Raw genomic sequence first — 57,671 nt, forward strand, 5'->3', positions numbered from 1 at the left:
CCCGTGGCGGTACTGATGCTTTCGGTGACGGTGGTCGGACCTTGGTACACATCGTTGCCAACCGCGACATCCAATACACCCGAGCTCGCGCCTGCGGCGATGGTGATGGTTTTACCGCTGTCCAGGGTCACGGTAACCGGACCGTTCTGCGCAGTGACCGGGTTGCCGTTGGCATCGGTCAGGGTGGCGGTGTAGGTGATGGTGCCGTTTTCGTTCACGGTCGGTGTGGCGGTCAAGGTCACCGTGGTGGTGTCGTTGACGTCGCTGACGATGGTGCTGACCGGAGCGGTGTTCGGGGCGATGGCTTCGAGGTTGCCACCCGATGCCGAAGCAATCGACTCAGTCACCGTCGTTGGCCCTTGGTACACATCATTGCCGACGGCTACATCCAACACACCCGAGCTTGCGCCGGCTGCGATGGTGATCGTTTTACCGCCGTCCAGGGTCACGGTCACCGGACCGTTCTGCGCGGTGACCGGGTTGCCATTGGCGTCGGTCAGCGTGGCGGTGTAAGTGATGGTGCCGTTTTCGTTCACGGTCGGTGTGGCGGTCAAGGTCACCGTGGTGGTGTCGTTGACGTCGCTGACGATGGTGCTGACCGGAGCGGTGTTCGGGGCGATGGCTTCGAGGTTGCCACCCGATGCCGAAGCAATCGACTCAGTCACCGTCGTTGGCCCTTGGTACACGTCGTTGCCGACCGCGACATCCAATACGCCCGAGCTTGCGCCCGCGGCGATGGTGATCGTTTTACCGCTGTCCAGGGTCACGGTCACCGGACCGTTCTGCGCGGTGACCGGATTGCCGTTGGCATCGGTCAGCGTGGCGGTGTAGGTGATGGTGCCGTTTTCGTTCACGGTCGGCGTCGCAGTCAACGTCACGGTGGTGGTGTCGTTGACGTCGCTGACGACAGTGCTGACCGGAGCGGTGTTCGGGGCGATGGCTTCCAGGTTACCGCCCGTGGCGGTACTGATGCTTTCGGTGACGGTGGTCGGGCCTTGGTACACGTCGTTGCCGACCGCGACATCCAATACGCCCGAGCTTGCGCCCGCAGCAATGGTGATGGTTTTGCCGCTGTCGAGCGTGACGGTGACTGGACCGTTCTGCGCGGTGACCGGATTGCCATTGGCATCGGTCAGCGTCGCGGTGTAAGTGATGGTGCCGTTTTCATTCACGGTCGGCGTCGCAGTCAACGTCACGGTGGTGGTGTCGTTGACGTCGCTGACGATGGTGCTGACCGGCGCGGTGTTCGGAGCGATGGCTTCCAGGTTACCGCCCGTGGCGGTACTGATGCTTTCGGTGACGGTGGTCGGACCTTGGTACACATCGTTGCCAACCGCGACATCCAATACACCCGAGCTTGCGCCCGCAGCGATGGTGATGGTTTTACCGCTGTCCAGGGTCACGGTAACCGGACCATTCTGCGCGGTGACCGGATTGCCGTTGGCATCGGTCAGGGTCGCGGTGTAGGTGATGGTGCCGTTTTCGTTCACGGTCGGCGTGGCGGTCAAGGTCACGGTAGTAGTGTCGTTGACGTCGCTGACGATGGTGCTGACCGGAGTCGTGTTCGGTGCGATGGCTTCCAGGTTACCGCCGGATGCCGAAGCAATCGACTCAGTCACCGTGGTTGGGCCTTGGTACACGTCATTACCAACGGCCACGTCCAACACGCCCGAGCTCGCGCCCGCGGCGATGGTGATGGTTTTGCCGCTGTCCAGAGTCACGGTGACCGGACCATTTTGCGCGGTGACTGGGTTGCCGTTGGCGTCGGTCAGGGTCGCGGTGTAAGTGATCGTGCCGTTTTCGTTCACGGTCGGTGTCGCGGTCAACGTCACCGTGGTGGTGTCTATCGAATCAGTAATCGTGGTAACCGCAGGCGCCGTGCTCGGCACCAGATTCTCAAAGTTACCGCCCGTCGCACCAGTAATGGTGGTGCTGACCGTACTGCCATTGTTGTAGACGTCATTGGCTGGCGTCTCGACGTTAACGGTGCCAGTAGTCTGGCCAGCAGCGATGGTGATGACCGAGCCGTTGCTCAAGGTCACGGTCACCGGAGTCTGGGCCGGGTTGGTCAGGGTGGCGGTGTAGGTGATCTGGCCGCCTTCGGTCACGGTGTTGCCCGCCGTCAGCGTGACGGTGGTGGTGTCGATGGTGTCGGTGATCTGGGTCACGGCCGGCGTGGTGGGTACGGTCACGGCAATGCCGGTACCGCCGGTGGTGCCAGTGACGGTCACACTGATCTGGCTTGGGTCGTTGTAGACCGTGTCATTCGGCGCGAGTGGAACGTTGACGCTACCGGTCAGCTGCCCCGCCGGGATCACGATGACCGCGCCGTTGGACAAGGTCACGGTCAGGTTGGTCTGCGGGGCCTGGGTCACGGTCGCGGTGTAGACCAGCACGCCGCCGGCTTCGGTCAGGGTTGGCGTGGCGCTCAGGGTCATCGTCGCATTGAGCACTGCGTTGGCGGTCGTATCGGCCGTGGTATCGCCACCCAGGATGTTGTCATCGGTGGCGGCAGCCGCAGCGAGACCTTCAGTTGGGAAACCGACAGTAGGGTCGACGCTACCAGCGGTGGCGTCCAGCACCACGAAGCTGTGGCCGCCACCGGCGGCACCCCCCGTGCCCGCGGCAGTGGCGCCGGCGGCGGTGGCTTCCAGGGCGGTCGTCGGGTCGACGCCCGCGGCGATGGCTTGCTGCAGCTCTTCTACCGACGGCGCGGCCTGGGCAGTGGCTTGTGCCAGGTCGGTGGAAGAGTCCGGGGCATTGGCGCTCCACTGGGTGTCGCGGCCCAGGTCCAGAGTGCGGCCATCGGCCAGATCCAATGTGACGGCGCCGGACGGGCCAGTGTCCAACTGGTCGCCCGTGTACAGGCGATCACCTTCAATGAGTACGCGTCGGATGCCTTCTGGGGATACGACGAAAACCTGACCAACAATGCTTTTGACAACGGCAATAACACTGCTCATTGAAGACTCTCCGGGTGCCACGCTCAGTAGACTTCCATGGACCCGGCAGCTTGTAGGCAGCAGCGGTCTGGACGTACATGTTCACAAAGTAAGGTTATTTGACGCTTTGCTATGTCAATATTTTGGCTGTGTTTTCTCGATTATTTTGTTTGTGCCAAACTATTGACCTTCTGCCGGCCATCCTAAACAATCGCCGAGGTAATGTCACATTGATATTTAAGCGGCGACCTGTTCTTTCAGTGCGTGTTCCAGCTCCTGTTTTGAACTTTCCGACATACGGTCATTCCGGTTGCCATCATCCGATGCAGCGCCACGTTTCGCTGTGATCCAAGACAAGTGTTTCAGGAAGAAATCCACCATGCGTCTGCACCTGTTCAAGGCTATACCCTTTGCCCTCGCCGCCAGTTTCGTACAAGCACAAACCTTGCCGCAGGCCATGCAACAGGCGCTGGATGTCCATCCTGAAATCCAGGCCGGCGTGAACAGCCGCTTCGCGGCGGATTACCAGCTCAAGGCGGCCAAGGGCGGCTACCTGCCTAGAGTGGACCTTGCAGCCGGATACGGCCGTGAAGGCACCGACAGCGTCACCACCCGGTCGGGCGGTACCAATCATTGGGAAACCCTGAACCGCAGCGAGTCGAGCCTGCGCCTGTCGCAAATGGTTTTTGACGGTTTTGCGACGTCCAGCGAAGTGGGGCGTCAACAAGCCACCGTCAATGCCCGTGCCTACTCGTTGCTGGACGCCTCCGAGCGTACCGGGTTGACGGTGGCGCAGGTCTACCTGGACGTGCTGACCCGTCGCGAGTTCGTGCGTCTGGCCGAGGAAAACCTCAAGAGCCACGAGCGCATCTTCGACCAGATCAAACTGCGCACTTCCCGTGGCGTGGGCAGCGGCGCCGACCTGGACCAGGCCGAAGCGCGCATGGCCCAGGCCCGCAACAACCTGATCACCGAACAAACCAACCTGGCCGATGCCGAGACCAACTACCTCAGCGCCGTCGGCCAACTGCCCGATCAACTGGAGCGTCCTGCCGATTTTCTGGCGTTGCTGCCGGCCAACCTGACCGAAGCCCGCGCCCAGATGCTGGAGAACAGCCCGGTGCTGCGTTCGGCCGAAGCCGACATCGCCGCGGCCGAGCAACAGTACGAAGCCGCCAAGTCGAGCTTCTACCCACGCTTCGACGCCGAGCTGGGCCGCACCGCCGACAACGACCTGGACGGCCAGAACGGCCACAACAATGAATGGCAAGCCATGCTGCGCATGCGTTTCAACCTGTATGCCGGCGGCAGCAACAAGGCGGACCTGGAATCCAAGTCATACCTGTCCAACCAGGCCCTGGATATCCGCAACAACGCGTTGCGCCAGCTCAATGAAGAACTGGGTCTGGCCTGGAACGCCTTGAACAATGCCAACGCCCAGGTGCCGATCGCCCAGCAATACGTAGACCGCAGCGCCAATGTGCGCACCGCCTACCAGAAGCAGTTCAGCCTCGGCGAGCGGACCCTGCTCGACTTGCTCGACAGCGAAAACGAGCTGTTCAGCGCTTCCCGACGTCTGGCGGAAATCAAGAACGTGCAGTTGTTCACCCAATACCGTATCAAGGCAACCATGGGCCAACTGTTGAAAAGCCAGGGTGTGGTCGCACCGTTGGCATCGGTTGTGCAGAACGACGTGAAACCCAAGGTCCAGTTGCCTGGGATGAATTGAGTTTTACCACCTGTTTTAATCAGTCAGAGTGCCGAGCGTGGAATCAGAAGTCAGTCCAGTTGAACTAGTTCATGACCCGCGCACGCTGCACGACGACCCGCTGCTGGACGGCTTGTTGGCGCTCTGCATGCTGCATCAGAAGCCGGCCAGTGCGGCAATGCTCACCACCGGCCTGCCGCTGCCCAAGCAACGGCTGAGCGTCGAATTATTGTCGCGCGCGGCGGCCCGCGCCGGTCTGCAAGGCCGGGTGCTGCAACGCAAGCTCGAGCAGATCCCGGCCATCGCCATGCCGGCGCTGTTGCTGCTCAAGGACGGCCGCAGCGCCGTGCTGCTGGGCTGGGTCGGCGATGACCAGGCGCGGCTGCTGCTCAGCGAAAGCGATGGTGGTGAAGTCACGGTCAGTCGTGACCTGCTGGCCGATGACTACAGCGGCAAGGTGTTCTTTGCCCAGCCGCAGCATAAATTTGACGTGAACCACGGCACGCTGATTCCCCGGGCGCGTTCGTGGTTTCGCGACACCCTCAAGCGGTCCCGCTGGTTGTATGCCGATGCTATCGCGGCAAGCCTGCTGATCAACATCATTGCCATGGCCGCGCCGCTGTTCGTGATGAACGTCTACGACCGCGTGGTGCCGAACCAGGCCGAAGCGACCCTGTGGGTGCTGGCTGTCGGCATCACTGGCGCCTATGTGTTCGACTTGATCCTGAAGATGCTGCGCAGCCTGTGCCTGGACCTGGCCGGCAAGAAAACCGACCTGATCATTTCGGCGACGCTGTTCGAGCGCATCGTCGGCATGGCCATGAAATACCGCCCGGCGCGGGTCGGCAGCTTTGCCCAGAACATCCATGAATTCCAGAGCCTGCGGGACTTCCTCGCCTCGCTGACCCTCACCAGCCTGATCGACCTGCCGTTCACCCTGCTGATCTTCGCGGTCATCGCGATCCTCGGCGGACACTTGGTGTGGATTCCAGTGCTGGCGTTCCCGATTGCCCTGCTGATCGGTTATGCGCTGCAGAAGCCTTTGGTGGCGACCATGGAGCGAACCATGGCCTTGGGCGCCGAGCGCCAATCCAGCCTGATCGAAACCCTGTCCGGCCTGGACGCGGTGAAGGTCAACAATGCCGAGAGCGAGCGCCAGTATCAGTGGGAGCAGACCATCGGCACCCTCAGTCGCCTCGAACTGCGGGTGAAGATGTTGTCTGGCCTGGCGATGAACATCACCTTGCTGATCCAGCAATTGGCCGGGGTGATCATGATCGTCTTCGGCGTTTACCAGATCATCGCTGGCAGCTTGAGCATGGGCGGGCTGATCGCCTGCTACATGCTCAGCGGTCGCGCCCTCAGCCCATTGGCGTCGTTGTCGGGTTTGCTGACCCGCTACCAGCAGGCGCGGGTGACCATGACCTCGGTCGACGAGATGATGGAGCTGCCCCAGGAGCGTAATTTCGACGAGCGCCCGCTGAGCCGCAAGGTCCTGCAGGGCGCCATTGAATGCCGCCAGTTGAATTTCACTTACCCGAACCAGCAGAACGCCGCGCTGAAGAACATCAACCTGGTGATCAAGCCGGGCGAGAAAATCGGCATCATTGGCCGCAGCGGCTCGGGCAAGAGTTCCCTGGCCAAGTTGCTGGTGGGGCTTTACCAACCCGATGACGGTGCCTTGCTGGTGGACGGTGTGGACATCCGCCAGATCGACGTCAGCGAGCTGCGTTACAACATAGGCTACGTGCCCCAGGACATCCAGCTGCTGGCCGGTACGCTGCGCGACAACCTGACTTCCGGCGCCCGGTACGTCGAAGATGAGCTGGTGCTCCAGGCCGCAGAACTGGCAGGCGTGCATGAGTTTGCCCGCCTGCATCCGCAAGGCTATGAACTGCAAGTCGGTGAGCGTGGACAGAACCTGTCCGGTGGTCAGCGCCAGAACGTCGCCCTGGCCCGCGCGCTGCTGCTCAACCCGCCCATCCTGTTGCTGGACGAACCCACCAGCGCCATGGACAACACCGGTGAAGAGCGCTTGAAACAGCGCCTGGCTGCCGTGGTGGAAAACAAGACTGTGCTGCTGGTGACGCACCGGGCCTCCTTGCTGTCGCTGGTGGACCGCCTGCTGGTGATCGACCGTGGACAGATCCTCGCCGACGGCCCGAAAGCCGCTGTCATGGAAGCGTTGAAGAAGGGGCAGATCAGTGTTGCTTAAATCCGGTTTAAAGGGCGCTGTGGGCCGCTATTTCAAAGGCTCCGACTCGCTGCACGGCCAACCGCTGCCCGAGGTCAACAAAGCCCTGATCGAGGATGCTCCCCGGGTGGTGCGCTTGACGATCTGGGGCATCATCGGTTTCTTTGTGTTCCTGATGTTGTGGGCCAACTTCGCCGTGATCGACGAAGTGACCAAGGGCGACGGCAAGGCGATTCCCTCGTCCAAGATCCAGAAAATCCAGAACCTGGAAGGCGGCATCGTCGCTGAGTTGTTCGTCACGGAAGGGCAGATCGTCGATGCCGGCGCGCCGTTGATTCGCCTGGATGACACCCGGTTTGTCTCCAATGTCGGCGAAACCGAGGCTGACCGCCAGTCCATGCTGTTGCGGGTCGAGCGCTTGAGTGCCGAGGTCGATGACCGGCCGCTGAACTTCCCGGCCGATGTGCTCAAGGCGGTGCCGGGCCAGGCAGCCAGCGAGGAGTCGCTGTACATCAGCCGCCGCCAGCAGTTGCACGATGAAATCGGCGGCTTGCAGGAGCAGTTGATCCAGCGCCAGCAGGAACTGCGCGAATTCGTGTCCAAGCAGGCGCAGTACCGCTCCGGCCTGGCGCTGCAACGCCAGGAAATCAACATGTCCGAGCCGTTGGTGGCCCAGGGCGCGGTATCGCCGGTGGAAGTGCTGCGGCTCAAGCGCGCCGAGGTCGAGACCCGTGGGCAACTGGACGCCACGACGCTGGCGATCCCGCGTGCCGAATCGGCGATCAAGGAAGTGCAGCGCAAGATCGACGAGACCCGCGGCAAGTTCCGCAGCGAAGCCCTGACCCAGCTCAACGAAGCTCGCACCGACTTGAACAAGGCCCAGGCCACCGGCAAAGCCCTGGAAGACCGGGTGAGCCGGACCCTGGTGACATCGCCCGTGCGTGGCATCGTCAACAAGTTGCTGGTGAACACCATCGGCGGCGTGATCCAGCCCGGCAGCGACCTGGTGGAAATCGTGCCGCTGGACGACACCATCCTGGTGGAAGCGAAAATCCGTCCCCAGGACATCGCCTTCCTGCACCCCGGCCAGGACGCCACGGTAAAATTCACCGCGTACGACTACACCATCTACGGAGGGATGAAAGCCAAGCTGGAACAGATCGGCGCCGACACCATCACCGATGAAGACAAGAAAACCACCTACTACATCATCAAGCTGCGCACCGAACGCAGCCACCTGGGCACTGATGACAAACCCCTGCTGATCATTCCGGGCATGGTGGCGTCGGTGGACATCATCACCGGCAAGAAAACCGTGCTCAGCTACCTGCTCAAGCCAATCATCAAGGCCCGGGCCGAGGCATTGCACGAGCGGTAGCACCCTGGCTACATTCCCATGTGTGGGAGCAAAGCTTGCTCGCGAAACAGGCGCCTCGGTTCCTGAAAGATCGCGTTGTCTTCATCGCGGGCAAGCCTTGCTCCCACAGCGGTGCGGTGCAAAACTCCAGGTCATATCGTTATTCGTTAACGGTATTTAAATTACTGTTCTTATACCTTTAAAGTCATCCCCCTGCGTACCTGCCGACCAATCGGCGCGCCGCACGACATAAACCAACACGGTAACGCCGTGAGTTTTGATCGATTGCGCGCCTGTTCAAGCGCGTCGTGCGTGGGAGTGATGTATGTCAGCCGTCTCTTATTCTCCAGATTCACCTATCGCGAACATTGCATCGCAGTCGTTCGACATCCGTCCGTTGCGCGATGCCGTAGGCGCCGAAATCGTCGGGCTGGACCTGTCCCGACCGATCAACGACCAGGATTTCGCCCGCATCCATCGCGCGCATCTGGACTATCACGTCGTGGTGTTCCGCGACCAACGCATCACCCCTGAACAACAGATCGCCTTCAGCCGCCGTTTTGGCGTGCTGCAGATCCATGTGCTCAAGCAGTTCCTGTTGGCCGGGCATCCGGAAATCCTCATCGTCTCCAACATCATCGAGAACGGCCAATCCATCGGCCTCGGCGATGCCGGCAAGTTCTGGCATTCGGACCTTTCGTATAAGGAACTGCCCAGCCTCGGCTCGATGCTTCACGCCCAGGAGCTGCCGAGCGAAGGCGGCGACACGTTGTTTGCCGACATGCACAAAGCCTGGGACGGTCTGCCCGAAACGCTGCGTAAAGCCGTGGAAGGCCGTTCGGCGGCGCATTCCTACACGGCGCGCTACAGCGAGACCAAATTCGAAGGCAACTGGCGCCCGACACTCACACCAGAGCAACTGGCCCAGGTTGCCGAAGTGGTGCATCCGATCGTGCGTACGCACCCGGAAAACGGGCGCAAGGCGTTGTTCATCAGCGAGGGGTTTACCACCCGCATCGTCGGTCTGCCGGAGGACGAAAGCAGAGCCATCCTGGCCGAGTTGTATGCCTACAGCGTGTTGCCGCAGAACATCTATCGCCATCAATGGCAGCCCCATGACCTGGTGTTCTGGGACAACCGCTCGTTGATCCACTTGGCCGCCGGTTGCCCGAGTCATCTGCGCCGCAAGCTGTATCGCACCACCATCCAGGGCGACGCCCCTTTCTGATCGGCTGCGCCTCGCGCAAAGAGCCCGGAGTATCACCATGTCCAAACGCATTGCTTTTGCACCGCTGGCCGCTGCCATCGGCCTGGGATTCAGTTTGCTGGCCGGCAGCCTGGTCACGCCGGCCAGCGCCCACGCCGAGGGCGAGATTCGTATCGCCGAACAGTTCGGTATTGTTTACTTGCTGCTGAACGTGGTCCGCGATCAACAATTGATCGAAAAATACGGCAAACAGGAGGGCATCGAGATCAAGGTCGATTGGACCCAGTTGTCCGGCGGCGCGGCGGTCAACGATGCGTTGCTGTCGGGCTCCATCGACATTGCCGGGGCCGGCGTCGGGCCGTTGTTGACGGTCTGGGACCGCACCCGTGGCAAGCAGAACGTCAAGGCCGTGGCCTCCCTGGGCAACTTTCCCTATTACCTGTTGAGCAACAACCCGAACGTCAAGACCATCGCCGACTTCACCGAGAAGGACCGCATCGCGGTGCCGGCGGTGGGTGTTTCGGTGCAGTCGCGTTTCCTGCAATACGCCGCTGCGAAACAGTGGGGCGACAAGGAATTCAACCGCCTCGACAAGTACACCCTGGCGGTTCCGCATCCGGACGCCACGGCCGCGTTGATTGCCGGCGGCACCGAATTGACCGGGCACTTTTCCAACCCGCCGTTCCAGGACCAGGCCCTGCAAAACCCCAACGTCCACGTGGTACTCAATTCCTATGACGTGCTCGGACCGAATTCACCCACGGTGCTGTTCGCCACCGAGAAATTCCGCGATGAAAACCCGAAAACCTACAAGGCATTCGTCGAGGCGCTGACCGAAGCGGCCGAGTTCGCCCAGAAGGACAGAGGTGCGGCGGTGGACACCTACCTGCGGGTAACCAAGGCCAAGATCGACCGGGCGACGTTGCTGAAGATCATCGACAACCCGCAGATCGAATTCACCGTCAGCCCAAAAAACACCTACCCGCTGGCGGAATTCCTCTACCGCGTCGGCGCCATCAAGAACAAGCCGGCGTCGTGGGAAGACTATTTCTTCCAGGACGCCAAACCGTTGCAGGGGAGCTGATTGTCATGAACGCGCTTTTGCAAGGCCACGCGGCCAGCAACCCCACCTCCACTGGCACGGCGTTGTTGTCGGTGGATAACGTCAGCCTGGAATACCGCACCCCGCAACGCGTGGTGCGCGCCACCCACGAGGTCAGTTTCGAAGTCGACCCGGCGGACCGTTTCGTATTGCTCGGCCCATCGGGCTGCGGCAAGTCCACCTTGCTCAAGGCCATTGGCGGCTTCATCACGCCGTGCGAAGGCGAGATTCGCTTGCAAGGCCAGACCGTCAACGCCCCGGGCCCGGACCGGATCGTGGTGTTCCAGGAGTTCGATCAACTGCCGCCCTGGAAAACCGTGAAGCAGAACGTGATGTTCGCGCTGCTGGCATCCGGCACGCTCAAACGTCGCGAGGCCGAGGAGCGGGCACTGCACTATCTCGACAAAGTCGGCCTGGCGGCGTTTGCCGATGCCTACCCCCATACCTTGTCCGGTGGGATGAAGGCCCGCGTTGCGATTGCCCGAGCGCTGGCGATGCAGCCGAAGATCCTGCTGATGGACGAGCCCTTTGCCGCCCTCGATGCCCTGACCCGACGCAAGATGCAGGAAGAGTTGCTGCTGCTTTGGGAGGAGGTGCGTTTCACGTTGTTGTTCGTCACTCACTCCATCGAAGAAGCGCTGGTGGTGGGTAATCGCATCCTGCTGCTGTCGCCGCACCCAGGAAGGGTACGGGCGGAAATCCACAGCCATCAATACGATCTGCACAGCCTCGGCGGCGTGGGGTTCCAGCACACGGCGCGGCGGATTCATCGGTTGCTGTTCGATGAAAACCAGTCGCCGGACACCGAGCGTGAGCTGGATTTCGCCGATATCCGTATCGCGTATTAAGGGGAGCGTTCCATGAGCCAGTTATCGCCTGCGCGCGAAGAATACGAAGTCCAATTACAACCCTTGACCCATGTGCCACTGGAGCGCGAGTTGCCCTTGGGCCAGCGCCTCTGGCAACAGGGTTGGCTGCGCAAAAGTCTGATCCTGTTGTTGCTGGCGCTGGTGTGGGAGGGTGTGGCCCGATACCAGAACAACGACCTGCTGCTGCCGAGCTTCCTGCAGACCGCCAGCGCGTTGTACGACGGTTTGCTCAGCGGCGAGCTGCTGGGCAAGGTGTGGATTTCCCTGGTAGTGCTGCTCAAGGGCTACCTGCTGGGGATCGTCCTGGCGTTTGGCTTGACCACACTGGCCGTGTCGACCCAGTTCGGTCGCGACTTGCTCAGCACCCTGACGTCGATGTTCAACCCGTTGCCGGCCATCGCCCTGTTGCCGTTGGCGCTGCTGTGGTTCGGCCTGGGGCAGAACAGCCTGATTTTCGTGCTGGTGCATTCGGTGCTGTGGGCACTGGCGTTGAACATGTATGCGGGTTTTCTCGGCGTGTCGGAAACGCTGCGCATGGCCGGGCGCAACTACGGGCTCAAGGGCCTGCGGTTTGTGTTGTTCATCCTGATCCCGGCGGCGCTGCCGTCGATCCTCGCCGGGCTGAAAATCGGCTGGGCCTTCGCCTGGCGCACTCTGATCGCCGCCGAACTGGTGTTCGGCGCCACCAGCGGCAAGGGTGGCCTGGGCTGGTACATCTTCCAGAACCGCAACGAGCTGTACACCGACAAGGTGTTTGCCGGGTTAGCGGTGGTGATTCTGATCGGGTTGCTGGTGGAGAACCTGGTGTTCGACAGTTTGGAGCGGGTGACGGTGAAGCGCTGGGGGATGCAGCGGTGAACCGTTCTGAAGTAATACGCCGAACCCGTGGCGAGGGAGCTTGCTCCCGCTCGGCTGCGCAGCAGTCGCAAAACCGGGCCATGCGGTTTGCCTGAAGGAATGCTGGGGGCCTGCTTCGCAGGCCAGCGGGAGCAAGCTCCCTCGCCACAGGGTTTTGGGTTGTCTGGGCTGACGTCATCGCGAGCAAGCTCGCTCCCACAGTTGATCGGCGTTGATCTCGATATTTCTGTTCGACACAGATCCAGTGTGGGAGCGAGCTTGCTCGCGATGGCAATCCTCAATTCACCACAGGCCTGTCAGCCAGCTGCTTGAACCTCCAGCCGATCCATCGCCCTTTCCACCAACAAATGCACCCCATCGGCCATCCGGCTGATTGCCAGGATGACGCTGCGGCGCGAACCGTCGACATCATCGGCCAGGTCGGCGGCGATGGCGCTGATGGACAGCAGGTCTTCGGAGGCATTGGCCAACAGGGTTTCGGTGTCGATGTCCGGGGCGACCATGAAGAGTTGGGATGCTTGGGTTTTACCCGAGGCTTCATCGGCCGGTTTGGGGTTGAGGTAGTAGTCGAGGGCGCGCTCGGCGGCTTCGTCGAGTTTTTTGGTTTTTGAGGACTTGTCGGAGTTGCCAGGGCTTCCTGGCGGATTCGGAGTTACCTTGAACATGTTTTGGCTTCCTATTCAATCAGAGCCGCCCTAGCTCGCTTGCACGCGATATAAGGGTGGCAGCTATGTGAGGGTGTGCAAGACCGAGTAGGAACCACCAAAAAAACCTCGGCAGACCCGAAGGTCTCCCCACACACAGCCGCCATAAAACACGGGCACGAATGCTCATTAAATGGCTGGTGGCATTATTTGGCGTTCTTTTACCCGGACTTGCACGTCCGTGTCACCGTTTTTTCAGTGACAAACCCAGACTAGCGGTGAGCCCAAAGGCGGACAAGTTCACCAACATCGCCACAACTTGAAGGAAATCTCCTAGGACGCTGCTGTACGAGCTGCACCAAACCCAATTAGCCAAGTAAAGCCCTCTCCATTTCCTTTAGACTGGCCGCCCTCAAGCAAGCCTTCAGGACATGGAATGCCACCCCCTCACAGTCCCCTTCGCAAAGCTCTGGTCGTTTGGTTATATGCCGCCGCTCTGATGCATCTGCTCGCTGGCGTCACGCTGACCTGGGCCGGTCATTCCGGCTTGCTCGATAACTACCTGAACACCATCGAACAGGCTTTCTGGGGAGCCGACTCAGTGCCCGTCACGGCCCGCGCGCAACAGGTCTGGTGGCTGGCCTTGTTCGGCGCCACATTGCAGAGCTATGGGCTGTATATGCTCGCCCTCGTCCATATCGGCAATCGATTGAAGCGCGCCATGCCTTGGGGATGGTTAATCGCCGGCATCCTGCTGTGGGCGCCCCAGGACATGCTGATTTCCGCCCAGGCCCAGGTCTGGTCGCACCTGTGGTTCGACAGCGTCGCCCTGCTCGTTTTATTGCCGCCGCTGTTCTGGCTCTATCGCCACGACCGCCGCACCTCCCTGACTGACAACGCGTCGAGTGATTCAAACCATGCCTGACTTTTCACTGCTGGACTGGGCCATCACCCTGCTGATTGCCCAGGCGATCCTCGGTGCGCTGGATACCCTCTATCACCACGAACTCACCGTCGCCTTGCCCTATCGCCACAGTGCTCGGCTGGAACTCTCTATCCACGCCCTGCGCTCGTGCTTCTACGGGATCCTGTTCCTGGGCATGGCGCACTTGGCCTTCGAGGGGACGTGGGCGATTGTCATCGCGCTGCTGTTCGCCTTGGAGATCGGCCTGACGCTCTGGGATTTCGTGGTCGAGGACCGTAGCCGCAAGCTGCCCGCCATCGAGCGCATCATGCACACGGTGCTGGCGGTCAACGGCGGGGCCTTCTTCGCGCTGTACGGCGTGCAACTGGCGCAGTGGGCGAGTTTGCCCACCGGCCTGAGCGCGATCGACCTCGGCTGGCGCGGTTGGCTGCTGACCTTGTTCGCCATTGGGGTTACGGCCTCGGGGATTCGCGACGGCTTGGCGGCCCTGCGCATGCAACGCGCGGGCAAGCCCGCCAACCCGTTTGCCGGTGGTGCCTACAAGCGCGTGCTGGTGACCGGGGGCACCGGGTTTATCGGCGAGACGCTGGTCAATCAACTGCTCGACGCCGGGCACACGGTCAGCGTGCTGGCCCGTGATCCGTTGAAAGCGGCCTATCTGTTTGATGGCCGCGCCCGTTGCCTGCGCTCCTTGGGCAAGTTGGGTCATGACGAAACCTTTGATGTGGTGATCAACCTGGCAGGCGCGCCGGTCGCCGGGCCGCGCTGGAGCCCCGCGCGCCAGGCGCAACTCATCGCCAGTCGGGTCAATACCACTGAAGCCTTGATGACCTGGTTGAAAAACGCCCGGCACAAACCGGCGTTGTGGATACAGGCCTCGGCCGTCGGTTTTTATGGCGTGCGTGACGCCAGCGAAAGCCTCGATGAAAGTGCCGCCCAGGGCGATGGTTTCATGGCTGAACTCTGTGTGCGTTGGGAAGCCTCGGCTCGGCCTGCCACGGAGTTGGGCGTGCGCCAGGTGGTGATGCGCCTGGGCGTGGTGTTTGGCCCGGGCGGTGCTTTGTTGCCGTTGCTGATTCCATTTCGCCTGGGGTTTGGTGGGCGGATGGGTGACGGTCGGCAAATCATGAGTTGGGTGCACCGCGACGACGTGATCCAGGTGATCGCCCGGGCCTTCGATGACCAAAGCCTGAGCGGCACCTACAACCTGGTGGCGCCAGAAACAGTCAGTCAGGCGCTGTTCGCCGAAAGCGTTGGCAAGATGCTCAAGCGCCCGGTGTGGTTCCACATTCCCGCCGCGCCGGTGCGTGCCTTGGCAGGCGAAATGGCCCAGTTGTTTTTCGACGGCCAACGTGTGCTGCCAAGTCGTCTCGTCGAGGCGGGCTATACGTTCCGTTACCCGACGCTCGACGCTGCCCTGCGCGACCTGGCCTGAGGAGCGCCCATGAGCAAGCCCCGGATGTACCTGCTGGCTGGCAACGGAAGCGCTGCCGATTGGTGGGACGATGCGTTGCCGCACTTTCAACACCACAATGTGGTGCCGCTGGAGCTGCCCGGCTTCGGCAACAACCCTCAGGCTCCCTGCGAAGACTTGGCGGCCTACGCCCAGGCGTTGTTGGCGGCAACGGACAAGGGCAGCGCGATCATGGCGGTCGGGGTCAACGCCTTGCTGGTGCTGCACGCCTTGCAACGTCAGCCGGGGCATTTTTGTCGCAGCGTGTTGTTGGCGCCGGTGGGTGCGTTTTTGTGGCAACGACGGCTGCCGGCGTTGATGTCGCCGCTGCCGATTCGCAAGACCATTCACTGGCTGCTGGCGAACAAACCGACGCTGTTTGCCCACAAGTTTTCCAGCCAGGCCTGGACGCCCGCGCAGTACCAGCGCATGGGCGCCGGCTATGCTCGCTGCCGCGCCTTTGTGCCGCACTGGGACTTGGTGCGTGCCGACACCGCCTTGCCATTGTTGGAGTGGATCACCGACCCGGTCGAACTGGTGTGGGGCGATCAGGACAAGGTACTGGGCGTCGCGCAGGCGGCAGCATGGTCGGCCATTCTTGCCCGTGCCGATTTGACCATCAGCCTGAAACCCGGTTGGGGCCATTACCCGTGGATCGACTCACCCGCTGAGTTCGCGGCGTGGCTGGAGTCGGGCGAACGTGGTTTCGTCGCGCACACCAAAGGCGGTCGCTTGCGCCTGGCGGCGCTGGCTGGGCAGCCGGTGCCTGCGGCGCTGTCGCTCAACGATTGCGCTGACCCGCGCTTGGCAAACTTTCTGGAGAGCCAGCCGGACGCTATCTGGGCAGTGCGCTCCTCCAGTTATGGGGAGGATCAGGCCGATGCGGCCAATGCCGGCTTGAGTACCACGTTCCTGCGCGAGCCGACGCATAATGTGCCGGCGCGCATTGCCGAGTTGAGTGCGGCAGGTGTCGAAGAAGTGGTGGTGCAGCGCTTCATCACACCACAGCTGTCCGGGATTGCCTTCGTGCGTCACCTGTCAGTCGAACTGGAATGGGTCGAAGGTCATCTGGAGTCGTTGGCCGATGGTAAGGTGAGCCCGGAGCGGGCGATCATTTCCCGTCTTGGCGCGGCGTGGAACAGCGATACATTCAAGCCAGCCCACGGCCTGACTGCGGACCTGCTGTGGCGGTTTCTCCAAGGCGTATTGCGGGTCTTTCATTACGTACCCGGCGACGTTGAATGGGCCTGGGACGGCACGCAACTCTGGCTGCTGCAGTACCGGCCGATCAGCGACTACGGCTGGCGCCGCCACCTGACCGCCGCCAACATCGCCGAGATCCTGCCACCGCAACCCAGCGTATTGGTGGAGTACGCCCAGCGCCGCGCGGCGGCGAGCATTCCGGCGATCATGGCGCGTTGGGATCCGCGGGTACTGCAAGACAACGAGCCTTTCACGGCGGTGTTTGGCGGTGCTTCGTATATCAACAACGACCTGTTTCTCGCCCGGCTGGCCGACTGGGGCATCAGCGCCAGCAGCTACGCCGGCGAGGTCGGCGGCGCGACACCGCACCTGCCTTGGCGGCCGCTACGTCTGCTGCGTTCGCTGCCGTTGTTCCTGCGTATGCAACGCATTGCCCGCGGGCATTTGCTGACGCTGGAAAACGGCTTGCGACGTTTTGACCGAGAGCTGCACGAACTGACCGGACAAGGCGCAGACGGCCAGCAACTGGCCGACTGGTTTACCCGTTTCTACGTGTTCGTGGTGCAAGGCAACCTGTGCATCGCCAGTGCCTTGGCCAGCAGCGGCGGTGACTGGCTGGGCCGGCCACCAACCGCCTATGACAATCTTGAACACAGCCCCCATCGGCTGCCCTGGGAAACCGACCCAGCGACGCCACGCCCGGCACCGACCGAGCTGCCGCTGCAGGCCTTCCCACAATGGCCCCTGACGATTCGCCTGGCCCATTCGACCGGTCTGCCAGGCTTGCGCGGTTACTACTTGCAAGTGCGCGAATGGTATCGCGACAACCTGATGCGGATTTTCTTCCGTCTGCACCACGCCATGCCGAGCGTCGATCAAACGTATTGGTTCGCGCCGCACCCGGATATCCGCAGCCGCGACGGCAGCTTCTGGCAGGACGGTCGTGAAGGCACCGAACAGGCGAGTGGGTTCTTGATCTACCCAGGGCAGGCCCAAGGTATTTTGGGCGAGGACATCCTGCTGGAAGACACCCTGGACCCTGGCCGCCATGCCCACTATCAAAGCGCCCGGGCTGTGATCGCGCGGATGGGCGGCCGCTTGTCCCACGGCTCGACACTGCTACGTGAATTACGCAAACCTTCGGCGGTATTGCCTCAGGTGGATGTGGGTTGGTTGGGGCGTGAGGTGGTGTATTGCGATGGGAAGTTGAGGTTGGTGGAGTAGGCAGCGCGATGTCTGCCAACCACATAACCTGTGGCGAGGGGATTTATCCCCGTTAGGCTGCGTAGCAGCCTCGAAACCTGACGCTTCGGTACTTCAGGGAGATTGAATACATGCTTGGGACTGCTGCGCAGTCCAGCGGGGATAAATCCCCTCGCCACAGAGATTTCTCCTTGCTTCACGGTTACTCCCTTGACGCCCCCTACCGCTGTCGTAGACTCCGCCCATCCGTCAGGGAGTAACGGTCATGCGACGTTTAAGTAGTTGGGTTGTGGGATTGGCCTTTGTAACGTGTGGGGTCCAGGCGCAAACGCCGGCTTCCGACGATCCGTTGCTTGAGAGCAACGTTTCGGCCAGTGCGTCTGGCAACGAGGCGCGAGGGGTGCTTCGGGCGCGGGATCAGGCGGTGCTGGCCAGTGAGTTGGCCGGGCGGATTGTCGAGTTGCCGTTCAGTGAGGGCGAGTCGTTCAAGAAGGGCGACACCCTGGCGCGTTTCGATTGCTCGGCCTATCAGGCCCAGCTCAATGCGGCCCAGGCGGCGAGCCGTGGGGCCGGTGAAGAGCTGGCGCATAACCGACAGTTGGCGGCGTTGAAGTCTGTCGGGCGGTTTGAAGTGTCGCGGGCCGAGGCCCGGCTCAGCGAGGCCCAGGCGCAGTCCCAGGTGTATCAGGTCCAGGTCAAGCGCTGCAGCGTGATCGCACCCTTCGACGGGCAAGTGGTGGCGCGCAAGGTCCAGCGTTATGAAAGCGTCGCAGCCGGCGCGCCGTTGCTGGATGTGGTCGACAACCGCACCCTGGAGATTCACTTGCTGGTGCCTTCACGCTGGATGGACAGGCTCAAGCCCGGTCAGCCCTTTACCTTTGTTCCCGATGAGACCGGCAAGCCGTTGCAGGCGACGGTCAAGCGCTTGGGCGCGCGCATTGACGAGGGCAGCCAGACCTTGCTGCTGGTGGCGAACGTGCCGGATGCCAGCGGCCTGTTGTCGGGCATGAGCGGCACGGCGCGTTTCGCGGAGCCCAAGTGAACGCGCCGATATCGGGCAGCGCCGAGCAGGTGTTTGCCCGCTTCCTCGACCTTGAACGCCAGACCCGGGCCGCACGAACGCCGGCGCAATTGAGCTACAGCCTGGTCAACGACGGCCAGGCCTTGTTCGGGTTTCGCCACGCCGCGTTGTTGATCGCCGGCAAGGTCCAGGCCGTGACTGGCGTCAGTACCGTGGAGCCGAATGCGCCGTTCGTGGCGTTTGTCGAGCAGGCGGTGGCGCAGTTGTTCAAGCAGGGGGTGCTGAATCAGGCCCGGGTGATTGCCGGCGATCTCGTGAGCGAAGCCATCCGGGCAGACTGGCGAAGCCTGTCGGCCGGGCAAGTATTCTGGCTGCCGTTGATCGATCATCAGGGCCAGGTGTTCGGTGGCTTGTGGCTGGCCCGCGATCTGCCCTGGACCCCGTCCGAACAAGTGCTGCTGTCGCAACTGGGCGACACCTACAGCCATGCGTGGCTGGCGTTGCAACCGCGCAAGCCGTGGCGCCTGCGCTGGACACGCAAGCGCCAGGTTGCCCTGGTGGCGGTGTTGCTGCTGGGCTTGCTGATCCCTGTGCGCCAGTCAGTGTTGGCCCCGGCCGAAGTAGTGCCGCTGGGCGGGCAGGTGGTGGCGGCGCCGTTGGATGGGGTGATCGCCGAATTCCTGGTCAAGCCCAACCAGGCCGTCAAGAACGGCGACCTGCTGTTGCGTTTCGAAAGCACCAGCCTCAAGGCCCAGGCCGATGTGGCCGAGCGTGCGTTGGGCGTGGCCGAGGCGGAACTCAAGGCCAACTCCCAGCGCTCGTTTGCCGACGCGGAATCGAGTTCGAAGATTGACTTGCTGGCCGCCCGCGTCGAACAGAAACGCGCCGAGCGCAACTACGCCCTTGAACTGCTCAAGCGCAGCGAAGTACGCGCCGAGCGGGACGGCATCGCGGTGTTTGCCGACGCCGAGCGCTGGCTCGGCAAGCCCGTGCAGACCGGCGAGCGGCTGATGGAAATCGCCGATCCGAACCAGGCCGAGTTGCGTATTGAATTGGCGGTGGGCGACGCGATTGCCCTGGAGCCCGGTGCGCAAGTGGCGTTGTTTCTCGACAGCGACCCGTTGCAGCGACACCTGGCCTGGCTCGAACGTTCGGCCTATGAAGCGCAGCCGACCGCCGCCGGGCAACTGGCGTATCGGTTGGATGCACGTTTCGATGCTCAAGCGCCGCGTATCGGCCTGCGAGGTACAGCGAAGGTCTTCGGCGACCGCGCGCCGCTGGCGTTGTACCTGCTGCGTCGACCACTGGCCGGCCTGCGCCAGAGCGTAGGCCTGTAGCATGGACCTGCCGAGCCTGCGGCCGGACCTGCAATTGTCCCCGGCGGCGCCGGACCCGGACGGTTCGCCGCAGTGGACCTTGGCCGATCCGGTGCGCGGACGCTATTTCAAGCTGGGCGCGGCGGCGATGCGCATGTTGCGACACTGGTCCCTGGGCGATCCGGAACAGGTGTTGCAGGCGGCGAACCGCGAGCCGGGCCTGCCGCTCAATGGCGAATCGCTGGAGCAGTTGCTGGGCTTCTTGCGTGGTCATGATCTGATCAGCGCAATGGACCCGCAGCAGCGCGACAGCTATCTCTTCAAGACCGCCGCGCAGCGCCAGAGCCTGTGGCAGATCCTGCTGCACCAATACCTGTTTTTTCGCATTCCGTTGTGGCGCCCGGACGCGTTTCTCAATCGTGCCTGGCCCTGGTTGGCGCGGTTTGGCCCCGGGATCCTGCGCTATGGCTTGCCGCTGACCCTGGGCCTCGGCATCTTCCTGGTGTCGCGGGACTGGCAGCGATTCATCGCGACGTTTCCGCACCTGTTCAGCCTGGGTGGTGCGCTGGCGTTCGGGACGGCATTGCTCTTCGCCAAGCTGTGCCACGAATTCGGCCATGCGTTCATGGCCAAGCGCGCCGGTTGTCGTGTGCAAAGCATGGGCGTGGCGTTCATGGTGCTGTTGCCGATGTTCTACACCGACGTCAGCGACGCCTGGCGGATCAATGATCGTCGCGCGCGGTTGCTGATCGGTGCCGGCGGGGTCTTGGCCGAGCTGGTGCTGGCGTGCATCGCGTTGCTGGCCTGGTCGCTGCTGCCCGACGGGCCGGCGCGCACCGCGGCGTTCATGCTGGCCAGCGCCACCTGGATCACCACGTTGATCATCAACCTTAACCCCTTCATGCGCTTCGACGGGTATTTCCTGCTCAGTGATTTCTGGGCGGTGGATAACCTTCAGGGGCGTGCATTCGCCCTGTGCCGCTGGCGCCTGCGCGAAGCCTTGTTCGGTTATGGCGCGGCGGCGCCGGAACCCTGGTCGCCGAAGATGCGCCGGCGTTTGCTGGTGTGGGGCTATGGCTCCTGGCTGTGGCGGGCGTTGTTGTTTTTCGGGATTGCCCTGGCGGTCTATCACCTGTTCTTCAAGGTGCTGGGCATTTTTCTGATGATGGTGGAATTGGTGTGGTTCATTTTTATGCCCATCGTGAATGAATGGCGGCAATGGTGGAGCCGCCGTGAGCAGGCCCATGGTGCTCGGGTGCTCCTGAGCGGCCTGGTCGTGCTGGCGGTGCTGTTGGTGCTGTTGCTGCCCTGGCGCAGCGCGGTGGAAGTGCCGGCCATGCTCGAGGCCGGGCGCGCCAGTGCCTTGCACGCGCCGGTGGCGGCGCGGGTCAAGCAAGTGAATGTGCGCGACGGTCAGACCGTGGCCCAGGGCGATGTGTTGATTGAGTTGGAGTCGCCGGACATGGCGTCACGCCTGACCATCGTGCGTCGGGAAATCCAGATCCAGCAGTTGCAGATGCGTCGTCAGGCCGGGCGCAGCGAAACCGCCGCCGATGCTGGCATCATCGAACAGCAACTGGCCGAAGCGGTGGCCGAGTACCGGGGCCTGGTCGCCCAGCGTGAACGCCTGTTATTGCGTGCGCCCCATGCTGGCCAGGTGCGCGACTTGTTGCCGCAACTTTCGGTCGGGCGCTGGTTGTCGCCCACGCAGGCGCTGGCGCGGGTGGTGCAGACCGATTCGCGGCTGCGCGGGTACTTGACCGAAGCTGAGCTTTGGCGGGTCGAGCCGGGTGCCACGGGACGCTTCATTGCTGACGATCCGATGCACACCTCGATTGCTGTGCAGTTGAATGAAATTGACACCAATGGCGTGGCCTGGGTCGAACAGCAAGCGTTGACGTCCGACCATCACGGGCCGATTGCGGTTCGCCGCGATTCGCAACAGCGGGCCGAGCCGGTGCAGGCGCAATATGGCGTGCGCTTGAGTGCGGTCGACGAGGCGTCGGCTCCGGTGCAGCCGCTGCGCGGCGTGGCGGTGTTGCAGGGCAAGGGCGAGTCGGTGTTGGGAGCGGCCTGGCGTCGGTTGGCGGCGTTGGGTGTCAGGGAAAGCGGGTTCTAAGGGGTGAGCATGGATTCAGTGGCGGCAGAGGGATTGGTGGTGCGTCCATCGCGGGTCAGCGATGGGCCGTTCCTGCAGAGCCTGTACCAGGCGGCGCGACCGGACCTGCAATGGATCGATGGCGAGCCTGAGCAGGTGCAGCAGGTAATTGCCCAGCAGTTCCAGGTGCAGGAGCAAGGGTTGGGCGAGAACTTTCCCAACGCCATGCATTACATCGTGGAAAAACTCGGCACCGCCATCGGTGCCTTGAGCACGGATTTTGGCCCCAATGAGATCCGCGTGCTGTACCTGGCCTTCATCCCCCAGGCACGTGGGCAAGGTTATGGCCGGACGGTGTTGCAGGGGGTGCAGAAAGCCGCGCAACAGATCCGTTGCCCGGTGGCGACCGTGGTCTGGGCCAGCAACCCCCATGCGCGCCGGCACTACCTGGCGCTGGGTTTCGAAGTGCAAGAGCGCAACCCGGCGGCGGAGCGGTTGGTCTGGTATCCGAAAGGCAACTGACCCAATCTTGCAGACACCATAAATCCCTGTGGGAGCGGGCTGTGTGGGAGCAAGGCTTGCCCGCGATGAAAACGCCGCGGTCTCTTGAGGACCGCAGCGCCTGGATCGCGAGCAAGCTTTGCTCCCACACAGCCCGCTCCGACAATAGGTTTGTTTTGAACTCAGGTTTTGTGTGATCAGTTAAACGCGATGTAGAAATACCCCAGCGCCGGATCCCGTCCCATGGGCGGTATCCGCGACACGAACACCCCTTCTATCTTGCCCAGTTCCGGGACTTCCAGCCCGCAGAGGCCATCCACGAACGCCGTGCTTTCCAGGCTGTTGAATTCCACGCTGAAGGGCATGCGCTCGGTGTTCGGCATCTTGGCCCGAGGTGTTTCTTCGAGGGTTTCGAAGCGCACCGGCAGGCAACTGCCGTCGGGCAGGGTCAGGCTGCCGGTCTGGCCCAGCAGCGGTTGGAAATGGCGGCTATGAACCTGTTGCAGCATGTCGACACTCCAAAAGGCCGGAGGACCGCAGCCCTCCGGCGGTTCATCAGTTACGGGACGGGAAGTAGCCTTGAAGGGCGATGCTGAAGTTGATTGCCAGGAACGGATTCATGACCGCCATGGGCATGTTGCCGCCCGTGGGGGCGACCGTGCCGTTGACCGTGGTGGTCACGCCTTGCAGCGGCACTGGCGAAGCGCCTATCTGGTCGGAATAGATTGCCGCCGAGCCCGGCCCGGTGCCCGAGGTGCCGATGAACGAGTTGGTGGCCGTGGGCGTATTCACCGGATTGCTGGCCGGGTTGGCCAACTGCAGGGTGGTCGAGGCGGTGATGCCGGTGAGGGCGTGGGTGTGGTTGGGCAGGTTGTTGATCGTGGCGGTGACGTTTTCGGTGCCGGAGATTTCACCGATGACGCGCGGGGTCAGGCCCAGGCCATTGCCTTGGCCCAAGGGCAGGCGCCCTTGCAGGTTGGGCAGCATGAAGGTGGTCTGGCCGTTGCCTCCGTACGTCACGCCGATCAGGGCGAACAAGGTCTGGTATTGAGTAAGGGCAAGAGTCTGCCCGTTGCACAGGGCCCAATTAGCGGGTGCAAAGTTAAAGGCGAATGACTGGATAGTGCCGATGAATACTTCCATAGATTCCTCATCCTTCAGGTTATTGGTCTTGCAGTGCCCGGACGTGAAGGACAAGAGTGCGATCAGCCCGACTCCTTGATTCCCTGGCCTGGTCACGCACGGCTGAGCGTAGACCGGGATGTTTGATTTTGCCGGGCGAAGCGGGCGGAAAAATGTCGTGACACGGCTTAATCGATTCAGGTTCCCGAGCGTCTCTACCGTCCATCTTTTTTATAGCTTGGAATGAATCTGATATCAAAGTACTACTAGGCGAAGATTGTTTCCTCGGCTACGCTTCGCGGTACAAAGGGACTACAAACAGGTGAAGGGATTGCCGCAGTTTCACTTTATCTCCGGTTTACCGCGCTCAGGCTCGACCCTGCTTTCTGCCATTTTGTTGCAGAACCCGCGCTTTCATGCCGGCATGACCAGTCCCGTCGGCACGCTGTTCAGCAGCGTCCTGCAGCAATGCAGCGCCGGCAGCGAGTTCGGTTCGGTCATCGACACCGATCTGCGCCGCCGCCTTTTGCGTGGTCTCTTCGATTCCTACTACGCCGACAAATCCGACAAGCCGGTCATCTTCGATACAAACCGCCAGTGGTGTGCTCGCTTGCCTGCCCTGCAGGATCTGTTTCCCCAAGCCAAGACCATCGCCTGTGTGCGCAACGTCGCCTGGGTGCTCGACAGCCTGGAGCGGCTCTACCGCGCCAATCCGTTCGAAAACACCAAGCTGTTCAACGACGATGACGAGCGCAACACCGTCTACAGCCGCTGCGAAACCCTGGCCCAGCGCAACCGCCTGGTGGGGTTCGCCTGGACCGCGCTCAAAGAGGCCTACTACGGTGAGAACGCCGAGTCGCTGCTGATCGTTGATTACGATTTGTTGAGCCAGGCCCCGGAGCGGGTGATGCGCCTGGTGTACGAGTTCATCGGCGAACCCTGGTTCGAACACGATTTCAATCACTTGACCTACGACGCGCCGGCCTTCGACCAGGCCCTGGGCGTTGCCGGCTTGCACAAGGTCAAGCCCAAGGTCGCGCCGCAAGCCCGGCGGACCTTGTTGCCGCCGGATCTGTTTGAAAAGTATGCCGAGTTGTCGTTCTGGCGCGATGGGTCCGCAAGCGCCGCCAATGTCATTCGTATGAAAACCGACGCCGCCGTCAGCTGACTGCGGTTTTTTTCATTTGCGTGTTCAAGAAGTTCGAGTCCAGGTGATCGTCATGTGGTGGAGCAAAGGCAAATCGCGGGTAACCGAGGGCGCACAGGCCCTGGCATCGCCAATGATCATGTCCCTGGAGCCGCGAATGCTATTCGACGGCGCGGTGGCGGCAACCGTGGCCGACGCCGCGCAACCGGACGCGCAGCCGACCGCTGATGCCGCGAAGGCGCCGACGGCCGACCAGCCTTCCGACAACCATGCGCCTCAGGGTCAGGCTGACGCCACCGAGGCTGCCGTCCCAGGCAAGTCTGTGGTGTTCGTCGACTCCCGGGTCAAGGATGCCAGCAGCCTTCTACAAGGTGTGGCTCCTGGTACCGATGTGGTGCAACTGGATGCCACCAAAGACGGTTTGCAACAGATCGCCGATTACCTGGACACCCACCAGGGCGTTAGCTCAGTGCAGATCATCGCCCACGGTAACGCCGGTGATTTGTGGCTGGGCAACAGCTACCTGTCGGCGGACAACGTCCAGGCCCGCAGCGAAGTGCTGGCACAGATCGGCCAGGACATGAACGCTGGCGGCGACATCCTGATCTACGGTTGCTACACCGCTGAGGGCGACCGTGGCCTGAGCCTGGTCAACTCGCTGGCGCAGCTCACCGGCCGAGACGTGGCCGCCTCCGACGACCGCACTGGCCTGGGCGGCGACTGGAACCTGGAAATCGCCACCGGCACCATCGAAAGCGCCAACGTGCTCTCGGCCAATGCCATGAGCGAGTACCAATGGGGCCTGGCCACCTGGACCGCCACCAACAACCTCAATTCGGGTATCGGTTCTTTGCGCGCTGCTCTGGATTCTGCCCAGAACGGCGACATCGTCACTTTCAATACCAGCATGACCGTCGCCCTGACCCAGGTGCTGGTGGTCGACAAGAACATCACCATCGATGGCGACCTCAATAACGACAACGTCGCCGACGTGACCCTCGACGGTCAGTACCGCACCCAGATCATGCAAGTGACGTCCGGCACCACGGCCACCCTCGATGGCCTGGTGATCACCCGGGGCATGGTGGCAGGCAACGGTGGTAATGGCGGCGACGATGCGCTGGTGTCCCAGGGCGGCGGCATCTACAACGCCGGCACCTTGACCCTGCGAAACGTCACGGTGACCGCGAACGCCGCTTCGGGCGGTGGTGGTGGCGGCGGTGTGACGCCGCAGTACGCCGGTGGTGCCGGTGGCGGCGGTGGCGCGATCACCGGCGGTACCGGTGGCAAGGGCGGCGACACGCTCAACTCCACGGGTTCCAACGGCACGGCCGGACAAGGTGGTGCGGGCGGCGGCTTCTTCAACATTGGCGGGCGTGGCGGTTCCACCACGGGTGGTGCGGGCGGTGCGGCTTATCCAGGCTACAGCACCGGTTCGGCCGGCGGCACGGCCACCAGCGGAGGCTTGTCCATCGGCGGTGGCGGCGGTGGCGATGGTTATGACGACATCGGCGGCGCTGGCGGCGGCGCGGTGGGGGGTATCTACAACGATACCGGCGCGACCCTGCGGATCATCGGCAACTCGACCATTTCCAACAACGTCGGCGCCGGCGGTGGCGGTGGCGGCGGCGGGGCTGGCGGTAGCTATCTCCAGGCAGGTGGTGCGGGCGGTGTCGGTGTCGGTGCCATCTGGAACAAAGGTTCGATCCTTATCACCGCTGCCAACTTCGCCGCCCTGGCCGGTAACGTCGGCGGCAGCGGCGTGGGTGGGACGAGTGCGGGCACCGCGGGTGTTTCGCCGGCGTCGGTGGCCAACGTCTACGGCGATGGCGGTACTATCAACACCAACTATGTGCCGGACGAAACGCCGCCCACCGCGACCGTTGTGGTGGCCAATACCAACCTCAACTCCGGTGGTACATCGACGGTCACCATCACCTTCTCCGAAGCCGTGACCGGCCTTACCGCGGCGGACCTGACGGTGCAGAACGGCAGCGTCGGCACCTTGACCAGTGGCGACGGTGGCATCACCTGGACGGGGACGTTGACTGCGGCCAGTGACATCGCCGACACCACCAACATCATCACCCTGAACAATACCGGCGTGGCCGACCTGGCCGGCAATGCCGGCGTGGGCACCACCGACTCGAACAACTACATCGTCAACGACACCGTGGCGCCCACGGCGTCCATCGTGGTGAGCGACACCGCCCTCAGGATTGGCGAAACCTCGACGGTCACCATCACCTTCAGCGAAGCGGTGAGCGGTTTCACCGCCGCCGACCTGACCGTCGCCAACGGTACCCTCAGCGGCCTGAGCAGCAGCGACGGTGGCATCACCTGGACGGCCACGCTGACACCGGATGCGGCGATCACCGATACCTCCAATCTCATTGTCCTGAATAACACGGGCGTGGCGGACCTCAATGGCAATGCAGGCGTTGGGACGACCAACTCCAACAACTACGCCGTCGACACGCAACGCCCGACCGCCACCATCGTGGTGTCTGACACCGCGCTGCGCGTCGGTGAAACCTCCGTGGTGACCATCACCTTCACCGAGGCCGTGAGTGGTTTCACCACCGCCGACCTGACGGTCGCCAATGGCACGGTCACCGGCCTGAGCAGCAGCGACGGAGGTATCACCTGGACCGGGACGCTTACCCCGAGCGCCAGCATCACTGACACCAGCAACCTGATCACTCTGGATAACACCGGCATTGCCGACCTGTCCGGAAACGCCGGCAGTGGCACCACCGACTCCAACAACTACGCCGTCGATACCCTGCGCCCGACCGCGACCATCGTGGTGGCCGATACCGCGCTGAACATCGGCGAAACCTCGCTGGTGACGATCACTTTCAGCGAGGCCGTCACGGGTTTCACCTTGGCGGACCTGACCGTTGCCAACGGCTCCTTGAGCGGCCTGAGCAGCAGCGACGGCGGTATCACCTGGACCGCGACGCTCACCCCGAGCGCAAGCGTCAGCGATGCCACCAACCTGATCATCCTGGCCAATACCGGTGTGGCGGACGCGGCGGGCAACACCGGCAGCGGCACCACCAGCTCCAACAACTATGCGGTCGACACCCAGCGTCCGACGGCGACTATCGTCGTGGCCGATAATGCCCTGAGCGTTGGCGAAACCTCGCTGGTGACCATCACTTTCAACGAAGCGGTGACAGGCTTTACCACCGCCGACCTGACGGTCGCGAACGGCACGGTCACTGGCCTGAGCAGCGGCGACGGCGGCATTACCTGGACCGGGACGCTCACGCCAAGCGCCAGCACCAGCGATACCAGCAACCTCATCACCCTGGATAACACCGGCGTGGCTGACGCGGCGGGCAACGCCGGCAGTGGCACCACCGATTCCAATAACTACGCCATCGACACCGCACGTCCGACCGCCACCATCGTGGTCGCCGACACGGCCATCGCCATTGGCGAAACATCGGTGGTGACGATCACCTTCAGCGAGGCGGTGACCGGTTTTACCCTGGCGGACCTGAGCGTCACCAACGGCAGCCTGAGCGGCCTGAGCACCAGCGACAACATCACCTACACCGCGACCTTCACACCGAGCGCGGGTGTCAGCGATGCCACCAACCTGATCACGCTCAATAACACGGGCGTAGTGGACGGCGCGGGCAATACCGGCAGCGGCACCACCGATTCCAACAACTACGCCGTCGACACCCTGCGTCCGACCGCCACCATCGTGGTCGCCGACACGGCGCTGAGCGTCGGCGAAACCTCGCTGGTGACCATTACCTTCTCCGAGGCGGTCAGCGGCTTCGACAATTCGGACCTGAGCATCGCCAACGGCACGCTGAGTGCGGTCAGCAGCAGTGATGGCGGCATCACCTGGACCGCCACCTTCACCCCGGCCCTCGGGGTCAGCGACACGTCCAACCTCATTGTCCTGAACAACACCGGGGTCAACGATGGGGCGGGCAACACCGGCAGCGGCACCACCAACTCCAACAACTACCAGGTCGACACCAACGTGCCGACGGCGACCATCGTGATTGCCGATACCACGTTGAGCATCGGCGAAACCTCGGTGGTCACCGTGACGTTCAACTCGGCGGTCAGCGGGTTCGACAACGCGGACTTGACCGTCAGCAACGGTACGCTCAGCACCATGAGCAGCACCGACGGTGGCGTCACCTGGACGGCCACATTCACGCCGAGCGTTAGCATTTCCGATACCAGCAACGTGATCACCCTGGACAACACCGGCTTGATCAACGGCGCGGGCAACGCGGGTGTTGGCACCACCGATTCCAACAACTACGCCGTCGATACGGTGCGCCCAACCGCGACCATCGTCGTGGCCGACACCGCCATCGCCGCCGGCGAGACCTCGCTGGTGACCATCACCTTCAGCGAGGCGGTGACGGCGTTCACCAGTGCTGATCTGACGGTCGCCAACGGCGTGATCTCCGGGCTGAGCAGCAGCGACGGCGGCATCACCTGGACCGCGACCTTCACGCCGACCGGTGGCGTCACGGACACCAGCAACGTTATCTCGCTCAACAGTGGTGGCATCGTTGACCTGGCGGGCAACCTCAATGTCGGCGGCACCGACTCCAACAACTACGCGCTGGACACCGAACGTCCGACCGCCACCATCGTGCTGAGCGATTCGGTGTTGAAACCGGGTGAAACCGCGCAGGTGACCATCACCTTCAGCGAGGCAGTGACCGGTTTCAGCAACGCGGACCTGAGCGTTGCCAACGGCACCCTGAGCGCCGTCAGCAGCAGCGATGGCGGCCTGACCTGGACCGCGACCTTCACGCCGACCCTGGGTGTGACCGACGCCAGCAACCTGATCACCCTGGACAATACCGGCGTGAGCGATGCGGCCGGCAATACCGGGACAGGCACCACCGATTCGGCCAATTATGTGGTCGAGACGCAGGTACCGACGGCCACGATCGTGGTGGCCGACAGTGCGCTGCAGATAGGGGAAACCTCGCAGGTCACTATTACGTTCTCGGAAGCGGTGAGCGGTTTCGACAACAGCGACTTGACCATCAGCAACGGCACGCTCAGCAATGTGTCGTCCACCGACGGCGGCGTCACCTGGACGGCCACGTTCACGCCGAGCGCCAGCATCACCGACACCAGCAACCTGATCAGCCTGGACACCAGCGGTGTGGTCAACGCCTCGGGCAACAGCGGTGTCGGTGTGGTGGACTCCAACAACTACGCGATCGACACGGTTCGCCCTGGCGCCACCATCACCGTGGGCGATACCAGCCTGGGCATCGGCCAGAGCACCACCGTGACCATCAGCTTCACCGAGGCGGTGTCCGGTTTCGACTTGTCGGATCTCAGTGTCGCCAATGGCGTGTTGTCCAACCTTGCCAGCAGTGACGGCGGCCTGACCTGGACCGCGACCCTGACGCCGACTGCCGGCGTCAACGATGCCACCAACCTGATCCTGCTCGACGCCAGCAATGTGCAGGACCTGGCCGGCAACGCCGGCGTGGGCATCGCGATTTCCGCCAACTATGCACTCGATGCCACCCGGCCGACGGCAACCATCGTGGTCGCTGACCCGAACCTGACAGTGGGCGAGACGACCCAGGTGACTTTCACTTTCAGCGAAGCGGTGACGGATTTTGACCTGTCGGACCTCAGCGTCACCAACGGTGAACTGAGCAACCTGACCACCAGCGATGGCGGCAAGACCTGGACCGCAACGTTTACACCGACGGTAAACCTCACCGACCCGAGCAACTTCATTGCCCTGGACACCAGCAACGTCAGCGACCTGACTGGCAACGCCGGGGCCAGCGTGGCGGTGTCCAACAACTATGCGATCGACACCGTGGTGCCCAACGATGTGAAGCCGCCACCGGAGTTCCTGACTTCCGACCCGGTCACGGTTATCCCGCCGTCCGAGGTGCCGCTGCAACCGATCGTCTTTACCCCGCCGACCGGCAACCTGGGCTCGCCGCTGGGCTTCCCACCGCTGTTCGAGCAACGGGACGTGGGCGGGGACCTGCGGCCGATTGGGGATATTTTCATCAACCATGGCGCACTGGCGCCGAGCTATATCGCCCAGGTCTTCAGCAGTGACGCCGCCGGCGATGGCAGTGGCCAGGGGTTCCTGGGCTTTGGTGGGGGCGATGGCGGGGTGTTCGGCAGCAGCACGCTTTCGACCCTGTTCGGCCAGGACTCCACTTCCGAGGGCGAGTCGATGGAGGCCTTCGGCAGCCAGTCGATGCAGGGCGGCGATGTGTCCCAAGGGCTGCGCGGGATGTTCGGGGCACCCACCCTGGGTCAGCAGCTGCAACAGCTCAAGGACACTGAACAACGTCAGGTCGATAGCCTGGCAACCGCGTTACGACAGGTCGGCATCAGCCAAGTGCAGGCCTGAACTCTAAAAAATATTGGGGCAGCCAGGGGCAATCCAGGGAATGAATAGAAGTCAGAAGTTATTCGGTATGAGTGTGCTGGCGTTGGTGGTGAGTGGATGTGCGGTCACCAGCGATCCGATCGAGCGTAGCGTCAGCGAACAGCGCGCTCGAACCGACCTGCAGAATATGTACAAGGATCAGGAGCCGCTCAGCGGCCCGCTGACCCTGCACCAGGCCATGGCCCGGGCAGTGAAGTACAACCTCGAAGGCCGCTTGAAGATCATGGAGGAAGCCCTGGCCAAGCGTCAGCTGGACCTGGCCAGTTTCGACATGCTGCCGCGCATGGCCCTGGACGCCGGTTATGTGGGTCGTAACAACGTCAACGCCTCAAGCAGCCAGAGCGTGGAAACCGGTACCCAGTCCCTGGAACCGTCGACCTCCCAGGATCGCGACCGCGAGGTGGCGGACCTGACCATGGTCTGGAACGTGCTCGATTTCGGCGTCAGCTACATCAGCGCCAAGCAGGCCGGGGACCAGCGGTTGATCGTGCAGGAGCGTCGGCGCAAGGTGATCAACACCATCGTCCAGGATGTGCGTTCGGCCTACTGGCGCGCCATGGCAGCCGAGCGCCTGCTCAAGCAGATCGACAGCCTGATGGTCCGGGTCGAGGCGGCGCGTGACAGCAGCCAGAGCATGAGCGAACAGCGCATCGGTGACCCGGTGCAGGCCTTGGGTTACCAGCGCTCGCTGATCCAGGCCACCCGCCAGCTGGAAGAGCAGCGCCGGGCGCTGTCCCTGGCCAAGACCGAACTGGCGACCTTGATCAACCTGCCCTTGGGTACCGAGCTGACCCTGGCGACCCAGGATGAATTCACCATCCCGGAACTCAAGGTCGACCTGGCCCGTCTCGAACAGGAAGCCCTGGCCAGCCGTCCGGAACTGCGCGAGCAGGATTACCAGACCCGCATCACCGCCGCCGAAACCCGCAAAGCCATGCTGCGCCTGCTGCCGGGGCTGGAGTTTTCCGCCGGCGGGCATTACGACAGCAACTCGTTCCTGGTGGAGCAGGGCTGGGCCGACTATGGCGTGAAAGTCACCTGGAACCTGTTCAACGTGATTTCCGCCCCGGCGGCCATCGACGTGGCCAAGGCCGGTGAAGAGGTGGCGTCGGCGCGGCGCCAGGCGATGTCGATTGCTGTGCTGGCGCAGTTGTACGTCGCCAATGCCAACTATCGCGAAGCGCTGCGCCAGTTCAAGACCAGCCAGCAACTGTCAGACATCGACGGGCAGATTGTCGGTCAGCTGCGCAGCCGTCACCAGGCTGCCGGCATCGGTGAGCTGGACCTGATTCAGGGCGAACTGAACACCCTGCAGGCCGATCTGCGCCGGGACCTGGCCTACGCCGACCTGCGCAACGCTTACGGGCAGATTTTTGCCAGTGCCGGTCTCGATCCGCTGCCAAACGAAGTGCAATCGACCGAAGTCCAGTCGATCGCCACGGCGCTGGCCAACCGCGAAGCGGCCTGGGCCCAGGGCGATATCACGGTGCCGACGACGGCCGCGGTGACTCAATAACCGGGCGCTGGCATGACGCGCCCGGCGTTTTCCCGGCTACCGGTGGCGGTGAACCTGCCGTTGCTGTTACAGGCACTGGCGGCCATTGAAGACGAGCGTTGGCAGGGGCATTTCAACAGTGCCTATTACAGCGGCGACTGGAGCGGTGTGGCGCTGATTTCAGCGGCCGATGCCGTCACCGAGCTGTCGCCCGGGTACGGCCAGCCGCTGCACCGCGCGCCTTGGTCGACGGATGGCCGCTGGCATGAAGCGTTGCGCGAATGGCCCCTGGAGATCGTCTCGGCCCGGCTGCTGCGGCTCGGGCCCGGCGGGTGCATCCACGAACATCGCGACTATGACCTGGGCGGGCCGGACGCTGACCTGCGCCTGCACGTGCCGTTGCTCAGTTCGCCTGGCGTGGACTTCTTCCTGGATGGGCAAATCATTCCGATGGCGGCGGGCGAGTGCTGGTTCCTCGACCTGGCGCGGCCTCATCGGGTTGTGAATCGAAGTGCTCATTCGCGGGTTCATCTGGTACTCGATTGTCGTCCCGGGCCGTGGCTGGCCCAGCAGATTGCCGATGGTCTGCCGACCACACCCGCCGGGGGGGGCGGGCCAAGCGACTTTGTCCGTTTTCAGCAGTACGTTGAAAGGGATCCTCATCTCGCCCGAACCTTGCAGAACCTGCATGAGCTGGACGCTTTCATTGACTCCGCCCTGGCGCTGGGGGCCGAACAAGGGCTTCATTTCACCCGGGAAGAATTGCGGGCCGCCATGCGCAACGGTCGCCAGCAGTGGAGAGACCAGTGGAAGACCTGAACCTGCACGGCTGGCTGCCGATCCGCGTGTGGCAAGAGGTCGGGCAATGGCGGGTCGATTGGTGCTGGTTTGGCGACGCGCGACTGTCGCAGCCATTCTTCGGCGACGCCGTGGAAGACGCCCTGCGCTTGCCCTTCAACCAGGCGTTCCGCCGCCAGACACCCTTGGACGTGCTCGGTCAGTGGCAACGACAAAGCCCGGGCCTGGCGCCCAGTGCGTTCATTTTCCATGCCTCCCGTTGCGGCTCGACCTTGATCAGCCAGATGCTTGCCCAATTGGACGATCACATCGTCATCTCGGAACCACCGCCCCTGGATACGTTGCTGCGCAGTGATTTGCCGTCGCCCGAGCGGTGCGTGGCGCTCAAGGGCTTGATGTCGGCCTATGGGCAGCGCCGCCGAGGCGTGGAGCAACGGCTGGTGGTCAAGCTCGACGCCTGGAACATCGGTGAGCTGGCGCTGTTGCGAGAATGTTTTCCCGACACGCCCTGGCTGTTCCTGTACCGCGACCCCTTGGAAATCGCCGTCTCCCACCTGCGGCGTCCCGGCATGCACATGGTGCCGGGGATGATCGGGGCGAGTGTCCTGGACGATGATTTGCCCTTCAGTAGCCCGGAAGATTTCATCTCGCGCCGGGTGGGGCGGTTGTTGGCGACGGGTTTGGAACACTGTCAGGTATTGGGTGCAATGGCGGTCAACTACACCGAACTGCCCGAGGCGATGGCGGGCCGGCTGGCGGTGTTTTTCCGGCTCGATGAGGAGCAAGGCAGGCAAGTGTTCGCGGCAGTGGGGCAGCATGCCAAGCAGCCGGCGCAAGCGTTTGTAGGCGACAGCGAGGACAAGCGCCGGGAGGCTTCGGCGTTGTTGCGTGAACGGGTGCTGCGCTGGGCGCAGGGGCCTTATGACGCGTTGAAGTCATTGCCGCTGTAACACGCTTTTGTGGCGAGGGAGCTTGCTCCCGCTGGGCTGCGCAGCGGCCCCAAGCTTTTGCGGTTGCTGCGCAACCGAGCGGGAGCAAGCTCCCTCGCCACAGGGAAATGCTCGCTCCGCGGATCAAGCCTTGTTGGGCGACAACTCCGCCATCCCCTTGAGCAATTCAATCGGCAAGGGGAAGACGATGGTGGAGCTTTTATCCCCGGCAATCGAGCCCAGTGTCTGCATGTAGCGCAACTGCATGGCACCTGGCTGGCGGCCGAGCATTTCGGCGGCCTGCATGAGTTTTTCCGAGGCTTGCAGCTCGCCTTCGGCGTGGATTACCTTGGCCCGGCGTTCCCGCTCGGCTTCGGCTTGGCGGGCGATGGCGCGGATCATCGATTCGTTGAGGTCCACGTGCTTGATCTCGACGTTCGCCACCTTGATGCCCCAGGCGTCGGTCTGGGCGTCGAGCACCTGCTGGATGTCGCCGTTCAATTGCTCGCGCTCGGCCAGCAGTTGGTCCAGGTCATGCTTACCGAGGACCGCGCGCAAGGTGGTCTGGGCCAGTTGGCTGGTGGCCATGAGGAAATTTTCGACCTGGATGATGGCTTTCTGTGGATCGAGAACGCGGAAATACAGCACCGCGTTGACCTTCACCGAGACGTTGTCGCGGGTGATCACGTCCTGGGGCGGTACATCGAGGACAATGGTGCGCAGGTCGACGCGGATCATCTGCTGAACCACTGGGATCAGCAGGATCAACCCAGGCCCCTTGACCTGCCAGAACCGACCGAGCTGGAACACCACCGCCCGTTCGTATTCACGCAGGATCCGGAATGTCGAAGCCGCCAACGCGATCAACAGCAACAACAGCATCGTAAAACCGATTTGCATACCCATCTCAGACTCCTTGCGAATCAGCGGGGGCCACTTCCAGCAGCAAACCCTTGCGGGTGATGACACGCACCGCTTGCCCAGACCGCAGCGGCGTCGCGCTTGCCACCTGCCAGCGTTCGCCTTCCAACTGGACCCAGCCATGATGATGATTGCCGGCCTGCAACGCGGTCACCGTCGTGACGCTGCCCAACAGCGCGGCATCACCGCTGACCGGTTGGCGCGGTCGTGTTTTCAACGCACGGACCAACAGGACGATCAGCAGCACGGCACTGACCAGGCCCAGGCCGAGCATCAGCGGAGCCGGTACATCGGCGTTGGTCAGGATGACCGCGCCAATCACACACAGGACAATCCCACCCAGCCCCGCGACGCCATAATTGGGCAGGGCCGCCTCGAAGACCAGCAAGGCCACGCCAACGGCAACCAGCCAGAAACCCAGGGGATCGGTGCCTGGCAGCACGAGGCCATCGGCGCCGAACGCAGGCCCGCTGATCGCCAGCAGCGCAACCGTCAACCAGTGAATGTTCACAGGACCCTCCGCAACGTGTATTCGTCGGGACGTTATTCAAAGTCTAGTCGAGTCGTGGGTTGATTGAATTTTGATCAGTCTGGCGGTCATTCAGGGCTAGACTGCGGGAAAGCACCCAATCACCCGTCTTATCCTCAGGAGCCTCCCATGGAATCCCCGATCCACAGCCTGCCCGCGCTGTTCAAACAATTGGGCCTGTCTGATGCCGCCGTTGATATCGACAAATTCATCGCGACTCATTCCCCTCTCAAGCCTGAACTTCACTTGGCTGATGCGTACTTCTGGAATGAGGGCCAGCGGCAAATGCTGCGCGACGAGATCCTCGAAGATGCGGACTGGGCGGAAGTGATAGACCAGTTGGATGTGTTGTTGCGCAAGGGGCGTAGCGAGTGATGCACAAGACCTGTGGGGATAAACTATTATTCTTTATGGTTATTAATAAATAGCTTCTTATTCCTTAAATAATATAGCTCTCCTCCCTATACTCCTCCGGGAACAGACACGCAGGAGAGCACCCATGCGCAACGAATCGATTCGCTACCTGATTGTGCCGGGCTGGCAAGGATCGCCGGAAAATCATTGGCAAACCCACTGGCAGAACAGCCTGCCCAACAGTGCCAGGGTCGAGCAGGCCGACTGGGTCACGCCTCGACGTGAAGACTGGGTCGCGGCGCTGGCCGAGGCCGTGGCCGCCGACAGCACACCAGTGATCCTGATTGCCCATAGCCTGGGTTGCATCACGGTGGCCCATTGGGCCGCCACCGCGCCTGTGCAGTTTCTGCGGCAGGTGCGTGGGGCGTTGCTGGTGGCGCCGGCGGATGTCGAACGGCCGGCCTGCGCCCCGGCGCTGCGCAACTTCGCGCCGATTCCCACTGATCTGTTGCCGTTCCCAAGCCAAGTGGTCAGCTCCGACAACGACGCCGCCGTGAGTGCCCCGCGCGCCCTGGAGCTGGCGCGCAACTGGGGCGCCGAGGCCGGGATCCTGGCGGGAGCGGGGCATATCAACGTGAAGTCCGGCCACCAGCGCTGGGAGCAGGGTTTCGCTTACCTCTATCGTCTGCAAAACCGCATGGAGCATCACGCCCTGCGCCGCGCCTGAATTTTAGCGCCCCCCGTCTCCCGGCGGTCTGGGGCGGGAGCCTGCCATGAGTTTGCATGAAACCTTCGGTCAGCCCTTGCTGACCTTTCCCGATGCGGAAAAAAGCCTCCTGAGCATTCGCGCCAAGGCGCTGGTGTTCGTCGACCCTCGTTCGCGGCAATTGCGCCAGGCATTGGAGCAACTGGCGCCCCGTGCGGTCTCGGTGCTGATACGCGGTGAAACCGGTAGCGGCAAGGAATTGCTGGCCCGGCATATCCACCGTGAAAGTGAGCGCGGCGGGTTGTTTGTCTCGGTCAACTGCGGCGCGATCAGCCCGACCTATGCCGACGCCGAACTGTTCGGTTATGCCGCCGGCAGCTATAGCGGTTCTGCCAGCAGCCGGGCCGGTTGGTTTGGTTCGGCCAATGGCGGCACCCTCTACTTGGATGAGATTGGTGATCTGCCGCTGCCGATCCAGATCAAATTGCTGGCGGCCCTGGAAAACCATGAAGTCACCCGTGTGGGTGCGCATCAGCCCAGCCCGGTGGATGTTCGCCTGGTGGCAGCGACCAGCATCGACCTGGCGCAAGCGGTGACGGCCGGGAAATTCCACGAACGGCTCTACCACTACTTGAGCGAAGGCCAACTGGAACTGCCGGCCCTGCGCGAGCGGGTAGGCGACATCCTGTCCCTGGCCGAATATTTCCTGGGCATCTACAGCCAGCGACTCGGCCTCAGCGTGCCGCTGATCAGTGACGCGGCGCAGCAAGCCCTTGAACAGCACAGTTGGCCGGGCAACACCCGCGAGCTGGAAAACGTCATTCACTTCGCGTTGCTGGTGAGCACGGGGGATGAGATTTTGCCGGAGCACTTGAATCTGCCGCCCCAACCTTCAGCCCTGGAGCTGATTGATCAGCAGGTGGCGCACGTCATTGCACAGGGTTCGCAAGCCGAGCGCATAGCCCTCAAGGCGCTGCTCAATCGACTGGAGCAAACGCTATAGATCAGGACTCCCTCGCCACAAAAAGCGGGATTTTCTATATGAGTAAAATGAATATGAACTTGAAGAAAAGATATTGTTAAGGAATAAAAAATATCGGTATTGTCCGCATCACGCCAGCGATAGCACTTCACTGGCACTCCACATTTGGCCGTCGTCCATGACGACCGTGATTTTCGATAAGGACACTGCATGAAAAAGGTTCTGTTGTTCACCGCATTGGCGGCAGCCCTGGCCTCTGGCCTGGCCCAGGCCGCGGAGAAACTGGTCGTGGCGGCCACCCCGGTGCCCCACGCTGAAATCCTCGAGCTGATCAAGCCGGCCCTGGCCAAAGAAGGCGTGGACCTGGAAATCAAGGTCTTCACCGACTACGTCCAACCCAACGTGCAGGTTGATCAGAAGCGCCTGGACGCCAACTACTTCCAAACCCTGCCGTACCTGACGAACTTCAACGAAGGCAAAGGCACCCATCTGGTGACCGTGATCGGCGTTCACGTCGAACCATTCGGTGGCTACTCGAAGAAGTACAAAAAATTGGCTGATCTGCCAAACGGCGCAACCATCGCGTTGCCCAACGAAGGTAGCAACAGCGGCCGTGCCTTGATCCTGCTGCAGAAGGCGGGTCTGATCGAGTTGAAAGACCCGAAAAATGCGTTGGCAACCCCGAAAGATATCGCGAAGAACCCGCACAACTTCAAGTTCAAGGAACTGGAATCGGCCATGCTGCCGCGCGTGCTGGACCAGGTCGATCTGGACCTGATCAACACCAACTATGCCCTGGAAGCGGGCCTTAACCCGGCCAAGGATGCACTGGTGATCGAAGGCGCGGACTCGCCTTACGTCAACTTCCTGGTGGCCCGTCCGGACAACAAGGACAGCCCGGCCATCCAGAAACTGGCCAAGGCCCTGACCAGCCCTGAAGTGAAGGCGTTCATCGAGAAGAAATACAGCGGCGCGGTACTGCCGGCGTTCTGATTCGCGGGATATATCCTTTCACGGTTTCAAACGCCGACGGCTGAGACAGCGTCGGCGTTTTTTATTGTGGGAGATTCTATGGTGCAGGGCTACCCCTTAAATGCCCTTCGGTAAGTATTCGCTCTGGTTCTTCAGCAGGGCGAATACTACTCGGGCAAGCTTGCGGGCCAGTGCCACTAATGCTTCGGTTGTGCTGAGTCCCCGGGCCCTCAATGCCTCATAAAAACCCTTCCATGCCGCTGTGCGCCTCGCCGACATCGCGGCGTTATGCATCAATCGACGGGCCTCTGGGTCACCTCGCTTAGACAGGCAGCGGCGTCCCTTCTTTTTCCCTGAGTCCGATATACGCAGGTCTAGGCCCAGAAAAGCGATGAAGGCATCGGCATTTCTGAAATCCCCACGCTGAAACGACGTGAGCAAACGGGCACCGTTCAACAGGCCAATGCCTTCGACTTTCATACAACGCTTGAGCTGAGCGCCCAAGCCAGCGGCTTCCAACTGCGTCTGGATTGTTTTCTCGAGCAAGATCTCCAGTCGTTGCATGGCCTTTATCTGGTTCTCAAAGGCCTTTTTGAGCAACGGTTCGTTTGACCAGCTTTGCTTGAGGCTGACGCGCGCCTGAACCAAAGCTGCCCGGCGCCGGAAAAGGCTTATAAGCCGGCAATACAGTGGCGATGGCGGGGTCCACGGGTGCAACTGGTGGCCTTCGTTGTTCAAGTAGCGAGCCAACAACCGAGCATCCAGCGCATCGGTTTTAGCGCGAACTTTCACACCTTTGCGGTAATGACTGAGCTCGTAGCCGCCGATCATGTAGATCACACAGCCTTGCGCATAAGCCAGGTCGGCGAATTCCTGATGATAGATATTGGTGGCTTCGATGGCGACATCCACTGGCGCGGGCAATTCCTTGAGCCACTTCTTGATCGCTGCTTTGGTGTTGGGGATCGCTTCCAGTCGATCTGTTTCTGCGTGATAAATCACCAACTCATCTTTGGCGACATCAACACCCACGATCGGCTTTGCGACAGAAACCGGCATTGCCATTGAAAATCCTCCGGGCTAAGGTTTGAACACTTGAAGGGTTCACCCAGAGGCGCAGGCTTGTTCCTATCGTCGGTCTAGGCCAGATGCATTCTTTATCGGCGCTTGGGTGAAAGGAGGAGGGGTGAAATCTCCCACGGTCTGTACTGCGGCTAACAGTCAGAATCGAGCTTTGTCCCTCCTCCTCCCTTCAAGTCCTACCATACAAGCGAGCTTGCTCGCGATTCGGTTGATCAGGCGCTGATTAATCCGGCCAATGCCACGCCGGTTCATCCAGCACCCGCTGCCCGACAATCCCGGTCTGCCCAAGCTCCTTTTCCAGCACGATGCAATTGCACTGCTCATCCTGCTCCAGGGCGGCGATCAGGCGCGTGGCGTGGGATACCACCCAGACCTGGCAATTGACTGAAGCCCGGATGATCAGCCGCGCCAAGGCCGGCAACAGATCCGGGTGCAGGCTGGTTTCCGGTTCGTTGAGCACCATCAGCGAGGGCGGTCGTGGTGTGAGCAGGGCGGCCACCAGCAACAGATAGCGCAAGGTCCCGTCCGACAGTTCGGCGGCGGACAGCGGCCGCAGCAGGCCGTGCTGTTGAAACGCGATGGCGAAACGTCCGCCTTGCAGTTTCTCGATGCGCAGGTGGGCACCGGGGAACGCGTCGCCGATGGCGGTATGCAAAGCCTCGACGTCACCGATTTCAAGGATGGTCTGCAACGCGGCGGCGAGGTCGCGTCCGTCGTGATGCAGCACCGGTGTGCGGGTACCCAGTTGCGGTTGGCGCACCGGGGCGTCGGCATCGCTGCGAAAATGATCGTAGAAACGCCAGCGACGAATGAACTCGCGCATCTGCAAAACCTCCGGCGAAGTGCGCAGGCTGCCGACCTGGTCGAACAGGCTGTCGAAGGTCGGCGTGTGCTGGGCCAGTACATCCCAGGAGCGGCCTTCGCGGGCACGGATCATCGGCCCGTTGCGGTCCACCAGCAGGCTGGCCGGCCGAAACACCGGGCCGGCCCAGATGCATTCGCGCTTGATTTCAGGGTCCAGTGAAAACGCTGAAAGACTGGGTTCCGGCAAGCCCAGGGCGATCGAATAGCTGAAGTCTTCACCGGCGAAGCCCAGGCGCAGGCGCTTGGTGCCCTGGCGCACAACCGCCTGGACCGGCACCTCGCCGTTACGCATGCGGCGGCTGATTTCTTCCGGCCCGGCCCAGAAGGTCGAGTCCAGTCCGCCTTCGCGGGCCAGGGCGTTGACCACCCCGCCCTGGGCCGTCTCTGCCAACAGGCGCAGGGCGCGGTACAGATTGGACTTGCCGCTGCCATTGGGACCGGTGATCAGGTTCAGCCGGCCCAGGGGGATTACCAGCTTGTTGATGGAGCGGTAATTGGCCACCGCCAGGGTCTTGAGCATGAGCAGACTCCTGCTGCTGGGGGTCCATAAGGAGGCGATCAGTTTGCCTGATTTGCGCTCCTGTTGTATTCGTTGAACCCTGTTCTAAGCTCACAGTCGTATCGTCACTGGTACGTCCGTACAGCGCAAAGGAGTCTGCATGGCTGGTCCCCGAATCAAACTGGTAGTAGGCCTGGGCCTCTGCGTGCTGCTGGCCGGATGCGGTGATGAGAAGCCTGCGGAAAAAGCCCTGCCACGGGTTTTTGTGCAGCAAGCCGTGCCCAGCGAATATGCCGCCTCGGTGACCCTGACTGGCGATGTCCAGGCGCGGGTGCAGGCCGACCTGTCGTTTCGCGTGGGCGGCAAGATCATCGGGCGCAAGGTCGATGTCGGCGACCGGGTCTCGGCCCGGCAAGTACTGGCCCGGCTCGATCCCCGAGACCTGCAGACCAACGTCGACTCCGCCGAGGCCCAGGTGGCCGCCGAGCAGGCGCGGGTCAAGCAGAGTGCGGCGGCGTTCGTGCGCCAGCAGAAACTCCTGCCCAAGGGCTACACCAGCCAAAGTGAATACGACACGGCCCAGGCCCAACTGCGCAGCAGCCAGAGTGCATTGAGCGCCGCCCAGGCCCAACTGGCCAACGCCCGCGAACAACTGAGCTACACCGCACTGATTGCCGAGGCCCCGGGCATCATCACCGCGCGCCAGGCGGAAGTCGGCCAGGTGGTGCAGGCCACGGAACCGATCTTCAGTCTGGCCCGGGACGGCGAGCGCGACGCCGTGTTCAATATCTACGAATCGCTGTTGAGCGAACCGCCTTCGGACCCTGCAATCACCATCAGTTTGTTGGATAACCCCGCGATCAAGACCACCGGTACGGTGCGCGAAATCACCCCGGCGGTGTCTGCCCAGACCGGCACCGTGCAGGTCAAGGTCACCCTCAATGATCTGCCCGAAGGCATGCGCCTGGGCTCGGTGGTCAGTGCCACGGCCAAGTCCGCCGGCAAGACCGCCTTCGAGCTGCCTTGGTCGGCCCTGACCAAAAACCTCAGTGACCCGGCCGTTTGGCTGGTGGACGGCGAGGGCAAGGCGCAGTTGCAAACGGTGACGGTCGGCCGCTACCTGACCGGCAAGGTCATCATTAGCGATGGGCTCAAGGGCGGTGAGAAAATCATCATCGCCGGTGGGCAATTGTTGCATCCCGGCGTACGCGTCGAGATCGCTGAAAACACCGCTGGAAAAACCACGCAGGGGGGGCAACCATGAAGCGTTTGTGGATGGTCTCTGCCGCCCTCTTGCTGGCCGCCTGCTCCAAGGAAGAAGCGCCGCCCGAACCGGTGCGTCCGGTGTTGTCCGTTGAAGTCCGGGCCCTCGACCAGCAGGCACTCGGGCGGTTCGCTGGCAATATCCAGGCGCGCTATGAGAGCAATGTGGGTTTCCGCGTGCCAGGACGCATCGCCAGCCGCAATGTCGATGTCGGTGCGCAAGTGAAGAAGGGCGACCTGCTCGCCACGCTCGACCCTACCGACCAGCAAAACCAGTTGCGCGCCGCCCAGGGCGATCTGGCGCGGATCGAGGCGCAGTACATCAATGCCCAGGCCAATGCCCGGCGCCAGCAGCAATTGTTCGACCGTGGCGTCGGCGCCCAGGCGCAACTGGACATCGCCCAGACCGACCTGAAAACCACTGGCGCCTCTCTCGAACAGGCCAAGGCCTCGGTGGAGCAGTCCCGCGACCAGCTCAACTACAGCGCGCTGCACACCGACCACGACGCCGTCGTCACCGCCTGGAGTGCCGAAGCCGGGCAGGTGGTCACCGCCGGCCAGCAAGTGGTGACCCTGGCCCGCCCGGACATCAAGGAAGCAGTGATCGACCTGCCGGCCGGGCTGGTCGAGCGCCTGCCCACGGACGTGGTGTTCGAGGTTGCCGCGCAATTGGACCCGAACATCCACACCACCGCCATCGTGCGCGAGATCGAACCCCAGGCCCAGAGCGCGACCCGCACCCGCCGCGCGCGCCTGACACTGACCGACACACCGCCAGGTTTTCGCCTGGGCACGGCCATCAGCGTGACCCTGAGCTCGACCATCGAACCACGCATCGAGCTGCCACTGAGCGCGCTGCAGGAGATCGACGGCAAGGCGCGCATCTGGCTGGTCGACCCGCAAACCCAGACCGTCTCGCCCCGTGACGTACGGATTCTCGAACGTTCGGCCAACTCGGTGTTGGTGGCCAACGGCATCAAGGCCGGCGATCGCGTGGTCAGCGCTGGGGTGAACAGTCTCCAGCCGGGGCAGAAAGTGAAACTCGACGAGGACGCACGATGAAAGGGCCTTTCAATCTGTCCGAATGGGCCCTGCGGCATCAGTCGTTCGTCTGGTACCTGATGTTCGTGGCATTGCTGATGGGCGTGTTTTCGTACATGAACCTGGGGCGCGAAGAAGACCCATCGTTCACCATCAAGACCATGGTTATCCAGACCCGTTGGCCTGGCGCGACCCAAGAGGAAACCCTCAGGCAGGTCACCGATCGCATCGAGAAAAAACTCGAAGAGCTCGATTCCCTCGACTACGTCAAAAGCTACACCCGACCGGGAGAATCGACGGTGTTCGTGTACCTGCTCGACACCACCGGGGCCAAGGAAATTCCCGAGATCTGGTACCAGGTGCGCAAGAAGATCAACGACATTCGCGGCGATTTCCCTGACGGCTTGCAAGGGCCTGGCTTCAACGATGAGTTCGGCGATGTCTACGGTTCGGTGTACGCCTTTACCGGCGACGGTCTGTCGATGCGCCAGTTGCGCGACTACGTGGAACAGGTGCGCGCCGAGATCCGTGACGTACCGGGCCTGGGCAAGGTCGAGATGGTGGGCGAGCAGGACGAAGTGCTCTACCTGAATTTCTCCACACGCAAACTTGCCGCCCTGGGGATCGACCAGCGCCAAGTCGTGCAAAGCCTGCAGACCCAGAACGCCGTGACCCCGGCTGGGGTCATCGACGCCGGGCCGGAGCGGATTTCCGTGCGCACGTCCGGGCAGTTCCAGTCGGAAAAGGACCTGGCCAACGTCAACCTGCGGCTCAACGACCGCTTCTATCGACTGGCCGACATCGCCGATATCAGCCGCGGTTACGTCGACCCTGCCACGCCGATGTTTCGTTTCAACGGTACACCGGCCATCGGCCTCGCCATCGCAATGAAGAAGGGCGGCAACATTCAGGACTTCGGCAAGGCGTTGCATGCGCGCATGAGCGAGCTGACCGCCGACCTGCCGGTGGGCGTTGGCGTGCATACCGTCTCGGACCAGGCCGAAGTGGTGGAGGAGGCGGTCGGCGGCTTTACCAGCGCCTTGTTCGAGGCGGTGATCATCGTCCTGGTCGTCAGCTTCGTCAGCCTCGGTGTCAGGGCCGGGCTGGTGGTGGCCTGCTCGATTCCACTGGTGCTGGCGATGGTTTTCCTGTTCATGGAGTACAGCGGCATCACCATGCAGCGGATTTCCCTTGGCGCGTTGATCATCGCCCTCGGCCTGCTGGTGGACGACGCGATGATCACCGTGGAAATGATGGTCACGCGCCTGGAAAAAGGTGACACCAAGGACCAGGCAGCGACGTTCGCCTACACCTCGACGGCGTTCCCGATGCTCACCGGGACCCTGGTAACCGTAGCCGGTTTCGTGCCCATCGGCCTGAACGCCAGTTCCGCCGGTGAGTACACCTTCACCCTGTTCGCGGTCATCGCCGTGGCGATGCTGGTGTCATGGATCGTCGCGGTGTTGTTTGCCCCGGTGATCGGCGTGCACATCCTCAGCACCAACGTGAAACCCCACAGCGCCGAGCCGGGGCGGATCGGCCTGGCATTCAACGGCGGCCTGCTGTGGGCGATGCGCAATCGCTGGTGGGCCATTGGCATCACCGTGCTGCTGTTCGTGCTGTCGGTGTTTTGCATGCGCTTCGTGCAGAACCAGTTCTTCCCATCCTCGGACCGGCCGGAAATCCTGGTGGACCTCAACCTGCCGCAAAACGCCTCGATGGACGAGACCCGCCGGGCGGTCGATCGCCTGGAAGCGACCCTCAAGGGCGACCCGGACATCGAGCGCTGGAGCAGCTACATCGGCGAAGGCGCGATTCGTTTTTACCTGCCGCTGGACCAGCAACTGCAGAACCCGTACTACGCGCAACTGGTGATCGTCAGCAAGGGCCTGGAGTCGCGCACGGCCCTCACCGAGCGCCTGCAAAAGCGTCTGCGTGAGGATTTCGTCGGGATTGGCAGCTACGTGCAGGCCCTGGAAATGGGCCCGCCGGTGGGAAGGCCGATCCAGTACCGGGTCAGCGGCAAGGACATCGACCAGGTGCGCAAGCATGCGATCGAACTGGCCACCGAGCTGGACAAGAACTCGCACATTGGCGAGATCATTTACGACTGGAACGAACCGGGCAAGGTGCTGCGCATCGACATCGCCCAGGACAAGGCGCGGCAGTTGGGCCTGTCTTCCGATGATGTGGCCAGGCTGATGAACAGCATCGTCAGCGGCTCGCCCGTGACCCAGGTCAACGACGATATCTACCTGATCGACGTGGTCGGCCGTGCCGAAGATGCCGAGCGTGGTTCGCCGGAAACCCTGCAGAACCTGCAAATCGTCACCCCGGGCGGCACCTCGATTCCGTTGCTGGCGTTTGCCACGGTGCGCTATGAACTGGAACAGCCCTTGGTGTGGCGTCGTGACCGCAAGCCGACCATCACCATCAAGGCCGCGGTGCGCGACGAGATCCAACCCACCGACCTGGTCAAGCAACTGCAACCGGAGATCGACAAGTTCGCCGCCGGCCTGCCAGTGGGCTACAAGGTCGCCACGGGCGGTACGGTGGAGGAGAGCAGCAAGGCCCAAGGGCCGATTGCCAGTGTCGTGCCGCTGATGCTGTTCTTGATGGCGACCTTCCTGATGATCCAGCTGCACAGCGTGCAGAAACTGTTCCTGGTGGCGAGCGTCGCGCCTCTCGGATTGATCGGCGTGGTGCTGGCGCTGGTGCCGACGGGCACGCCCATGGGCTTCGTGGCGATCCTCGGGATCCTCGCGTTGATTGGCATCATCATCCGTAACTCGGTGATCCTGGTGACCCAGATCGATGAATACGAACGTGACGGCTACGAGCCCTGGGATGCGGTGGTGCAAGCTACCGAACACCGGCGCCGACCGATCCTGCTCACGGCGGCTGCGGCGAGCCTGGGGATGATCCCGATTGCCCGGGAAGTGTTCTGGGGGCCGATGGCCTACGCGATGATCGGCGGGATCATCATCGCCACCCTGCTGACGCTGCTGTTCCTGCCGGCGCTGTATGTGGCCTGGTACAAGATCCGCGAGCCCAAGCGCGATTGAGTTGGCGTTAAATCATGAGGCCCTCCCGGTCACCGCAAACTTTACTTGCGCAACAACCGCAGCCCATTGAACACCACCAGCAAACTCACCCCCATGTCGGCGAACACCGCCATCCACATGGTGGCGAACCCGGCGAAGGTGAACCCGAGAAAGATCGCCTTGATCACCAACGCCAAGGCAATGTTCTGTTTCAGGATGCTTGAAGTCTGCCGCGACAGGCGAATGAAAGCCGGGATCTTGCGCAGATCATCGTCCATCAAGGCGACATCGGCGGTTTCGATGGCCGTGTCGGTGCCGGCCGCCGCCATGGCGAAACCGATTTCCGAACGGGCCAGGGCCGGGGCGTCGTTGATGCCGTCGCCGACCATGCCGACGCGGTGACCCTGGGTGTACAACGCTTCGATGGCTTGCAGCTTGTCTTCGGGCAACAGGTCGCCTCGGGCCTGGTCCATGCCCACCTGCGCAGCAATCGCGTCGGCGGTGTGGGCGTTGTCGCCGGTGAGCATCAAGGTCTTGATGCCCAGGTCATGCAGTTGCCGGATGGCTTCGCGGCTGGAGTCCTTCACGGTGTCGGCCACGGCAAACAGCGCCAAGGGGCCTGTAGCGTCGAGCAGCAGCACCACGGACTTGCCTTGTTTTTCCAAGGCGAAGAGTTTCTCTTCCAGTTCGGGGGAGCACAGGCCGAGGTCTTCCACGAGGCGGTGATTGCCCAGGTGATAAGTCTGCCCGCCGATGTCGCCGCGCACGCCGCGCCCGGCAAGCGCCTCGAAGTTATCCACAACCTGCTGTGCCAGTTGCTTATCCACAGCCGCGTTGGCAATCGCCCGGGAAACCGGGTGGTCGGAGCGGGCGGCAAGGCTGGCGGCCAGGGCCGGAGCGGTGGTTTCCACGCTCGGGTCCAGCGCCACATAGTCGGTTTGCACCGGCTTGCCGTGGGTGAGCGTGCCGGTCTTGTCCAGGGCCAGGTAGTCGAGCTTGTAGCCTCCCTCCAGGTACACGCCGCCCTTGACCAGGATGCCTTTGCGCGCAGCGGCGGCGAGGCCGCTAACGATGGTCACGGGGGTGGAAATCACCAGTGCGCACGGGCAAGCGACCACCAGCAGCACCAGCGCTCGGTAGATCCAGTCGAACCACGCCGCGCCCATGAGCAGCGGTGGGATGATGGCCACGGCCAAGGCCAGGACAAACACCGCCGGGGTGTAGATTTTCGAGAACTGGTCGACGAAGCGCTGGGTCGGCGCGCGGGAGCCCTGGGCCTGTTCCACGGCGTGGATGATCCGCGCCAGGGTGGAGTGATCGGCCGCCGCAGTCACGGTGTATTCCAGTTCGCCGGCCTGGTTGATGGTGCCGGCAAACACCTTGTCGCCGATGGTTTTTTCCACCGGCAGGCTCTCGCCGGTAATCGGTGCCTGGTCAATGGTCGAACGACCGGCGACCACGTCGCCGTCCAGGCCAACCCTTTCGCCCGGGCGAACCCGTACCCGCGCACCGAGGGCGATGACTTTTACGTCTTGCACCTGCCAGCTGCCATCGGTCTGTTGCACGGTGGCCTGTTGCGGGGCCATCTGCATCAGGCCGCTGATGGCGTTGCGCGCGCGGTCGAGGGATTTGGCTTCGATCAGCTCGGCCACGGTGAACAGGAACATCACCATCGCCGCTTCCGGCCATTGGCCGATCAACACGGCGCCGGTCACGGCGATGCTCATCAGCGCGTTGATGTTCAAGTTGCGGTTTTTCAGGGCGATCCAGCCCTTCTTGTAGGTACTCAGGCCGCCGCTGAGGATCGACACCAACGCCACCAGCGCGACCACCCAGTTCGGCGCGGCGTTGGTGAAGTGGATCAACTCGGCACCCAGTGCCGTCACGCCGGACAGCGCCAGCGGCCACCAGGGCTTGGCCGGGGCGGGCAAGTCAGGGGTGGCTTTCTCTTGGCCCGGGGTCATCGGCTCGGCCTGCATCCCTAAGGATTCGATGGCCTTGATGATCGGCGCGTCGCTAGGCAAATCGTGGGTCACGCCCAGCACGCGGTTGATCAGGTTGAAATCCAGTTGCTGCACGCCTTCGAGCTTGCCGAGCTTGTTCTGGATCAGCGTCTGTTCGGTGGGGCAGTCCATGGCTTCGATGCGGAAACTGCTCAGCCGCGCACCGTCCGTCGGCGTTTTGCCGAGGATGACCTGCGACGGGGCTGCTTTCGATGCGCAGCAGGAATGCCCGTGGTCATGGCCGTGGTCGGGTTTGTGGATGTGAAGGGAATCGCTCATCGGGTGACGTCCGTGAAAAGTGCCTGTTGCGCAGTAAAGACCCTGTAGCCACTATAGGGTCAAGCACCTATTTGGGAGGCCGTACCATGAAGATCGGAGAACTGGCGAAAATCACCGACTGCCAGGTCGAAACCATCCGTTACTACGAGCGCGAAGGCTTGCTGCCGGAGCCGGCCCGTAGCGACGGCAATTACCGCGTCTACACCCAGGCCCATGCCGAGCGGCTGACGTTCATCCGCAACTGCCGCACCCTGGACATGACCCTGGAAGAAATCCGCAGCCTCCTGGCCCTGCGTGACAGCCCCCAGGACCAGTGCGAAAGCGTCAATGCGCTGATCGACGAACACATCCAACACGTCAAGGCCCGCATCGACGGCCTGCTGGCCCTGCAGACGCAACTGATCGACCTGCGCCATCGTTGTGGCGAAGGGCCGGACCTGGATCAATGCGGGATCTTGCAGCGGTTGGAAGTGAGCGGGGCGGTGGCGCCGGAGGTGGAGCATTCCCATGTGGGGCGTAGTCATGGGCATTGAGCCCTTGCCCACAGGCCCGCACACAGGGGGATGGTGGGATTCTTCTAGACCGCCATCGGCGCGGTCATCGGCGCGTGGTGCTGGTAGCCTTCGAGGGAGAAGTCGCTCGGTTCCACCAACTCCAGCCACTCGGGCTGGTACACGCCGGTCTTGGCAAACTCCGGCACACGCTCGGAAATCACCAGCTTGGGCATCGGGAACGGCTCGCGCGTGAGCTGTTCGTTGAGCATGTCCAAGTGGTTTTCGTAGACGTGGGCATCGCCGATGAAATAGGTGAACCAGCGCGGCGTGTAGCCGGTCAGGCGACCGATCAGGCTCAGCAGCGCGGCGCCTTCGGTGAGGTTGAACGGCGTGCCCAGGCCCAGGTCGTTGGAGCGGATGTAGAGGGTCAGGGAGATTTCCCTGGTCTCGACATTCGGGTGGAACTGGTAGAGCAGATGGCACGGCGGCAGGGCCATTTCATCGAGCTGGGCGCAGTTCCAGCCGTGGAACAGGATGCGTCGGCTGCCCGGGTCCTTGATGATGGTGTCGACGCACTGGCGAACCTGGTCGATGGCCTTGTACAGCACCACGTAGGCCTGGCCGTTTTCTTCGCCCTCGGCGATCTGCCGGTAACCCTGGGCCAGTGTCTGCTCGATGGCGGCCGGGTTGCTCAAGGGGATCTGTTTGTAGGCCGGCCATTTGCGCCATTGCACGCCGTAGATCTCGCCCAGGTCGTCTTCGCCCCGGCGGAACGGGTTGGCCAGCCACTGGGCGTTTTCGTTGGCGTTCTGGTCCCAGACCTTGCAGCCCAGGGCACGGAATTCGGCGGCGTTGTTCACGCCGCGCAGGAAGCCGCACATCTCGCCGATGGCCGATTTGAATGCCATTTTGCGGGTGGTGATGGCCGGGAAACCGTCTTTCAAGTCATAGCGCAGCATGGCGCCGGGGAAGCTGATGGTGTTCACACCGGTGCGGTTGGCTTGCTTGGTGCCGTTCTTGATGACGTGGGCCACCAGATCGAGATATTGCTTCATGGATTACCTGTGTCCTTGAACCCGGGACCAACGCCCCGGGGGTTCGAATTTTAAACCTTGGCCGCCGCAGCCGGCGCACGATGATAAGCCAGCCAGATCAGCGCCAGGCCGCCGATGATCATCGGCAGGCACAGCACCTGGCCCATGGTCAGCCAGTTCCACGCCAGATAGCCGAGCTGGGCGTCCGGTACGCGGACGAATTCAACGATGAAACGGAAGATTCCGTAGAACAGCGCGAACATGCCCGACACCGCCATGGTTGGCCGAGGCTTGCGCGAGAACAGCCAGAGAATCAGGAACAGTGCCACGCCTTCGAGGGCAAACTGATAAAGCTGCGACGGGTGGCGCGGCAACTGCGCCGGGTCGCTGAACGGCGGGAAGATCATCGCCCACGGCACGTCGGTCGGCTTGCCCCACAACTCGGCATTGATGAAGTTGCCGATGCGCCCTGCGCCCAGGCCGATCGGCACCATCGGCGCGACGAAGTCCATCAGCTCGAAAAACGACTTGTTGTTGCGCTTGCCGAACCACAACGCCGCCAGCATCACGCCGATGAACCCACCGTGGAACGACATGCCGCCCTTCCAGACTTCGAAGATCAGCGTCGGGTTGGCCACATAGGCGCTCAGGTCGTAGAACAGCACATAGCCCAGGCGTCCGCCGACGATCACCCCCATGGACAGCCAGAACACCAGGTCGGAAAGTTTTTCCTTGTTCCAGGTCGGGTCGAAACGGTTGAGCCGGCGCGACGCCAGCAACCAGGCGCCGCCGATGCCGATCAGGTACATCAGGCCGTACCAGTGGATTTTCAGCGGGCCGATGGCCAGGGCTACCGGATCGATCTGCGGGTAAGGCAGCATTGATATTCCTCGTAAACGTCAAAAATACCCGGGCGACGCTGCCACCTCGGGATTAAGCCAGGATTGCGTCAGAACAGAAAACTCAAGCCCACGCAGAATAGCAGGGCGGCAAACAACCGCTTGAGCAAGCGCGGTGACAGGCGATGGGCCAGCCGCGCGCCGAAGCGGGCGAAGACCATGCTGGTCAAGGCGATGCCCAGCAGCGCCGGCAAATACACAAAACCGAGACTATGGGCCGGCAGCAACGGATCGTGCCAGCCCAGAATCATGAAACTTAATGCGCTGACCACGGCGATGGGCAGTCCGCAGGCCGATGACGTCGCGACCGCTTGCTGCATCGGCACGCTGCGCCAGGTCAGGAACGGCACGGTCAGTGAACCGCCACCGATGCCGAAAATCGCCGAGGCCCAGCCAATCACCGTGCCGGCCAGGGTCAGTCCGGCCTTGCCCGGTACGTTGCGACTGGCGTTGGGCTTGAAGTCCAGGGCCAGTTGCACGGCAACGATCAGGGCGAACACGCCGATGATCTTTTGCAGGTGCGGGCCGGAAATCGCTTCGGCGGTGATCGCACCGAATCCGGCACCGATCAGGATGCCGACGGTCATCCAGGCGAACACCGGCCAGCGCACCGCGCCTTTGCGCTGATGCTCGCGCACGGCATTGACCGAGGTGAAGATGATCGATGCCAGTGAGGTGCCGACGGCCAGATGCGTCAACACCTGCGGGTCGAAACCCTGCAGGGTGAAACTGAACACCAGCACCGGGACGATGATGATCCCGCCCCCCACACCGAACAACCCGGCCAGCACACCGGCGCAGGCACCGAGCAGCAGATAGAGCACAAATTCCACCAGCGTCTCCCGCCCATCCCCGAAATAAGAGCGGCATGGTAACGGATCGAGGGGCTTGGGCTCTACTGAAGGCGATGGATGCCGGGGCGATGTGTGAGTAGAGTGGCTGATGATCGCTGTCCCTGTGGCGAGGGGATTTATCCCCGCTGGGCTGCGCAGCAGCCCTAAAACCTGGCAACTCGGTGTACCAGGTTTATCGAGTTGAAAGTTCTGGGGCTACTTCGTAGCCCAGCGGGGATAAATCCCCTCGCCACAAAAGCAGTGTCGTTCAGCTTCATTTTCAAACAGGACAACCTGATGTGCCTGATCGTATTTGCCTGGCGCCCCGGCCATGCCCAGCCGCTGATCGTGGCGGCCAACCGCGACGAGTTCTATGCCCGGCCGACCTTGCCCCTGGCCCAGTGGCCTGACGCGCCCCATGTGCATGCCGGTCGCGACCTGGAGGCCGGCGGCACCTGGCTCGGCATTGGCGCCGAGGGGCGTTTTGCGGCGCTGACCAACATCCGTGACCCAGGCCAATTGCCGGCCTTCAAGTCGCGCGGTGAGCTGGTGGCGCGGTTCCTGACCGGGAATCTGTCGATTGCCGACTACCTGAGCGAAGTCGTTCCCCGCGCCAGCGAGTACGGTGGCTTCAACCTGCTGCTCGGCGATGGCGTCGAGCTGTGGCACCACAACGCCCGCGATACCCAGCCGCAGCGGTTGGGCAAGGGGCTCTATGGCTTGTCGAACGCAGGGTTGAACACGCCCTGGCCCAAGTTGCTCAAGGCTCGGGCGGCGCTGGGCGAGGTGCTGGATGATCCGCAGCCCGAGGCATTGCTGGCGCTGCTGAACGATCCGCAACCTGCTCCGGTGGCTGAGCTGCCTGATACGGGGGTGGGCGTGGCGACCGAGACGCTGTTATCGAGTGTGTTCATCGCCAGCCCGGCCTACGGGACGCGGGCGAGTACGGCGCTGATTGTCCATGCCGATGGGACGCGGCAGATGATCGAGCGCAGTTTCGGGCCGCATGGGGGGCATTTGGGGGAGGTGGCGCTGTACATTTGAAGAAGATTACTTGTGGCGAGGGAGCTTGCTCCCGCTGGTGGGCGAAGCCCGCCCAAAAAGGCTTTGGGGCTACTTCGTAGCCCAGCGGGAGCAAGCTCCCTCGCCACAAATGCTCGTTGAACTGTCTAGAGGGTTTTGTTCGAAGCCGGATTGATCATCCGCGCCAACCCAAGGTTCTTCAGCGCCAGTTGCAAGGAGCTGTGGATCACTTGCGGGTTGTCGATGGTCATCACCTCCGCGAGCAATTCCTGGGCCTTGCTGAGGTTGATCTGGCGCAGCATCCATTTCACTTTCGGCAGGTTGGTGGCGTTCATCGACAAGCTGTCGAACCCCATCGCCATCAGCAGCACCGCGGCCGCGGGGTCGCCAGCCATTTCGCCGCAGATGCTCACCGGCTTGCCTTCGGCATGGGCGTCGCGCACCACGTTCTGCAAGGCTTGCAGCACCGCCGGGTGCAGGTAGTCGTACAGGTCCGCGACCCGCGGGTTGTTGCGGTCCACGGCCAGCAGGTACTGGGTCAGGTCGTTGGAACCCACCGACAGGAAGTCCACCTGCCGCGCCAGTTCCTTGGTCTGGTACACCGCGGCCGGAATCTCGATCATCACCCCGACCGGCGGCATCGGCACGTCGGTGCCTTCGTCGCGTACTTCGCCCCAGGCCCGGTGGATCAGGTGCAGGGCTTCTTCCAGTTCATGGGTGCCGGAGATCATCGGCAACAGGATGCGCAGGTTGTTCAGGCCTTCGCTGGCCTTGAGCATGGCGCGGGCCTGGACCAGGAAGATTTCCGGGTGGTCGAGCGTCACGCGAATACCGCGCCAGCCGAGGAACGGGTTGTCTTCCTTGATCGGGAAGTAGGACAGGGACTTGTCGCCGCCGATGTCCAGGCTGCGCATGGTCACCGGTTGCGGGTGGAACGCGGCCAGTTGTTCGCGGTAGATCGCCAGCTGTTCCTTTTCACTGGGGAAGCGCTGGTTGATCATGAACGGCACTTCGGTGCGGTACAAGCCCACACCTTCGGCGCCACGTTTCTGCGCCCGGGCCACGTCCGCCAGCAGGCCGGTGTTGACCCACAGTGGCATGCGGTGGCCGTCGAGCGTCACGCACGGCAGGTCCCGCAGCGCATCCAGGCCCAGGGACAGTTGCTTTTCTTCCTCGACCACATCGGCAAACTGCTTGCGCAGCACGTCGCTGGGATTGGTGTAGACCTCGCCGTGGTAGCCATCGACGATCATCTGGATGCCGTCGACCTTGGAGTACGGCAGGTCCACCAGGCCCATCACCGTCGGGATGCCCATGGCCCGGGCCAGGATTGCCACGTGGGAGTTGCCCGAACCCAGTACCGAGACCAGGCCCGCCAGCTTGCCTTCGGGCACTTCGCCGAGCATGGCCGGGGTCAGCTCTTCGCTGACCAGGATGGTGTTGTCGGGGTAGACCAGGGTCTGCTGGCGCTCCTGCTGCAAGTAGGCCAGCAAGCGGCGGCCAAGGTCCTTGACGTCCGAGGCCCGCTCGCGCAGGTAGGCGTCGTCCATCAGTTCGAAACGGTTGACGTGGTCAGTCACCACCTGGCGCAGCGCGCCCTGGGCCCACTGGCCGGTCTTGATGACGGTGGTCACTTCACTGCCCAGGGAGGCATCGTCGAGCATCATCAGGTAAACGTCGAACAGTGCGCGCTCTTCAGGGCGCAGCTGTGTCGCCAGCTTGGCCGACAGGGCCCGCATGTCGGCGCGTACGCCTTCGATGGCGGTCTTGAACAAACCCAGCTCGGCCTCGATGTCGGCGATGGCCTTGTCCGGCACCACGTCGAGGTCGGCGGGTGGCAACATGACCACCGCCGTGCCCACTGCCGCGCCCGGTGAGCCCGGTACGCCGACGAACTTGGCTTCCTGGATGCCCTTGCCCTGGCGACCCAGGCCGCTGATCGAGCCGGTGGCCTCGGCGTGGGCGATAACCCCGGCCAGTTGCGCGCTCATGGTCACGAGGAAGGCTTCTTCACCCTCGTCGAACTGGCGGCGCTCTTTTTGCTGGATGACCAACACGCCGACGACGCGGCGGTGGTGGATGATCGGTGCCCCGAGGAACGAGGCGTAGCGTTCTTCGCCGGTTTCGGCAAAGTAGCGGTAGCGCGGGTGATCCGCGGCGTTTTCGAGGTTCAGGGGTTCTTCGCGTGTGCCGACCAGACCGACCAGGCCTTCATTGGGGGCCATGCTGACCTTGCCGATGGAGCGCTTGTTCAAGCCCTCGGTGGCCATCAGCACGAAACGGTTGGTCTCGGGGTCCAGCAGGTAGACCGAGCAGACCTGGCTGCCCATGGCCTCTTTGACACGCAATACAATAATCCCCAACGCCGCCTTGAGATCCTTGGCGGAGTTAACTTCCTGGACGATCTTGCGCAGCGTATTGAGCATGGCTCGGGGTCGAACTCCGTCGTCAGTCGCGCGTCAGCAGGCGCGGGGCAAGCTCTTTGAGAGCGCGTCGGTACACTTCGCGCTTGAATGTCACCACCTGGCCCAACGGATACCAATAGCTGACCCAGCGCCAGCCATCGAACTCCGGTTTACCGGTCAAATCCATCCGCACCCGCTGCTCGTTGGAGATCAGGCGCAGGAGAAACCATTTCTGCTTCTGGCCGATGCACAGCGGTTGGCTGTGCGTCCTGACCAGGCGTTGCGGCAAACGATAGCGCAACCAGCCTCGGGTGCAGGCGAGTATTTCGACATCCTCTCGCTCAAGCCCCACTTCTTCATTCAACTCGCGGTACAAGGCCTCTTCCGGCGTCTCCTGGGGGTTGATCCCGCCCTGGGGAAACTGCCAGGCGTCTTGATTGATACGGCGAGCCCATAGCACCTGCCCAGCATCATTCGTAAGAATGATCCCCACATTGGGACGGAAACCATCGGGATCGATCACGGCAACAACCTCGCAAACGCATGTCGCCGCATTGTTCCACAAAGGTTGTGAAAGCAGCAACGAGCGTCCCTAGCTTATGTGCACTCTTGTGAAAAGTCCGTATTCTGGACGCCTTTCTTCAGATTTTTCAGCGAGTAACTGCAATGCGGCTGGCTTTATTCGACTTGGACAACACATTGCTGGGCGGCGACAGTGACCACGCGTGGGGCGATTACCTGTGCGAGCGCGGTTTCCTCGACGCTGTCACGTACAAGGCACGCAACGACGAGTTCTACCAGGATTACCTGGCCGGCAAGCTCGACAACGCCGAGTACCTGAACTTTTGCCTGGAAATCCTCGGCCGCACCGAAATGCACGTGCTGGCCCAGTGGCACCTGGACTACATGCGCGACTGCATCGAGCCGATCGTGTTGCCCCAGGCCATCGAATTGCTGGAAAAGCACCGTGACGCTGGCGACAAGCTGGTGATCATCACCGCCACCAACCGCTTTGTCACCGGGCCGATTGCCGAGCGCCTGGGGGTCGAGACCCTGATCGCCACCGAGTGCGAGATGATCGATGGGCGCTACAGCGGGCGCAGCACGGATGTTCCGTGCTTTCGCGAGGGCAAGGTGACCCGGCTGAACCGTTGGCTGGAAGAGACCGGGCATTCGCTCGACGGCAGCTATTTCTACAGCGACTCGATGAATGACCTGGCGCTGCTGGAGGTGGTGACGCATCCGGTGGCGGTGGATCCGGATCCGAATCTTCGGGCCGAGGCCCAGAAGCGGGGTTGGCCGGTGATTTCGTTGCGCAATTGACTATGGGAGCAAGGCTTGCCCGCGATTGGCATACGTACCTTCGCATCGCGTAAAGCCAATCGCGGGCAAGCCTTGCTCCCACAGAATCGCGAGCAAGCTTTGCTCCCACAGACTGTGTTTTAAACCGGCTTGGCCCCCATCAACCCCGCAATGGCGACAAAGCAGACAACACTGAACAGCGCCAGGGCAAAGGTAAACTTCCCGCTAGCGCCCGGCGCCTTGCGCAATTTGTTCAGTCGCACCAGCAGCCAGAACCCCGCCAGTGTCGCCACGGTGTAGAGCACGCTGGAAGCCAGCAACCAGGTCTGCCCCAGCGACCAGCCAACCTGATGCACCATCCACCAGCCCGTGAAGGGCAGGCTCGCAAGAGCCAGGATCATCACCAGCCAGATGAACATCCGCGGACGTTGCAGCGTGCGCGCCGCCGCCGTGGCATCGCCATTGCGGCGCGTGCGCCAGACCCAGACGGCCAGCCCCAGGGCGCCTGCCAGCAGCAGTACGGTGGCGACGACGTGAGCGATCTTCAGCGCAGTCAATGTTTCCATTGTTGGATTTTCCTTAAGTCTTGCTCACAGCCTAGCCCGGCTTTATCAAC

At 62.5% G+C, this 57,671-nt stretch carries 46 protein-coding genes (2 of these 46 cut by a window edge); 29 read left to right on the forward strand and 17 right to left on the reverse strand.

The annotated features are described in order from the left end of the window. Together HU749_RS01965 and HU749_RS01970 are read right to left on the reverse strand one after the other, a co-directional pair. Positions 1-2,963, reverse strand: partial view of a retention module-containing protein gene (locus HU749_RS01965; protein WP_217870560.1) — the beginning only. 10,144 nt of this gene lie to the left of the window's left edge; only the first 2,963 of its 13,107 coding nucleotides appear in the window; the start codon lies at positions 2,961-2,963; its stop codon lies off the left edge, out of view. Positions 2,964-3,179: 216 nt separating this feature from the next. Next, positions 3,180-3,323 carry a hypothetical protein gene (locus tag HU749_RS01970; RefSeq protein WP_018613208.1) on the reverse strand — a complete coding sequence of 48 codons (144 nt, stop codon included), beginning with the start codon at positions 3,321-3,323 and terminating at the stop codon, positions 3,180-3,182. Here HU749_RS01970 and HU749_RS01975 point away from each other — a divergent pair. The 7 genes from HU749_RS01975 (at position 3,322) to HU749_RS02005 (ending at position 12,237) form a co-directional block, all read left to right on the forward strand. After that, a complete protein-coding gene (locus tag HU749_RS01975) occupies positions 3,322-4,671 on the forward strand; it encodes a TolC family outer membrane protein (RefSeq protein WP_079301424.1) in 1,350 nt (449 codons plus the stop codon). The genes HU749_RS01970 and HU749_RS01975 overlap by 2 nt on opposite strands. Positions 4,672-4,708: 37 nt before the next feature. Then, entirely contained in the window at positions 4,709-6,865 is a 2,157-nt protein-coding gene (locus HU749_RS01980; RefSeq protein ID WP_079301425.1) for a type I secretion system permease/ATPase, read from the forward strand. Beyond that, the gene (locus tag HU749_RS01985) at positions 6,855-8,222 is read left to right on the forward strand and encodes an HlyD family type I secretion periplasmic adaptor subunit (protein WP_079301426.1); all 1,368 of its coding nucleotides are present in this window, start codon (positions 6,855-6,857) and stop codon (positions 8,220-8,222) included. Before HU749_RS01980 ends, HU749_RS01985 begins: the two co-directional genes overlap by 11 nt. 304 nt (positions 8,223-8,526) lie before the next feature. After that, entirely contained in the window at positions 8,527-9,429 is a 903-nt protein-coding gene (locus HU749_RS01990) for a TauD/TfdA dioxygenase family protein (RefSeq protein ID WP_046065218.1), read from the forward strand. Positions 9,430-9,466: 37 nt separating this feature from the next. After that, positions 9,467-10,492 (forward strand): ABC transporter substrate-binding protein, encoded by a 1,026-nt coding sequence (locus HU749_RS01995; protein ID WP_186652538.1) that lies wholly within the window; start codon positions 9,467-9,469, stop codon positions 10,490-10,492. Between the two features lie 5 nt (positions 10,493-10,497). Continuing rightward, on the forward strand, positions 10,498-11,358 hold the full coding sequence (locus HU749_RS02000) for an ABC transporter ATP-binding protein (RefSeq protein ID WP_046065220.1): 861 nt from the start codon (positions 10,498-10,500) through the stop codon (positions 11,356-11,358). A gap of 12 nt (positions 11,359-11,370) precedes the next feature. Then, on the forward strand, positions 11,371-12,237 hold the full coding sequence (locus tag HU749_RS02005; RefSeq protein ID WP_046065221.1) for an ABC transporter permease: 867 nt from the start codon (positions 11,371-11,373) through the stop codon (positions 12,235-12,237). A gap of 296 nt (positions 12,238-12,533) precedes the next feature. On the opposite strand, the gene HU749_RS02010 is transcribed toward HU749_RS02005, so the two are convergent. Then, complete coding sequence (locus HU749_RS02010; RefSeq protein WP_186652539.1) at positions 12,534-12,902, reverse strand: DUF6124 family protein; 369 nt, start codon at positions 12,900-12,902, stop codon at positions 12,534-12,536. Positions 12,903-13,317: 415 nt separating this feature from the next. On the opposite strand from HU749_RS02010, the gene HU749_RS02015 reads away from it, so the two are divergent. The 7 genes from HU749_RS02015 (at position 13,318) to HU749_RS02045 (ending at position 22,622) form a co-directional block, all read left to right on the forward strand. Then, complete coding sequence (locus HU749_RS02015; protein ID WP_176167038.1) at positions 13,318-13,806, forward strand: cell division protein; 489 nt, start codon at positions 13,318-13,320, stop codon at positions 13,804-13,806. Then, positions 13,799-15,241 (forward strand): TIGR01777 family oxidoreductase, encoded by a 1,443-nt coding sequence (locus tag HU749_RS02020; RefSeq protein WP_095963011.1) that lies wholly within the window; start codon positions 13,799-13,801, stop codon positions 15,239-15,241. Before HU749_RS02015 ends, HU749_RS02020 begins: the two co-directional genes overlap by 8 nt. A 9-nt stretch (positions 15,242-15,250) precedes the next feature. Next, positions 15,251-17,686 carry an alpha/beta fold hydrolase gene (locus tag HU749_RS02025; protein WP_186652540.1) on the forward strand — a complete coding sequence of 812 codons (2,436 nt, stop codon included), beginning with the start codon at positions 15,251-15,253 and terminating at the stop codon, positions 17,684-17,686. Positions 17,687-17,930: 244 nt separating this feature from the next. Further along, on the forward strand, positions 17,931-18,707 hold the full coding sequence (locus HU749_RS02030; RefSeq protein WP_186652541.1) for an efflux RND transporter periplasmic adaptor subunit: 777 nt from the start codon (positions 17,931-17,933) through the stop codon (positions 18,705-18,707). Further along, positions 18,704-20,023, forward strand: coding sequence for an efflux RND transporter periplasmic adaptor subunit (locus HU749_RS02035; RefSeq protein ID WP_186652542.1), 1,320 nt, complete (start codon positions 18,704-18,706; stop codon positions 20,021-20,023). The genes HU749_RS02030 and HU749_RS02035 overlap by 4 nt, the downstream gene beginning before the upstream one ends. A 1-nt stretch (position 20,024) precedes the next feature. Then, on the forward strand, positions 20,025-22,121 hold the full coding sequence (locus HU749_RS02040; RefSeq protein ID WP_186652543.1) for a site-2 protease family protein: 2,097 nt from the start codon (positions 20,025-20,027) through the stop codon (positions 22,119-22,121). A gap of 9 nt (positions 22,122-22,130) precedes the next feature. After that, on the forward strand, positions 22,131-22,622 hold the full coding sequence (locus HU749_RS02045; RefSeq protein ID WP_186652544.1) for a GNAT family N-acetyltransferase: 492 nt from the start codon (positions 22,131-22,133) through the stop codon (positions 22,620-22,622). A gap of 176 nt (positions 22,623-22,798) precedes the next feature. Here HU749_RS02045 and HU749_RS02050 read toward each other — a convergent pair whose 3' ends face one another. Both HU749_RS02050 and HU749_RS02055 read right to left on the reverse strand, forming a co-directional pair. Continuing rightward, on the reverse strand, positions 22,799-23,110 hold the full coding sequence (locus HU749_RS02050) for a DUF6916 family protein (protein ID WP_014335980.1): 312 nt from the start codon (positions 23,108-23,110) through the stop codon (positions 22,799-22,801). A gap of 46 nt (positions 23,111-23,156) precedes the next feature. Then, entirely contained in the window at positions 23,157-23,744 is a 588-nt protein-coding gene (locus HU749_RS02055) for a phage tail protein (protein WP_014335981.1), read from the reverse strand. Positions 23,745-24,045: 301 nt separating this feature from the next. On the opposite strand from HU749_RS02055, the gene HU749_RS02060 reads away from it, so the two are divergent. Genes HU749_RS02060 through HU749_RS02080 form a run of 5 tightly spaced genes read left to right on the forward strand, consistent with a single transcriptional unit; the run spans position 24,046 to position 34,546 of the window. Continuing rightward, positions 24,046-24,891, forward strand: coding sequence for a sulfotransferase family protein (locus tag HU749_RS02060; RefSeq protein ID WP_014335982.1), 846 nt, complete (start codon positions 24,046-24,048; stop codon positions 24,889-24,891). 52 nt (positions 24,892-24,943) lie between these two features. Further along, on the forward strand, positions 24,944-31,264 hold the full coding sequence (locus tag HU749_RS02065) for an Ig-like domain-containing protein (RefSeq protein ID WP_186652553.1): 6,321 nt from the start codon (positions 24,944-24,946) through the stop codon (positions 31,262-31,264). 40 nt (positions 31,265-31,304) lie between these two features. Beyond that, positions 31,305-32,819, forward strand: a complete 1,515-nt coding sequence (locus tag HU749_RS02070; protein WP_014335984.1) for a TolC family protein — start codon at positions 31,305-31,307, stop codon at positions 32,817-32,819. A gap of 12 nt (positions 32,820-32,831) precedes the next feature. Next, entirely contained in the window at positions 32,832-33,617 is a 786-nt protein-coding gene (locus HU749_RS02075) for an aspartyl/asparaginyl beta-hydroxylase domain-containing protein (protein WP_186652552.1), read from the forward strand. Further along, complete coding sequence (locus HU749_RS02080; RefSeq protein WP_186652551.1) at positions 33,605-34,546, forward strand: sulfotransferase family protein; 942 nt, start codon at positions 33,605-33,607, stop codon at positions 34,544-34,546. The genes HU749_RS02075 and HU749_RS02080 overlap by 13 nt, the downstream gene beginning before the upstream one ends. 123 nt (positions 34,547-34,669) lie before the next feature. On the opposite strand, the gene HU749_RS02085 is transcribed toward HU749_RS02080, so the two are convergent. Both HU749_RS02085 and HU749_RS02090 read right to left on the reverse strand, forming a co-directional pair. Continuing rightward, complete coding sequence (locus HU749_RS02085; RefSeq protein ID WP_003196596.1) at positions 34,670-35,431, reverse strand: slipin family protein; 762 nt, start codon at positions 35,429-35,431, stop codon at positions 34,670-34,672. A gap of 1 nt (position 35,432) precedes the next feature. Next, positions 35,433-35,957, reverse strand: coding sequence for an NfeD family protein (locus tag HU749_RS02090; protein WP_046065235.1), 525 nt, complete (start codon positions 35,955-35,957; stop codon positions 35,433-35,435). 147 nt (positions 35,958-36,104) lie between these two features. Here HU749_RS02090 and HU749_RS02095 point away from each other — a divergent pair, with 147 nt between their 5' ends. From HU749_RS02095 to HU749_RS02110, 4 genes are all read left to right on the forward strand, one after another. Further along, positions 36,105-36,350: a DUF2789 domain-containing protein gene (locus HU749_RS02095; protein WP_079301497.1), complete on the forward strand. Its 246-nt coding sequence runs from the start codon at positions 36,105-36,107 to the stop codon at positions 36,348-36,350. Between the two features lie 124 nt (positions 36,351-36,474). Beyond that, positions 36,475-37,056, forward strand: coding sequence for an alpha/beta hydrolase (locus HU749_RS02100; RefSeq protein ID WP_003196600.1), 582 nt, complete (start codon positions 36,475-36,477; stop codon positions 37,054-37,056). A 46-nt stretch (positions 37,057-37,102) separates the two neighbouring features. Then, positions 37,103-38,038 carry a sigma 54-interacting transcriptional regulator gene (locus HU749_RS02105; RefSeq protein ID WP_186652550.1) on the forward strand — a complete coding sequence of 312 codons (936 nt, stop codon included), beginning with the start codon at positions 37,103-37,105 and terminating at the stop codon, positions 38,036-38,038. 189 nt (positions 38,039-38,227) lie between these two features. Continuing rightward, positions 38,228-39,010 carry a MetQ/NlpA family ABC transporter substrate-binding protein gene (locus tag HU749_RS02110; protein WP_003196610.1) on the forward strand — a complete coding sequence of 261 codons (783 nt, stop codon included), beginning with the start codon at positions 38,228-38,230 and terminating at the stop codon, positions 39,008-39,010. A gap of 96 nt (positions 39,011-39,106) precedes the next feature. Here the strand turns inward: HU749_RS02110 and HU749_RS02115 are convergent, their stop codons facing one another. Both HU749_RS02115 and HU749_RS02120 read right to left on the reverse strand, forming a co-directional pair. Continuing rightward, on the reverse strand, positions 39,107-40,054 hold the full coding sequence (locus HU749_RS02115; protein WP_186652570.1) for an IS110 family RNA-guided transposase: 948 nt from the start codon (positions 40,052-40,054) through the stop codon (positions 39,107-39,109). A gap of 241 nt (positions 40,055-40,295) precedes the next feature. Then, a complete protein-coding gene (locus HU749_RS02120; protein ID WP_046065239.1) occupies positions 40,296-41,456 on the reverse strand; it encodes an AAA family ATPase in 1,161 nt (386 codons plus the stop codon). A gap of 139 nt (positions 41,457-41,595) precedes the next feature. Here HU749_RS02120 and HU749_RS02125 point away from each other — a divergent pair, with 139 nt between their 5' ends. The 3 genes from HU749_RS02125 to HU749_RS02135 are packed head-to-tail and all read left to right on the forward strand — an operon-like array spanning position 41,596 to position 46,804. After that, complete coding sequence (locus tag HU749_RS02125; RefSeq protein ID WP_186651471.1) at positions 41,596-42,699, forward strand: efflux RND transporter periplasmic adaptor subunit; 1,104 nt, start codon at positions 41,596-41,598, stop codon at positions 42,697-42,699. Then, positions 42,696-43,760, forward strand: coding sequence for an efflux RND transporter periplasmic adaptor subunit (locus tag HU749_RS02130; RefSeq protein ID WP_186651469.1), 1,065 nt, complete (start codon positions 42,696-42,698; stop codon positions 43,758-43,760). The genes HU749_RS02125 and HU749_RS02130 overlap by 4 nt, the downstream gene beginning before the upstream one ends. Then, positions 43,757-46,804, forward strand: a complete 3,048-nt coding sequence (locus HU749_RS02135) for an efflux RND transporter permease subunit (RefSeq protein ID WP_095963006.1) — start codon at positions 43,757-43,759, stop codon at positions 46,802-46,804. Before HU749_RS02130 ends, HU749_RS02135 begins: the two co-directional genes overlap by 4 nt. 41 nt (positions 46,805-46,845) lie before the next feature. On the opposite strand, the gene HU749_RS02140 is transcribed toward HU749_RS02135, so the two are convergent. Beyond that, on the reverse strand, positions 46,846-49,065 hold the full coding sequence (locus tag HU749_RS02140; RefSeq protein WP_186651465.1) for a heavy metal translocating P-type ATPase: 2,220 nt from the start codon (positions 49,063-49,065) through the stop codon (positions 46,846-46,848). A gap of 86 nt (positions 49,066-49,151) precedes the next feature. Between HU749_RS02140 and cadR the strand changes: the two genes are divergently transcribed. Beyond that, complete coding sequence (cadR, locus tag HU749_RS02145; RefSeq protein ID WP_003196623.1) at positions 49,152-49,598, forward strand: Cd(II)/Pb(II)-responsive transcriptional regulator; 447 nt, start codon at positions 49,152-49,154, stop codon at positions 49,596-49,598. Between the two features lie 44 nt (positions 49,599-49,642). Here the strand turns inward: cadR and HU749_RS02150 are convergent, their stop codons facing one another. From HU749_RS02150 to HU749_RS02160, 3 genes are all read right to left on the reverse strand, one after another. Further along, positions 49,643-50,614: a thymidylate synthase gene (locus HU749_RS02150; protein ID WP_186651463.1), complete on the reverse strand. Its 972-nt coding sequence runs from the start codon at positions 50,612-50,614 to the stop codon at positions 49,643-49,645. A gap of 50 nt (positions 50,615-50,664) precedes the next feature. After that, the gene (gene lgt / locus HU749_RS02155) at positions 50,665-51,474 is read right to left on the reverse strand and encodes a prolipoprotein diacylglyceryl transferase (RefSeq protein ID WP_046065244.1); all 810 of its coding nucleotides are present in this window, start codon (positions 51,472-51,474) and stop codon (positions 50,665-50,667) included. A 68-nt stretch (positions 51,475-51,542) separates the two neighbouring features. Beyond that, complete coding sequence (locus tag HU749_RS02160) at positions 51,543-52,325, reverse strand: sulfite exporter TauE/SafE family protein (RefSeq protein WP_095974119.1); 783 nt, start codon at positions 52,323-52,325, stop codon at positions 51,543-51,545. Positions 52,326-52,622: 297 nt separating this feature from the next. On the opposite strand from HU749_RS02160, the gene HU749_RS02165 reads away from it, so the two are divergent. After that, positions 52,623-53,369, forward strand: coding sequence for an NRDE family protein (locus tag HU749_RS02165; protein WP_079301492.1), 747 nt, complete (start codon positions 52,623-52,625; stop codon positions 53,367-53,369). Positions 53,370-53,494: 125 nt separating this feature from the next. Here HU749_RS02165 and ptsP read toward each other — a convergent pair whose 3' ends face one another. Continuing rightward, a complete protein-coding gene (ptsP, locus tag HU749_RS02170; RefSeq protein ID WP_014336001.1) occupies positions 53,495-55,774 on the reverse strand; it encodes a phosphoenolpyruvate--protein phosphotransferase in 2,280 nt (759 codons plus the stop codon). A gap of 22 nt (positions 55,775-55,796) precedes the next feature. Continuing rightward, on the reverse strand, positions 55,797-56,276 hold the full coding sequence (locus HU749_RS02175; RefSeq protein ID WP_003186867.1) for an RNA pyrophosphohydrolase: 480 nt from the start codon (positions 56,274-56,276) through the stop codon (positions 55,797-55,799). Positions 56,277-56,419: 143 nt separating this feature from the next. Between HU749_RS02175 and HU749_RS02180 the strand changes: the two genes are divergently transcribed. Then, positions 56,420-57,076, forward strand: coding sequence for a histidinol-phosphatase (locus HU749_RS02180; RefSeq protein WP_046065246.1), 657 nt, complete (start codon positions 56,420-56,422; stop codon positions 57,074-57,076). Positions 57,077-57,195: 119 nt separating this feature from the next. Here HU749_RS02180 and HU749_RS02185 read toward each other — a convergent pair whose 3' ends face one another. Together HU749_RS02185 and ilvA are read right to left on the reverse strand one after the other, a co-directional pair. Then, positions 57,196-57,621, reverse strand: a complete 426-nt coding sequence (locus HU749_RS02185) for a DUF2269 family protein (RefSeq protein WP_095974117.1) — start codon at positions 57,619-57,621, stop codon at positions 57,196-57,198. A 45-nt stretch (positions 57,622-57,666) separates the two neighbouring features. Beyond that, positions 57,667-57,671, reverse strand: partial view of a threonine ammonia-lyase, biosynthetic gene (gene ilvA / locus HU749_RS02190; protein WP_003196635.1) — the final stretch only. It continues 1,510 nt past the right edge of the window; 5 of the gene's 1,515 nt are visible here — the last part of the coding sequence; its start codon lies off the right edge, out of view; the stop codon is at positions 57,667-57,669.

The sequence above is a fragment of the Pseudomonas ogarae genome (genome assembly GCF_014268695.2).
GTDB lineage: Bacteria > Pseudomonadota > Gammaproteobacteria > Pseudomonadales > Pseudomonadaceae > Aquipseudomonas > Aquipseudomonas kilonensis.

Coding starts and splice junctions, on each gene's coding strand:
- HU749_RS02150 (WP_186651463.1), bottom strand. CDS start 50,614: ATGAAGCAATATCTCGATCTGGTGGCCCACGTCATCAAGAACGGCACC.
- cadR (WP_003196623.1), top strand. CDS start 49,152: ATGAAGATCGGAGAACTGGCGAAAATCACCGACTGCCAGGTCGAAACC.
- HU749_RS01970 (WP_018613208.1), bottom strand. CDS start 3,323: ATGGTGGATTTCTTCCTGAAACACTTGTCTTGGATCACAGCGAAACGT.
- ptsP (WP_014336001.1), bottom strand. CDS start 55,774: ATGCTCAATACGCTGCGCAAGATCGTCCAGGAAGTTAACTCCGCCAAG.
- HU749_RS01975 (WP_079301424.1), top strand. CDS start 3,322: ATGCGTCTGCACCTGTTCAAGGCTATACCCTTTGCCCTCGCCGCCAGT.
- HU749_RS02000 (WP_046065220.1), top strand. CDS start 10,498: ATGAACGCGCTTTTGCAAGGCCACGCGGCCAGCAACCCCACCTCCACT.
- HU749_RS02040 (WP_186652543.1), top strand. CDS start 20,025: ATGGACCTGCCGAGCCTGCGGCCGGACCTGCAATTGTCCCCGGCGGCG.
- HU749_RS01990 (WP_046065218.1), top strand. CDS start 8,527: ATGTCAGCCGTCTCTTATTCTCCAGATTCACCTATCGCGAACATTGCA.
- HU749_RS02005 (WP_046065221.1), top strand. CDS start 11,371: ATGAGCCAGTTATCGCCTGCGCGCGAAGAATACGAAGTCCAATTACAA.
- HU749_RS02015 (WP_176167038.1), top strand. CDS start 13,318: ATGCCACCCCCTCACAGTCCCCTTCGCAAAGCTCTGGTCGTTTGGTTA.
- HU749_RS02130 (WP_186651469.1), top strand. CDS start 42,696: ATGAAGCGTTTGTGGATGGTCTCTGCCGCCCTCTTGCTGGCCGCCTGC.
- HU749_RS02070 (WP_014335984.1), top strand. CDS start 31,305: ATGAATAGAAGTCAGAAGTTATTCGGTATGAGTGTGCTGGCGTTGGTG.
- HU749_RS02055 (WP_014335981.1), bottom strand. CDS start 23,744: ATGGAAGTATTCATCGGCACTATCCAGTCATTCGCCTTTAACTTTGCA.
- HU749_RS02185 (WP_095974117.1), bottom strand. CDS start 57,621: ATGGAAACATTGACTGCGCTGAAGATCGCTCACGTCGTCGCCACCGTA.
- HU749_RS02125 (WP_186651471.1), top strand. CDS start 41,596: ATGGCTGGTCCCCGAATCAAACTGGTAGTAGGCCTGGGCCTCTGCGTG.
- HU749_RS02105 (WP_186652550.1), top strand. CDS start 37,103: ATGAGTTTGCATGAAACCTTCGGTCAGCCCTTGCTGACCTTTCCCGAT.
- HU749_RS02050 (WP_014335980.1), bottom strand. CDS start 23,110: ATGCTGCAACAGGTTCATAGCCGCCATTTCCAACCGCTGCTGGGCCAG.
- HU749_RS02100 (WP_003196600.1), top strand. CDS start 36,475: ATGCGCAACGAATCGATTCGCTACCTGATTGTGCCGGGCTGGCAAGGA.
- HU749_RS02135 (WP_095963006.1), top strand. CDS start 43,757: ATGAAAGGGCCTTTCAATCTGTCCGAATGGGCCCTGCGGCATCAGTCG.
- HU749_RS02030 (WP_186652541.1), top strand. CDS start 17,931: ATGCGACGTTTAAGTAGTTGGGTTGTGGGATTGGCCTTTGTAACGTGT.
- HU749_RS02110 (WP_003196610.1), top strand. CDS start 38,228: ATGAAAAAGGTTCTGTTGTTCACCGCATTGGCGGCAGCCCTGGCCTCT.
- HU749_RS02120 (WP_046065239.1), bottom strand. CDS start 41,456: ATGCTCAAGACCCTGGCGGTGGCCAATTACCGCTCCATCAACAAGCTG.
- HU749_RS02020 (WP_095963011.1), top strand. CDS start 13,799: ATGCCTGACTTTTCACTGCTGGACTGGGCCATCACCCTGCTGATTGCC.
- HU749_RS02180 (WP_046065246.1), top strand. CDS start 56,420: ATGCGGCTGGCTTTATTCGACTTGGACAACACATTGCTGGGCGGCGAC.
- HU749_RS02085 (WP_003196596.1), bottom strand. CDS start 35,431: ATGGGTATGCAAATCGGTTTTACGATGCTGTTGTTGCTGTTGATCGCG.
- HU749_RS02165 (WP_079301492.1), top strand. CDS start 52,623: ATGTGCCTGATCGTATTTGCCTGGCGCCCCGGCCATGCCCAGCCGCTG.
- HU749_RS02095 (WP_079301497.1), top strand. CDS start 36,105: ATGGAATCCCCGATCCACAGCCTGCCCGCGCTGTTCAAACAATTGGGC.
- HU749_RS02045 (WP_186652544.1), top strand. CDS start 22,131: ATGGATTCAGTGGCGGCAGAGGGATTGGTGGTGCGTCCATCGCGGGTC.
- HU749_RS02025 (WP_186652540.1), top strand. CDS start 15,251: ATGAGCAAGCCCCGGATGTACCTGCTGGCTGGCAACGGAAGCGCTGCC.
- lgt (WP_046065244.1), bottom strand. CDS start 51,474: ATGCTGCCTTACCCGCAGATCGATCCGGTAGCCCTGGCCATCGGCCCG.
- HU749_RS02065 (WP_186652553.1), top strand. CDS start 24,944: ATGTGGTGGAGCAAAGGCAAATCGCGGGTAACCGAGGGCGCACAGGCC.
- HU749_RS02010 (WP_186652539.1), bottom strand. CDS start 12,902: ATGTTCAAGGTAACTCCGAATCCGCCAGGAAGCCCTGGCAACTCCGAC.
- HU749_RS02140 (WP_186651465.1), bottom strand. CDS start 49,065: ATGAGCGATTCCCTTCACATCCACAAACCCGACCACGGCCATGACCAC.
- HU749_RS02115 (WP_186652570.1), bottom strand. CDS start 40,054: ATGGCAATGCCGGTTTCTGTCGCAAAGCCGATCGTGGGTGTTGATGTC.
- HU749_RS01995 (WP_186652538.1), top strand. CDS start 9,467: ATGTCCAAACGCATTGCTTTTGCACCGCTGGCCGCTGCCATCGGCCTG.
- HU749_RS02075 (WP_186652552.1), top strand. CDS start 32,832: ATGACGCGCCCGGCGTTTTCCCGGCTACCGGTGGCGGTGAACCTGCCG.